Annotated in this window: 51 protein-coding genes and 1 pseudogene; 22 read left to right on the top strand and 30 right to left on the bottom strand. The window is 71.2% G+C overall.

The window, feature by feature from the left end; all coding sequences use genetic code 11:
• Positions 1-512: 512 nt before the first annotated feature.
• Positions 513-776 (bottom strand): hypothetical protein, encoded by a 264-nt coding sequence (locus tag ACFYOB_RS29415; protein ID WP_388564635.1) that lies wholly within the window; start codon positions 774-776, stop codon positions 513-515.
• 27 nt (positions 777-803) lie between these two features.
• Here ACFYOB_RS29415 and ACFYOB_RS29410 point away from each other — a divergent pair, with 27 nt between their 5' ends.
• A complete protein-coding gene (locus tag ACFYOB_RS29410) occupies positions 804-980 on the top strand; it encodes a hypothetical protein (RefSeq protein WP_388564632.1) in 177 nt (58 codons plus the stop codon).
• Between the two features lie 103 nt (positions 981-1,083).
• Here the strand turns inward: ACFYOB_RS29410 and ACFYOB_RS29405 are convergent, their stop codons facing one another.
• Entirely contained in the window at positions 1,084-1,986 is a 903-nt protein-coding gene (locus ACFYOB_RS29405) for a helix-turn-helix domain-containing protein (protein ID WP_388564630.1), read from the bottom strand.
• Positions 1,987-2,633: 647 nt separating this feature from the next.
• Between ACFYOB_RS29405 and ACFYOB_RS29400 the strand changes: the two are divergent.
• Positions 2,634-2,949: pseudogene (locus ACFYOB_RS29400) on the top strand (PRC-barrel domain-containing protein); the annotation flags it as partial.
• A 16-nt stretch (positions 2,950-2,965) separates the two neighbouring features.
• Positions 2,966-3,109 (top strand): hypothetical protein, encoded by a 144-nt coding sequence (locus ACFYOB_RS29395; RefSeq protein ID WP_388564932.1) that lies wholly within the window; start codon positions 2,966-2,968, stop codon positions 3,107-3,109.
• Positions 3,110-3,118: 9 nt separating this feature from the next.
• On the opposite strand, the gene ACFYOB_RS29390 is transcribed toward ACFYOB_RS29395, so the two are convergent.
• From ACFYOB_RS29390 to ACFYOB_RS29380, 3 genes are all read right to left on the bottom strand, one after another.
• The gene (locus tag ACFYOB_RS29390; RefSeq protein WP_388564627.1) at positions 3,119-4,330 is read right to left on the bottom strand and encodes an ABC transporter permease; all 1,212 of its coding nucleotides are present in this window, start codon (positions 4,328-4,330) and stop codon (positions 3,119-3,121) included.
• Positions 4,320-4,487 (bottom strand): hypothetical protein, encoded by a 168-nt coding sequence (locus ACFYOB_RS29385; protein WP_388564625.1) that lies wholly within the window; start codon positions 4,485-4,487, stop codon positions 4,320-4,322. Before ACFYOB_RS29385 ends, ACFYOB_RS29390 begins: the two co-directional genes overlap by 11 nt.
• A 429-nt stretch (positions 4,488-4,916) precedes the next feature.
• Positions 4,917-5,315, bottom strand: a complete 399-nt coding sequence (locus ACFYOB_RS29380) for a VOC family protein (RefSeq protein ID WP_388564622.1) — start codon at positions 5,313-5,315, stop codon at positions 4,917-4,919.
• Between the two features lie 92 nt (positions 5,316-5,407).
• Here ACFYOB_RS29380 and ACFYOB_RS29375 point away from each other — a divergent pair, with 92 nt between their 5' ends.
• A complete protein-coding gene (locus ACFYOB_RS29375) occupies positions 5,408-5,908 on the top strand; it encodes a GNAT family N-acetyltransferase (RefSeq protein WP_388564619.1) in 501 nt (166 codons plus the stop codon).
• Between the two features lie 79 nt (positions 5,909-5,987).
• Here ACFYOB_RS29375 and ACFYOB_RS29370 read toward each other — a convergent pair whose 3' ends face one another.
• On the bottom strand, positions 5,988-6,884 hold the full coding sequence (locus ACFYOB_RS29370) for an NADP-dependent oxidoreductase (protein ID WP_388564913.1): 897 nt from the start codon (positions 6,882-6,884) through the stop codon (positions 5,988-5,990).
• Between the two features lie 150 nt (positions 6,885-7,034).
• On the opposite strand from ACFYOB_RS29370, the gene ACFYOB_RS29365 reads away from it, so the two are divergent.
• The 3 genes from ACFYOB_RS29365 (at position 7,035) to ACFYOB_RS29355 (ending at position 10,049) form a co-directional block, all read left to right on the top strand.
• Positions 7,035-7,451 carry a winged helix-turn-helix transcriptional regulator gene (locus ACFYOB_RS29365; protein ID WP_388564616.1) on the top strand — a complete coding sequence of 139 codons (417 nt, stop codon included), beginning with the start codon at positions 7,035-7,037 and terminating at the stop codon, positions 7,449-7,451.
• 64 nt (positions 7,452-7,515) lie between these two features.
• On the top strand, positions 7,516-8,259 hold the full coding sequence (locus ACFYOB_RS29360) for a Mut7-C RNAse domain-containing protein (RefSeq protein WP_388564613.1): 744 nt from the start codon (positions 7,516-7,518) through the stop codon (positions 8,257-8,259).
• Between the two features lie 143 nt (positions 8,260-8,402).
• The gene (locus tag ACFYOB_RS29355; protein ID WP_388564610.1) at positions 8,403-10,049 is read left to right on the top strand and encodes an FAD-dependent oxidoreductase; all 1,647 of its coding nucleotides are present in this window, start codon (positions 8,403-8,405) and stop codon (positions 10,047-10,049) included.
• Here the strand turns inward: ACFYOB_RS29355 and ACFYOB_RS29350 are convergent.
• Positions 10,037-10,564: a hypothetical protein gene (locus ACFYOB_RS29350; protein WP_388564608.1), complete on the bottom strand. Its 528-nt coding sequence runs from the start codon at positions 10,562-10,564 to the stop codon at positions 10,037-10,039. The two genes, ACFYOB_RS29355 and ACFYOB_RS29350, sit on opposite strands and share 13 nt — an antisense overlap.
• A gap of 185 nt (positions 10,565-10,749) precedes the next feature.
• Between ACFYOB_RS29350 and ACFYOB_RS29345 the strand changes: the two genes are divergently transcribed.
• The gene (locus tag ACFYOB_RS29345; protein WP_388564606.1) at positions 10,750-11,085 is read left to right on the top strand and encodes a YnfA family protein; all 336 of its coding nucleotides are present in this window, start codon (positions 10,750-10,752) and stop codon (positions 11,083-11,085) included.
• A gap of 73 nt (positions 11,086-11,158) precedes the next feature.
• Positions 11,159-11,929 carry an SDR family NAD(P)-dependent oxidoreductase gene (locus tag ACFYOB_RS29340; protein ID WP_388564604.1) on the top strand — a complete coding sequence of 257 codons (771 nt, stop codon included), beginning with the start codon at positions 11,159-11,161 and terminating at the stop codon, positions 11,927-11,929.
• 182 nt (positions 11,930-12,111) lie between these two features.
• On the opposite strand, the gene ACFYOB_RS29335 is transcribed toward ACFYOB_RS29340, so the two are convergent.
• Complete coding sequence (locus tag ACFYOB_RS29335; RefSeq protein WP_388564602.1) at positions 12,112-13,305, bottom strand: RtcB family protein; 1,194 nt, start codon at positions 13,303-13,305, stop codon at positions 12,112-12,114.
• A gap of 191 nt (positions 13,306-13,496) precedes the next feature.
• Between ACFYOB_RS29335 and ACFYOB_RS29330 the strand changes: the two genes are divergently transcribed.
• The 3 genes from ACFYOB_RS29330 to ACFYOB_RS29320 all read left to right on the top strand — a co-directional run bounded on the left by ACFYOB_RS29330 (position 13,497) and on the right by ACFYOB_RS29320 (position 16,731).
• On the top strand, positions 13,497-14,360 hold the full coding sequence (locus ACFYOB_RS29330) for a DUF3558 domain-containing protein (protein ID WP_388564599.1): 864 nt from the start codon (positions 13,497-13,499) through the stop codon (positions 14,358-14,360).
• Between the two features lie 150 nt (positions 14,361-14,510).
• Positions 14,511-15,278, top strand: coding sequence for a DUF3558 family protein (locus ACFYOB_RS29325; protein ID WP_388564597.1), 768 nt, complete (start codon positions 14,511-14,513; stop codon positions 15,276-15,278).
• A gap of 172 nt (positions 15,279-15,450) precedes the next feature.
• Positions 15,451-16,731, top strand: a complete 1,281-nt coding sequence (locus ACFYOB_RS29320; RefSeq protein WP_388564594.1) for a DUF2637 domain-containing protein — start codon at positions 15,451-15,453, stop codon at positions 16,729-16,731.
• Between the two features lie 119 nt (positions 16,732-16,850).
• Here the strand turns inward: ACFYOB_RS29320 and lysS are convergent, their stop codons facing one another.
• Complete coding sequence (lysS, locus tag ACFYOB_RS29315) at positions 16,851-18,581, bottom strand: lysine--tRNA ligase (RefSeq protein ID WP_388564591.1); 1,731 nt, start codon at positions 18,579-18,581, stop codon at positions 16,851-16,853.
• A gap of 180 nt (positions 18,582-18,761) precedes the next feature.
• On the opposite strand from lysS, the gene argS reads away from it, so the two are divergent.
• The 4 genes from argS (at position 18,762) to ACFYOB_RS29295 (ending at position 22,586) form a co-directional block, all read left to right on the top strand.
• Positions 18,762-20,528: an arginine--tRNA ligase gene (gene argS / locus ACFYOB_RS29310; protein WP_388564588.1), complete on the top strand. Its 1,767-nt coding sequence runs from the start codon at positions 18,762-18,764 to the stop codon at positions 20,526-20,528.
• Positions 20,529-20,574: 46 nt separating this feature from the next.
• A complete protein-coding gene (locus tag ACFYOB_RS29305; RefSeq protein WP_388564585.1) occupies positions 20,575-21,102 on the top strand; it encodes a hypothetical protein in 528 nt (175 codons plus the stop codon).
• Between the two features lie 136 nt (positions 21,103-21,238).
• A complete protein-coding gene (locus ACFYOB_RS29300; protein WP_388564910.1) occupies positions 21,239-22,036 on the top strand; it encodes a VOC family protein in 798 nt (265 codons plus the stop codon).
• Between the two features lie 82 nt (positions 22,037-22,118).
• A complete protein-coding gene (locus ACFYOB_RS29295; RefSeq protein ID WP_388564582.1) occupies positions 22,119-22,586 on the top strand; it encodes a DUF3995 domain-containing protein in 468 nt (155 codons plus the stop codon).
• A 96-nt stretch (positions 22,587-22,682) separates the two neighbouring features.
• On the opposite strand, the gene ACFYOB_RS29290 is transcribed toward ACFYOB_RS29295, so the two are convergent.
• From ACFYOB_RS29290 to ACFYOB_RS29270, 5 genes are all read right to left on the bottom strand, one after another.
• On the bottom strand, positions 22,683-22,955 hold the full coding sequence (locus ACFYOB_RS29290; RefSeq protein WP_388564578.1) for a DUF1876 domain-containing protein: 273 nt from the start codon (positions 22,953-22,955) through the stop codon (positions 22,683-22,685).
• Positions 22,956-23,059: 104 nt separating this feature from the next.
• Entirely contained in the window at positions 23,060-23,287 is a 228-nt protein-coding gene (locus ACFYOB_RS29285) for a hypothetical protein (protein WP_388564575.1), read from the bottom strand.
• Positions 23,284-24,618 (bottom strand): S8 family serine peptidase, encoded by a 1,335-nt coding sequence (locus tag ACFYOB_RS29280; RefSeq protein ID WP_388564573.1) that lies wholly within the window; start codon positions 24,616-24,618, stop codon positions 23,284-23,286. Before ACFYOB_RS29280 ends, ACFYOB_RS29285 begins: the two co-directional genes overlap by 4 nt.
• 227 nt (positions 24,619-24,845) lie before the next feature.
• Complete coding sequence (locus ACFYOB_RS29275; protein ID WP_388564570.1) at positions 24,846-25,421, bottom strand: hypothetical protein; 576 nt, start codon at positions 25,419-25,421, stop codon at positions 24,846-24,848.
• Between the two features lie 19 nt (positions 25,422-25,440).
• Positions 25,441-26,025, bottom strand: coding sequence for a hypothetical protein (locus ACFYOB_RS29270; RefSeq protein ID WP_388564567.1), 585 nt, complete (start codon positions 26,023-26,025; stop codon positions 25,441-25,443).
• Between the two features lie 182 nt (positions 26,026-26,207).
• Here ACFYOB_RS29270 and ACFYOB_RS29265 point away from each other — a divergent pair, with 182 nt between their 5' ends.
• A complete protein-coding gene (locus ACFYOB_RS29265) occupies positions 26,208-26,552 on the top strand; it encodes a hypothetical protein (RefSeq protein WP_388564566.1) in 345 nt (114 codons plus the stop codon).
• 9 nt (positions 26,553-26,561) lie between these two features.
• Here ACFYOB_RS29265 and hemB read toward each other — a convergent pair whose 3' ends face one another.
• Both hemB and ACFYOB_RS29255 read right to left on the bottom strand, forming a co-directional pair.
• On the bottom strand, positions 26,562-27,563 hold the full coding sequence (gene hemB, locus ACFYOB_RS29260; RefSeq protein ID WP_388564564.1) for a porphobilinogen synthase: 1,002 nt from the start codon (positions 27,561-27,563) through the stop codon (positions 26,562-26,564).
• A 2-nt stretch (positions 27,564-27,565) separates the two neighbouring features.
• Positions 27,566-28,033 carry an ATP-binding protein gene (locus ACFYOB_RS29255; protein ID WP_388564563.1) on the bottom strand — a complete coding sequence of 156 codons (468 nt, stop codon included), beginning with the start codon at positions 28,031-28,033 and terminating at the stop codon, positions 27,566-27,568.
• 112 nt (positions 28,034-28,145) lie between these two features.
• Between ACFYOB_RS29255 and ACFYOB_RS29250 the strand changes: the two genes are divergently transcribed.
• Both ACFYOB_RS29250 and ACFYOB_RS29245 read left to right on the top strand, forming a co-directional pair.
• A complete protein-coding gene (locus ACFYOB_RS29250) occupies positions 28,146-28,970 on the top strand; it encodes a Scr1 family TA system antitoxin-like transcriptional regulator (protein WP_388564561.1) in 825 nt (274 codons plus the stop codon).
• Positions 28,967-29,209 carry a DUF397 domain-containing protein gene (locus ACFYOB_RS29245; RefSeq protein ID WP_388564558.1) on the top strand — a complete coding sequence of 81 codons (243 nt, stop codon included), beginning with the start codon at positions 28,967-28,969 and terminating at the stop codon, positions 29,207-29,209. Before ACFYOB_RS29250 ends, ACFYOB_RS29245 begins: the two co-directional genes overlap by 4 nt.
• 175 nt (positions 29,210-29,384) lie before the next feature.
• Here ACFYOB_RS29245 and ACFYOB_RS29240 read toward each other — a convergent pair whose 3' ends face one another.
• From ACFYOB_RS29240 to ACFYOB_RS29215, 6 genes are all read right to left on the bottom strand, one after another.
• A complete protein-coding gene (locus tag ACFYOB_RS29240; protein ID WP_388564555.1) occupies positions 29,385-29,528 on the bottom strand; it encodes a hypothetical protein in 144 nt (47 codons plus the stop codon).
• Between the two features lie 595 nt (positions 29,529-30,123).
• Entirely contained in the window at positions 30,124-31,797 is a 1,674-nt protein-coding gene (locus tag ACFYOB_RS29235; RefSeq protein WP_388564553.1) for a uroporphyrinogen-III synthase, read from the bottom strand.
• Positions 31,794-32,762 (bottom strand): hydroxymethylbilane synthase, encoded by a 969-nt coding sequence (gene hemC, locus ACFYOB_RS29230; RefSeq protein ID WP_388564551.1) that lies wholly within the window; start codon positions 32,760-32,762, stop codon positions 31,794-31,796. The genes ACFYOB_RS29235 and hemC overlap by 4 nt, the downstream gene beginning before the upstream one ends.
• Positions 32,759-34,510, bottom strand: coding sequence for a glutamyl-tRNA reductase (locus tag ACFYOB_RS29225; RefSeq protein WP_388564549.1), 1,752 nt, complete (start codon positions 34,508-34,510; stop codon positions 32,759-32,761). Before ACFYOB_RS29225 ends, hemC begins: the two co-directional genes overlap by 4 nt.
• A complete protein-coding gene (locus ACFYOB_RS29220) occupies positions 34,507-35,319 on the bottom strand; it encodes a redox-sensing transcriptional repressor Rex (protein WP_388564546.1) in 813 nt (270 codons plus the stop codon). Before ACFYOB_RS29220 ends, ACFYOB_RS29225 begins: the two co-directional genes overlap by 4 nt.
• 273 nt (positions 35,320-35,592) lie before the next feature.
• Entirely contained in the window at positions 35,593-35,871 is a 279-nt protein-coding gene (locus ACFYOB_RS29215) for a glutaredoxin family protein (protein WP_388564543.1), read from the bottom strand.
• A 107-nt stretch (positions 35,872-35,978) separates the two neighbouring features.
• Here ACFYOB_RS29215 and ACFYOB_RS29210 point away from each other — a divergent pair, with 107 nt between their 5' ends.
• From ACFYOB_RS29210 to ACFYOB_RS29200, 3 genes are all read left to right on the top strand, one after another.
• Positions 35,979-36,944: an HAD family hydrolase gene (locus ACFYOB_RS29210; protein WP_388564540.1), complete on the top strand. Its 966-nt coding sequence runs from the start codon at positions 35,979-35,981 to the stop codon at positions 36,942-36,944.
• 421 nt (positions 36,945-37,365) lie between these two features.
• Complete coding sequence (locus tag ACFYOB_RS29205) at positions 37,366-38,184, top strand: ECF subfamily RNA polymerase sigma factor, BldN family (protein WP_388564537.1); 819 nt, start codon at positions 37,366-37,368, stop codon at positions 38,182-38,184.
• Between the two features lie 235 nt (positions 38,185-38,419).
• The gene (locus ACFYOB_RS29200; RefSeq protein ID WP_388564535.1) at positions 38,420-39,631 is read left to right on the top strand and encodes a DUF5667 domain-containing protein; all 1,212 of its coding nucleotides are present in this window, start codon (positions 38,420-38,422) and stop codon (positions 39,629-39,631) included.
• 56 nt (positions 39,632-39,687) lie between these two features.
• On the opposite strand, the gene ACFYOB_RS29195 is transcribed toward ACFYOB_RS29200, so the two are convergent.
• From ACFYOB_RS29195 to ACFYOB_RS29160, 8 genes are all read right to left on the bottom strand, one after another.
• Positions 39,688-40,662: a lysophospholipid acyltransferase family protein gene (locus ACFYOB_RS29195; protein WP_388564533.1), complete on the bottom strand. Its 975-nt coding sequence runs from the start codon at positions 40,660-40,662 to the stop codon at positions 39,688-39,690.
• Positions 40,662-41,732, bottom strand: a complete 1,071-nt coding sequence (locus tag ACFYOB_RS29190; protein WP_388564530.1) for an NAD-dependent epimerase/dehydratase family protein — start codon at positions 41,730-41,732, stop codon at positions 40,662-40,664. Before ACFYOB_RS29190 ends, ACFYOB_RS29195 begins: the two co-directional genes overlap by 1 nt.
• A 100-nt stretch (positions 41,733-41,832) precedes the next feature.
• Positions 41,833-41,931: a 30S ribosomal protein bS22 gene (locus ACFYOB_RS29185; protein WP_003948845.1), complete on the bottom strand. Its 99-nt coding sequence runs from the start codon at positions 41,929-41,931 to the stop codon at positions 41,833-41,835.
• A gap of 121 nt (positions 41,932-42,052) precedes the next feature.
• Positions 42,053-42,262 (bottom strand): helix-turn-helix domain-containing protein, encoded by a 210-nt coding sequence (locus ACFYOB_RS29180; RefSeq protein ID WP_008738568.1) that lies wholly within the window; start codon positions 42,260-42,262, stop codon positions 42,053-42,055.
• Between the two features lie 129 nt (positions 42,263-42,391).
• The gene (locus tag ACFYOB_RS29175) at positions 42,392-43,207 is read right to left on the bottom strand and encodes a phosphatase (RefSeq protein ID WP_388564908.1); all 816 of its coding nucleotides are present in this window, start codon (positions 43,205-43,207) and stop codon (positions 42,392-42,394) included.
• Positions 43,208-43,285: 78 nt separating this feature from the next.
• Complete coding sequence (locus tag ACFYOB_RS29170; RefSeq protein WP_388564526.1) at positions 43,286-44,455, bottom strand: acetoin utilization protein AcuC; 1,170 nt, start codon at positions 44,453-44,455, stop codon at positions 43,286-43,288.
• On the bottom strand, positions 44,406-45,617 hold the full coding sequence (locus tag ACFYOB_RS29165) for an MFS transporter (RefSeq protein ID WP_388564524.1): 1,212 nt from the start codon (positions 45,615-45,617) through the stop codon (positions 44,406-44,408). The genes ACFYOB_RS29170 and ACFYOB_RS29165 overlap by 50 nt, the downstream gene beginning before the upstream one ends.
• 43 nt (positions 45,618-45,660) lie before the next feature.
• Positions 45,661-46,314 carry an HAD family hydrolase gene (locus ACFYOB_RS29160; protein WP_388564521.1) on the bottom strand — a complete coding sequence of 218 codons (654 nt, stop codon included), beginning with the start codon at positions 46,312-46,314 and terminating at the stop codon, positions 45,661-45,663.
• Between the last annotated feature and the right edge of the window lie 337 nt (positions 46,315-46,651).

Here is a 46,651-nt window from a genome sequence, read left to right as displayed (position 1 = left end):
CCGGTGCCCCCGGCCCGACGGGTGCCCCCGGCCCGACCGGCGCCCCTGGTCCCGACGGCAGTCCCGGTGCCCCCGGCCCGACGGGTGCCCCCGGCCCGACCGGCGCCCCTGGTCCCGACGGCAGTCCCGGTGCCCCCGGCCCGACGGGTGCCCCCGGCGCCCCCGGCCCGACGGGTGCCCCCGGCCCGACCGGCGCCCCTGGCCCCGACGGCAGTCCCGGTGCCCCCGGCCCGACAGGTGCCCCCGGCGCCCCCGGCCCGACAGGTGCCCCCGGCGCCCCCGGCCCGACAGGTGCCCCCGGCCCCGACGGCGCTCCCGGTCCCACCGGTTCCGCCGGACCTGCCGGACCCGCCGGACCCGCCGGACCTGCCGGACCCACCGGTTCCGCCGGACCCGTAGGACCTGCCGGACCTGCCGGACCCGCCGGACCTGCCGGACCTGCCGGACCTGCCGGACCCGCCGGACCCGCCGGGCCCAAGGGGCCTCGCGGCGACAAGGGCGAAAGCGGCGACTCAGGCGAGCACGACCACGACCACGGTCACGATGACGAGGGCGACGAGGGCGACGAGGGCGACGAGGGCGATCACGGTCGCGACGACGACCACGGTCGCGACGACGACCACGGCAAGCCCGGCCACGACCACCACGGCAAGCCCGGCCACGGCCACGACAACGGCGACCAGGGCAAGCCCGGCCACGACCAGGGCAAGCCCCCGTGGGCCGACTTCCTGCCCGGCGGCCTCGACGATGTTCTGGGCCCCTTCCGTCCCGGCCACACAGCGAAGAACGTCAACTTCGTCCCGGTGAGCGCCACCACCGCCCGACAGTCGAAGGAGGCGTCGCCAGACCTCGCCGCGACCGACTCAAGCAGCGAGGGCGGCATCGTGGCCGCCTCTGCCGCCGCGCTGGCCTTCATCGGAGGCTCGGCCTTCTTCGCCATGAAGCGGACCCACCGAGGTTCGGCAACCCGACAGGACTAACCCGTCGCAGGCAGGAGCCGAAGCTCGATCAACCACATAGGCCGTCCGGTCCGCCGTTCGGCGGCTGAGCCCCTGGACACATCGTCCGGGGGCTCGGTGGCGCTCACGGGTTCGGCAAAAACAGCTCGCGGGCGTCTGGCCAGGATTCTGTGCCGGCGTACGACTTGACGGCTTCCTCGATGAAATTCCGGGTACTTTCCGGACTCAACGCCTGGGCCTGCAAATGTGCATACAGGTCGCCGTAGAGCCGCACATCGGAACGTTTCTCCAGATAGAGGTCGCTGGCGAATCTTTCCAGATACACCACGCTCACATCGGCGGCGTTGACGAACTCAAGCAACGAGAACTGTCCCGAGACCCCCGGGTGCGCCCCCACCTCATGGGGGAGAACCTGCATGGTGATGTGCGGCTGGGCGCTGAGGCTGGTCAGATGGTCCAGTTGCTCGCGCATGACCTCACGGCTGCCCACGCCGCGCCGCAGCACCGATTCGTCCAGCACGACCCACAGGCGCAGCGGGTTGCCCGGGGCGCGCAGCCGTTCCTGGCGCCGCATCCGCACCTGCAAGCGTGCGGTGGCCTGTTCGGCAGTGACATGAGGGATCGTTCCTGCGATGACCGCCCGCGCATAGGCGGGGGTCTGCAGCAGGCCTGGAACCACCAGGGGCTCGTAGATCCGGATCGCGGCCGCCTCGGCCTCCAGGCCGATGTAGGCGCCGTACGGGATGTCGTCGTAGGCGTTCCACCAGCCCTGCTGACCCGATTCCTGGGCCATCCGCATCAGATGGTCAACGCGCCGCTGATCCCGGACTCCGTACAGCCCGCAGAGATCTCGCACATCGCGGGGCTTGATGAGGCGGCGGCCGTTCTCCAGCAGACTGATCTTGGGCTGGGAGATCAGCAGGCGCGCCGCCACCTGCTGCGTCGTCATACCGCTGATCTCCCGAAGCCGACGCAGCTCCGACCCCAGTCGGCGCCTGCTGACGGTGGGGTTGAGAGTGACACCCACGGGGCGCATACCTCCGCTTCCAAGAAAGGACCTTGCGCTGGCAAGCAGATTGCCACGGCCGGGGCAGCTGGAACCTCCTTGACCCCGCGTCATGCACTGCGATTCACGCCGGGCGCCAGTGACCTGAATTTCGTATTACACCTCACCCGGCTGACCACATTTTCCGGTTGCAATAAATAAGAAGCGCGACATCACCCCAGGGCAGCCCTGAGGAATCGAACTTCCTTAATCCAGACCGCAGGTTCACGAATAACGGACTGTGCGGAAACCACCTAAATGAACCGCACTCCGATACAGGTTTCTGCGCAATATGCCAGCACCGGAGAGCCTGCCCATGGCCTCCGGCTCGCCTGTACGGCGCGCCACGCCGGTCTGGACGCTCGGCGGCGCCCAGGGGCCCGAGTCCGGCTGGAACGAGTCTGGAGCGGAAGTCTCCGCTACGGGCGCGCCACCTGATCTCCCAGGCGACGGAGGCCCCGCATCGCCGCGAAAAGTCCCTGATGCCCGAGATCCGCCACAGGCATAACATGGTGAGTGGGTCATTGCACTCTCACGTGCGACGGCCTGGAAGGGCGGCCCCGGCGTGTGAATGTGCCGGGGCCGTTGTGTCAGCTGCGCCAGCGTGGTCCCGCCGCAGGGCGCGACGCATGATCCGTTCAGCCGATGTCCGCGAGTGGCGCGCACGTCGACGTTGCCGACGTGAAGGGCCGCAGGATCGGCGCGCTGGAAGCGATCTACGTGGACACCGCTACCGACGAGCCGGCCATGGCCACCGTCCTCACCGGCTTGTCCACCCGCCGACGCCTGGTCTCCACACCCCTCGCCGAGGCGATCCTGGGGCCGCACTACATCAAGGTCGCGCACACCAAGGCGGTCGGCACCGACGACATCCTGCCCTCCGAGCAGGAGGAAGCGATCTTCAAGTACGACGGGATGGCCTACCAGCCGGGCGCGAGCGGCGAACCTGTTCGTCCTTCTCGTGGCCGTCGTCCTGGGACTGATCGGCGCTGCGGTGGAAGGCATGATCTACCTCCTGATCATCGCCATCCTGCTCGTGGTGGCCGACGTGGCCTTCATCGCCACACGACGGTCCCGGCAATCGCATCGACACCACCTTCGCTGAGGACAGCCCTTAGACCCCCGCCCGGAGCGTCTCGGCCGGCAGGATCCGGGCGGCCGCCAGCGCCGGGTAGAGGCCGGCCGCCAGGCCCACCACGACCCCGACCAGGGGGCCCGCCGAGGTGAGTACGGGGTCGAGGACCACCAGCCAGTTCTTCGCCAGACAGGTCACGGCGGTGATCTGGATGCCGAGCACCGTGCCGACGGCGCCGCCTGCCAGTCCGACCAGCCCGCTCTCGATGCAGAACTGCCCGGCGACCGCCCTCCGGGAGGCACCCAGCGCCCGGCGCAGGCCGATCTCGGACCGCCGCTCCAGTACGGACACGTAGGCGGTGTTGCTGACGCCGAGCGCACCGACCCCCAGGGATACGGCGGCGAGGCCCAGGAACAGGGCCCGGGTCTGCGACTCGACGCCCTGGCGCAGGGTCCGGGGATCCGGCGGGACCAGGGCGACGAGCTTTTCCGGAGCGCCGGGGGCCAGCGCGAAGGGAGCCTCCGCGCCCACCTGGTCCGCGGCGCCCATGTCCGTACGGATGATCATCTCCGCCGGGGCGAAGCCCAGCTGCGCCGGATCCTGGAGGGCGGCCCAGTACGGGATGACCACCGCGCCGGTGAGATGCGTGTCGCCGGTGGGGGCACGGAAGACGCCGAGCACGGTGAACGCGACCCCGTTGACGTGGATCACCGAATTGCCGGCCCCGCCGTCCACGGTCAGCCGGGTCGCGGCGGCCGTGTCGATCACGGCCACCCGCTCCCGCCGCGCCTCGTGGCCGGTGTCGAACCAGCGGCCCTGCGTGAGTTCGGCCGACATGGCGAGCAGGGCCTCGGGCTGCGCCGCCATCAGCGTGCTCTCGGGCAGGTCGTTCTCCTTGCCGCCGGACAGCCGGGAGACCACCGGCTGTTCGCCCGCCTTGCTGATCAGACCGGCGGTTCGGACGCCGTTCAGGCCGCGGACCCGGTCGGTGTCGCCGCCCTCGGGACGCGGCCGTACCCCGGCGACGGCCTCCGAGGGGTACTTGACCGTCACCTGGGTGGCCTTCAGGGCGTCGAACTGGTCGGACACGGCGCCGGCCGCGCTGGCGGTGATGCCGAGCGTGGCGAGCGCGGCGGCCAGCCCGACGGAGATGCCCACCATGGTGAGCAGGGTGCGCAGCCGGCGGCCGAACAGCGCGAGGAATGCCTGGACGAGCAGATCCGCCGCCGACGTACGGGGGCTACGAGACACGGCCGTCCACCACCTTGAAGACCCGGTCGGCCCGGGCGGCGACGTCGGGGTCGTGCGTGACGACGACGGCCCGGTCCTGCGCGACCAGTCCGGCCAGCAGGTCCATGACGCGCGCCGAGTTCGCGGTGTCCAGGTTGCCGGTCGGCTCGTCGCACACGTCGAGCCGGTGCCCAACCCACGGACTCCAGCGCCCGCACGGCCTGCGGCCGCCGCTGGGAGCGGGGCACGCCGAGGTGTACGAGGGGCAGGGCCACGTTCTGTACGCAGGTCAGATGCGGGACGAGGTGGAACGCCTGGAAGACGAAGCCGAGCGTCGAGGCCCGCAGGGCGGTGCGGGCGCGTTCGGACAGGCCGGTGCTTCGGGGTGTTCACGGCTCATGGCAGTTTTACGACGTCTCTCGCAGTAGTTCCTGGGCCTTGCCCTTGGCCTTGGTGACGAGTTCCAGCCAAGCTGTGATTTCCGCTTCGTGTTTCACCAGCGAGGTGGCGGACGCCTTGCTCTTGGCGTCCCGCGCCTTTGTATTGAGCCCGGCCTTCACGCCGCACTCGGCATCGACGGTCGTCTGTTTGATCTCGGCGGTCCAGGTCAGCCCTGCGCGGCGGGACGGTAGAACTCCATGGCAATGTTGTCCGGATCCCTGAAGTTGAGATGGAGCCCGGACGGGTCCTCGATGATGCCCGAGTGCGCGATGCCCCGCTCGTCCAGCCGGGACTCCCAGGCCTCCAGCGCGGCGCGGTCCGCGACGTGGAACGCGCAGTGGTCCAGTCCGACGCGAGCCGGGTCGAAGACGTCCGCGCCGTTCGTCGACGCGTGCCTGCGGAAGCCGAGGACGATGACCGGTGAGGCAATGGCCACGAACGGGCCGTACTCGTCCTCCACATCGAGAACCGTCTGCGTGTCCAGCAGCTGGTTGTAGAACTCCGCGCTGCGTTTCACATCGCTCACCGTCAGGGTGAGGTGCCCGATCCCAAGGGCCTCAGGCATGGACGCCACCTCCTCTCGGTGGTGCGCTGTCTCCCTTCCGATGCTACGCCGGGCGCCTTTCACGGGCCGTGGGCGTCTGGCAGCCTGGGCGCATGGAATCCGTACTGCTGACCCCCTGGGGCGACGGGGACTTCTGGCTGCTGGAGCGCAAGAACGAACCCGCCATGACCGAGCATCTGGGCGGCCCCGAGCCGGTGCAGAAACTCGCCGACAGGCAGCGGCGCTACGAGGCCCTGAGCGCGCGTGAGCCGGCGGCCGGGCGGATGTTCCGGGTGAGCGCCGACGGTGCCGGTGTCGGCTCGGTCGGCTTCTGGGAGCGGGAGTGGCAGGGCCTGCCGGTCTACGAGGCCGGCTGGGGCATCCTGCCGGAGTTCCAGGGCCGCGGCCTGGCGGTGGCCGCGCTGACTGAACTCCTCGCCTACGTCCGGACCCACGGCACCCGCGACACCGTCCACGCCTTCCCGGGCACGGACCACGCGGCATCCAACGCGGTCTGCCGCCGGGCGGGCTTCGAGTGCCTGGGCGAGGTCGACTTCGAATACCCGCCCGGAGTCCCCCACCCGAGCTACGACTGGGCCTACCGGATCCGCTAGTGCTGTGACCGGCAAGGTCCACCCGGCCCTTCCGGCCACGGCACCGGCCCCCGCCCGGCCGGCCCCCGCCACGGACAGGTCACGCGGTCAGGACGATCCGCCCGCGCGTCCCCGGAGTCGCCAGGTGGGCGTGGGCCTTCGGGGCGTCCGCCAGCGGGAAGGTGTCCGCCACCCGGAGGGTGAGCGCGCCCGCGTCGACGAGGGAAACCAGCCGGGCGAGGTGCTCCCCGTCCGCGGCGACCTCCTGCTCCGCCACCCGGATGCCGCGCTCGGGAGCGGGCGCGGCGCCGGGGATCAGGCCGACGTAGACCCCGCCGTCGCGGACGAAGGCCAGCGCGGGGTCCCCCAGGACCGCCGTGTCCAGGACCCCGTCCACGGGCTCGGCCGGAGCCTCGCCGCGCGGTACGAAGGCGGCCGCGCCCAGGGACCGTACGAGCTCCTCGTCCTGCGCACCCGCCAGGGCCGTCACCACGAGGCCGGCCCGCGCGGCCAGCTGGACCGCGAGGCCGCCGACCACGCCCGCCGCGCCGGTGACGAGCACCGAGGATCCGGGGGCGAGCCCCAGCAGGTCCACGGCCCGTGCGGCGGTGAGCCCGCTCAGCGGGAGCGCCGCCGCGGCCACGGCATCCACGGTGGCGGGCGCGGCCGCCACGGCGGAGGCGTCGAGCACCACGTACTCCGCGTGCGTGCCCAGCGGCTTGACCGGCCCGTAGTGCAGCCCCACGACCCGGTCGCCGCGGCTCCAGCCGGTCACGTCGGCCCCGGCCTCGACTATCTCCCCGGCCACGTCCCAGCCGAGCCCGAGCCGCTGCCCGGCGCCGCCGAAGACGCCGGCGCGGATCGCGCCGTCCACCGGGTTGATCCCGGCGGCCCGCACGCGGATCAGGACCTGGCCCTCGGCCGGCCGCGGCACGGCCACCTCGGTCAGCTCGACCTGCTCCGGCCCGCCGAACTCGTTCACCACTGCCGCCAGCATCGTCGTCTGCTCGCTCATGTCGCCTTCTCCCGTTCGATTCGTTCGTCAGCCAGTTCGCTCGTTCGCGATGAGCACTAACTTAGGGAGAGGTACTCTCTTTTCGTAAGTACGCACTTCGAGGTGCGTACCCGACCCGGAAGTGGGGCACCCATGGCCACCCGCACCGCCGCAGCCCGCCGCGAAGACGCCCGCCACGCCTACGACGCCTTCCTCAAGGAGTGCCCCACCAGCCAGCTCCTGGCGCGGATCAGCGACAAGTGGGTCGGCCTCATCGTCAGCGCCCTCGGCCAGGCCGAGGACCGCTCCATGCGCTACAGCGACCTCGGCCGCAAGATCCCCGGCGTCAGCCAGAAGATGCTCACCCAGACCCTCCGCTCCCTCGAACGCGACGGCCTGGTCACCCGCACCGTCACCCCCACCGTCCCCGTCCGCGTCGACTACCGGCTCACCGACCTCGGCAGCAGCCTCGGCTGCCTCCTCTCCTCCGTGAAACTGTGGGCCGAAAACCACTTCGACGAGGTCAACACCCACCGCGACAGCTACGACCACGCCGCCGCGACCTCCTGACCCCTGTCGCCCGGCCTCCTAAAACCAGCCGCGTCCACCACCCTGGCAGTGGCATGCTGACAGGGTGAACGGACCCGGCATTCAGCTCACCCTCGCCCCCGAACTGCGCCTGTTCGCCGCGCCCAGCCGGCGCGCCGAACGCGTACCGACCGCGACCGACGGCGCCTCCAGCCTCGGCCACGTCGTCGAATCGGCCGGCGTCCCGCTCACCGAAGTCGGCCGTCTCCTCGTCGACGGCCACGAGGTGCCCGTCTCCTACGTGCCCCAAGACGGCCAGTCCGTCGAGGTGTTCGGAGTCGACCGCCCCCAGCAGGTCCCCGGCGCCCCGCTCCGCTTCCTCCTCGACGTCCACCTCGGCACCCTCGCCCGCCGCCTGCGCCTGCTCGGCGTCGACGCGGCCTACGAGAACGAGGACATCGGCGACCCCGCCCTCGCCACCCGGTCCGCCGCCGAACAGCGCGTGCTGCTCTCCCGCGACCGCGGACTGCTGCGCCGCCGCGAGCTCTTCGCCGGCGCCTACGTCTACAGCGACAACCCCGACGAGCAACTGCGCGACGTCCTCAGCCGGTTCACGCCCGCCCTCGCGCCGTGGACCCGCTGCACCGCCTGCAACGGCCCGCTCCACGAAGCCGACAAGGACAGCGTCGGCGACCGCCTGGAACACGGCACGCACCGCTCCTACGACGTCTTCGCGCAGTGCACCGACTGCGAGCGCGTCTACTGGCGCGGGGCCCACCACGCCCGCCTGGAGCGGATCGTCGACGAGGCGCTCGTCGAATTCGGCACCGCCGACTCCGGCACCGCCTGACACCCGGCACCGCCTGACGCCGGGGCACCGGCGCCCGGCGCCTGCCCCTGCTCCTGACACATCTGACGCCCGGCGTTTCTGGCCGCCCGACCCGGTGCCCGGCACGCCGCCCCGGCGGTCCCCGGCTGGCAGACTGCCGAGGTATGACCTTCGCCAAGGACTCAGAGGGCAAAGAGGACCCGGCGGACACCGAGGACATCATCGACGTCGTCGTGGTCGGCGCCGGCCCCACCGGGCTGCTCCTCGCCGGTGACCTGGCCGCCGCCGGACTCTCAGTCACCCTCATCGAGCGCCGCCCGCGCACCGCCGCCAACCTCACCCGCGCCTTCGCCGTGCACGCCCGCACCCTCGAACTGCTCGACGCCCGCGGGCTCGCCGACGAACTGGTCTCCACCGGCCGGCGGATCGACCGCCTGCGCCCCTTCGGAGGCATGGCTCTCTCCTTTCAACGGCTGAGCACCCGCTACCCGTTCGCGCTCATCACCCCCCAATATGAGACAGAGAAACTCCTGGAGCGTCGGGCGCTGTCCACAGGCGTCGACATCCGATATGACTGTGAGCTCATCGGACTGCGGCAGGACCGCGACACCGTCACCCTCGACGTACGCACCTCCAACGCCACCTCCAACACCACCTCCGATGCCACCCCCAACGGCACCTCCAACAGCGCCCCCGACGCCGCCCCCGACGGCCCGCCCGACGCCCCCCGCACCTCGTCGCTCCACGCCCGCCACGCCGTCGGCGCCGACGGCGTCCGCTCCGCCGTCCGTACCGCCCTCGGCCTGCCCTTCCCCGGCCAGGCAGTCGTCCGCTCGATGGTCCTCGCCGACGTCCGCCTGACCCGGCCTCCCGAAGAGCTCCTCGCCGTCGACAGCAGCGCCGACGCCTTCGCCTTCTTCGTCCCCTTCGGCGACGGCTGGTACCGCGCCATCGGCTGGCGCCGCGACAGCCCCGCCCGCGACACGGACCCCGTCGACCTCGACGAGCTGCGCGCCATCGCCCGCACCGCGCTCGGCACCGACCACGGCATGCACGACCCCCGCTGGATCTCCCGCTTCCACAGCGACGAACGCCAGGTCCCCCACTACCGCTGCGGCCGCGTCTTCCTCGCAGGAGACGCCGCCCACGTCCACTCCCCCGCCGGCGGCCTCGGCATGAACACCGGCCTGCAGGACGCCGCCAACCTCTCCTGGAAACTCGCCGCCGTCCTCCACGGCCAGACCCCCGACCCCGAAGCCCTGCTCGACAGCTACCACCGCGAACGCCACCCCGTCGGCCGCCTCGTCCTGCGCATCAGCGGCGCCCTCGTCCGCGCCGTCATGGCCACCGGCCCCGTCCGCCGCACCGCCCGCAGCCTCGGCGTCGCCCTCCTCCCCCGCATCGGCCCCGCCCAGGACCGCGCCCTCGGCCTGGTCTCCGGCATCGGGATCGCCTACCCGCCACCACGCGGCACCCGCCGCCCCGCCGGGCGCCGCGCCCCCGACCTCGCCCTCGCGCCCGGCCCCCACGGACAGCGCCTGTACGAGGCCCTGCGCGCCGGCGGCTTCGTCCTCATCACCCCGCCCGACCGGACCACCCCGCCCGGAGCCCCCCTCACACACCTGCACTGGCGCACGGAGCGGCGTAACGCCTGCGTCCTCGTCCGGCCCGACGGGTACATCGCCTGGAGCGCCCCCCGGGCCACCGACGCCGAACTCACCGCGGCCGTGGCCGCCTGGCTCCTGCCCGTCTCCCGCAGCTCCGGCTCCGGCTCCGGTGCCGCGGGAGGCGGCCCCGCTCAGAAGGCGTAGGAATCACCCGTGTCCAGCGCCAGCACCACGTGCTCGTTGTTCTCGAGGTTCCGGTCCGTCGCACCGCCGTTCCACCACGTGTCGACCCGCACCACCACCTCCGGCGCCGCCTCCCACAGCCCCAGCGCCAGCCCGATGTGCCGCCCCCGCCCGTGCAGCGGCAGCGGCCCCGTCTCGCACACCACCTCCCGCAGCCCGGCCCGTGCACAGCCCGGCGCCAGCTCCTGCCGGTCCGCGAGCGCCGTCGACAGCCGCACCCGCACCGTCGCGTTCGGCAGCGCGGACGGACCCTCGTTCTTCGGGACCAGCAAGATCCGCAGCTGCGCGTGGGCCAGGGAAACCCGGCCGTGGTACGCCACGTCGGCCTCCGGCCCCGCCTCTGCGGGGAGCGGCCCTGCCTCTGCGGGGAACGGCCCCGCGGGAACCGGCCCCGCGGAGGCCGCCCCCGCGGGCAGACCACCGCCGAGCACCAGCAGCCCGGCCAGCACCACACTCCGTACGGCAACACGGCGCATCGCCACCACCTCCACGCGCGGACGCTAGCCGCCACCCGGCCGAACCGGTCGGACCATCACACGAATGAGGGCATGCCGTCCCGCCATTCGCCCTCCGCCCCGCCCCCTCCCGCCATTCGCCCTCCGCCCCGACCCCTCCCCGCCCCCACCCCTCCCCGCCCGCTCCCGCGCGTAGGCTCCCGGCCATGCTGATCGCCCGCTCCGCCGCCCTCTTCGCCCTGGCCGCCCTCCTGGAGATCGGCGGCGCCTGGCTCGTCTGGCAGGGCGTCCGCGACCACAAGGGCTGGGCCTGGATCGGCGCCGGAGTCATCGCCCTCGGCCTCTACGGCTTCGTCGCCACCCTCCAGCCCCAAGGCGACTTCGCCCGCGTCCTCGCCGCCTACGGCGGGGTGTTCGTCGCCGGATCCCTCGTCTGGGGCGTGGTCGCCGACGGCTACCGGCCCGACCGCTGGGACGTCATCGGCGCCCTCGTCTGCCTCGCCGGCATGGCCGTGATCATGTACACGCCGCGCGGCCACTGAGCCCCGGCGACCCCACGGGCCCCGCCTATGCTGGCGGGGAATCGCCCGTACGAACGAACCAGGAGCCCCGCACATGAGCACGGCCACCAAGACCGCCGTAGTCACCGGAGCGAGCAGCGGCATCGGCGCCGCCACCGCCCGCCAGCTCGCCGCGGCCGGCTACCACGTCGTTCTCACCGCCCGCCGCAAGGACCGGATCGAGGCCCTCGCCGCCGAGATCAGCGCGGCCGGCCACTCCGCCACCGCCCACGCCCTCGACGTCACCGACCGCCCCTCCGTCGACGCCTTCGCCGCCTCCCTGGAGCGCTACCCGTCGGTCGACGTACTGGTCAACAACGCGGGCGGCGCGATCGGAGCCGAGCCCGTCGCCACCGGGGACCCCGCCGACTGGCGCACGATGTACGAGGTCAACGTCATCGGCACCCTCAACGTCACCCAGGCCCTGCTCCCGGCCCTCACCGCCTCCGGTGACGGCACCGTGGTCGTCCTGTCCTCCACCGCCGGCCACTCCACGTACGAGGGCGGCGCCGGCTACGTCGCCGCCAAGAACGGCGCCCGCGTCCTCGCCGAGACCCTCCGCCTGGAGATCGTCGGCCAGCCCGTCCGCGTCATCGAGATCGCCCCCGGCATGGTCAAGACCGAGGAGTTCGCGACCACCCGCTTCCGCGGCGACACCGAGAAGGCCGCGAAGGTGTACGCGGGCGTCGCGCACCCCCTCTCCGCCGACGACGTGGCCGACACCATCACCTGGGCGGTGACCCGTCCCAGCCACGTCAACATCGACCTCCTGGTGGTCCGCCCCCGCGCCCAGGCCTCGAACACCAAGGTCCACCGCGAGCTCTGAGCCCTACGGGACGAGCCCGGCCTCCTTCAGGTGCGGCATGAGGGCGGCCGGCTTCAGCCCGGCGGCCTTCGCCGCGTCCAGAGCTGTCGGTGGACGTGCTGCTCGACTGACCGGTCACGCGGAGGGGCCCGGACCGATCACGGTCCGGGCCCCTCCACTCCCCCGACAACTGCGCGCAGGCCTCAGCCCTTGACGCAGATGACCTGCTTGAGCTTGGCCACGACCTGCACGAGGTCGGTCTGCTGGTCGATGACCTGCTCGATCGACTTGTACGCACCCGGGATCTCGTCCACGACGCCCGAGTCCTTACGGCACTCCACGCCCCTGGTCTGCTCCGCCAGGTCGCGCGCCGAGAACTTCTTCTTCGCGGCCGTACGGCTCATCTTCCGGCCCGCGCCGTGCGAAGCCGAGTTGAAGGACTTCTCGTTGCCGAGGCCCTTCACGATGTACGAGCCCGTGCCCATGGAGCCCGGGATGATCCCGTAGTCACCGCTGCCGGCGCGGATCGCGCCCTTGCGGGTGACCAGCAGGTCCATGCCGTCGTACCGCTCCTCCGCCACGTAGTTGTGGTGGCAGCTGATCTCCCTCTCGAAGGAGACCTTCGCCTTCCGGAACTCCTTGCGGACGACCTCCTTGAACAGGGCCATCATCGCCGCGCGGTTGTACTTCGCGTACTCCTGCGCCCAGAAGAGGTCACTGCGATACGCCTCCATCTCGGGCGTCTCGGCAAGGAAGACCGCCAGGTCCCGGTCGACCAGGTTCTGGTTGTGCGCGAGGCCCCGGGCCACGCCGATGTGGTGCGCGGCGAGCTCGTTGCCGATGTTCCGGGAGCCGGAGTGCAGCATCAGCCAGACCGAACCCGACTCATCGAGACAGAACTCGATGAAGTGATTTCCGGACCCGAGCGTTCCGATCTGCTTCGTGGCACGTTCCTGGCGGAACTTGACCGCATCAGTGAGGTAGTCGAAGCGCTTCCAGAGGTCGTCGTACCCCTCCACCGAGAAGCCGTACAGGCGCGACGGGTCCACGGCCTCCTTGTGCAGGCCCATACCCACCGGAATCGCCTGCTCGATCTTGGACCGCAGCTTCGACAGGTCCCCCGGCAGGTCGTTCGCCGTCAGGGAGGTCTTCACCGCCGACATGCCGCAGCCGATGTCCACACCCACCGCCGCCGGGCAGACCGCGTCCTTCATGGCGATCACCGAGCCGACGGTGGCGCCCTTGCCGTAGTGGACGTCCGGCATGACTGCCAGGCCCTTGATCCACGGGAGGGTGGCGACGTTGCGGAGCTGCTGCATCGCACCGGCCTCGACCGACGCCGGATCGGTCCACATCCGGATCGGGACCTGAGCCCCGGACACCTCTACGTACGACATAACGTCTTTATCCCCCGAAAACCAAAGAAAAGTCTGAAAACGCAAAAGCCTCGCTCTTGATCCCAAATACGACAGAGGACCGGCGCCAGCACCAGCGTGTGCGATAGACATTGTGTCCATCCGCGCCCAAGTCGCGGCAACGCATTTTCCTGACCGTCGGGGGGCCCGCCGGTCGAAGGGAGCCATTGGACGTGCAGCGCAAGGCGGTACGGCGGACCCTGCCGGGCATCGCGATGCTCACCGCACTCGTCGCCGGGGTGGCCGGCCTGACCGGGTGCACGAGCGGGAGCGGCAAGGGAAGCACCAGCGACTCGAAGGCCGGTGGCAGCACGCCCGCGCCCGCCCAGCCAGGGAAATACCGCATCCTGCCCGCGCCGTGCAAGGCCGGAGCCGACAGCAAGCGCCTCAAGGCCATGCTCCCGGCCGCGGACTCGCTCACCCCCGAACAGCGCGACCAGCTCTACGTCGGCACCGCGGACGCCTCGTACGACGGCGACCGGCGCGTCGGCTGCCGCTGGACCGCGCAGACGCCCGAGGAGACACGGCTGCTGTCGGTCGGCTTCGAGCGCGTGGTCTCGTACGACCGGGCCGTCGCCAGCGACGACGACAAGGCGCGCCAGGTCTACGTGCGCCAGCTCACCGACGCCCACCTGCCCTTCCCCGGCCCGACCCCGAACCCCACGCCGACCGCGACGAACGCCGGTACGCCCGCCGCTCCCCCGCCGGCCACCGCACCTGCCAACGCGCCCGCCGCCACGCCCGGCTCCGGATCGCCCTCGCCGGCCGGAAGCCCGTCCGCCCCGCCCGTCGAGCTCGGTTCCCGCGTGCTGGAGGGTCTCGGGACCGAGGCCTTCATCGACGACAAGCTGAGCCCCGCCGGGGCCACCGCGGCGCAGTCGCGCACGGTCCGCATTGTGTTCCGCACCTCGAACGTCATCGTCACGCTGGAGTACAGCGTGCAGCCCGCGCTGCCCGGCACGGTCCCGTCGAGCGCCGAAACCCAGGACAAGGCACGGCAGTTGGCGCTGGCTCTGGACGAGCGCCTGGGCGAGTGAACGGGCCGCGCCGTGGCCCCGGGTGACGGCGCGCACAGCACGCCGCCACCCGATCGGGCTACCGTTGCCCGGGTCCCATGTCCGAATCCGCGTCCGGATCCACACCCGGATCCGCGTCCGAAGAAGACCCACACACGCACTGAAGGAAACATGCACCGATCAGCCTCGCGCCTCACCCGCGTTCTCGCCTGCGCAGCCGTCCCGGTGATCCTCACCGTCGCCGGGTGCTCGTCCGACTCGGGCAAGGAGTCGGGCTCGGACAGCGGCAAGAAGCCCAGCTCCGCCTCGTCCTCCAAGCCCAGTGGTAAGCCTTCCGCGGCCCTGGAGAAGGCGGCGTTCGCCACGCTGCCCGATCCCTGCAAGGCGGTTCAGGGCGGGACGATAGACACCCTCGTCCCGGAAGCGAAGGACAAGAACGGTTCGGCGACCAAGTCGAACGACCTGGCCAGCCGCGCCAGCTGCTCCTGGAACGGTCTGGACGAGGACGGTCTGAAGGGCTCGCAGTACCGCTGGCTCTCGATCTCCTACTTCCGCTACGACTCGCACGCCTCTCTCGGCAGCGCGAACAAGCGCGCAGAGGAGCAGTACAACAAGCAGGTCGAGCTGTCGAAGGCGTCCGAGGGCGCGCAGAACGTGAAGGCGGAGGCCGCGGGCGGGATCGGCGACCAGGGGACGTCGGTCGTCTACAGCGTGAAGAAGGAGGTCGACTTCTTCAACACGACGATCGTGGCGCGCACCCAGAACGTGGTCGTCACGCTCGACTACAACGGTGCGGCGTACGAGGGCGCCGGCGCTCCGGACCAGGCGAAGCTGCTCCAGGACGCGATCACGGCGGCCAAGGAGGCCGTGGCCTCGGTCGACGCCGCCAACAAGCAGCAGCAGCCGGAGCAGCCGCAGTCCCCGCAGCCCGCACAGTAACGAAGTTACGGATATTTCGGGTGTTTCGGGAGTAACGGGGCTGGCAGAGCACTGACATGGAGTCACCCGTACGCTGTGCCTGCCGCAGCTCGGTAAAGGCTGGGTAAGGTCTCAGTGCTCGGCATGCCATCGGCATGTGCTCGACAAGGGGAGGGGATCGCGGGTGGCCGCGATGGAGCTCACTCGTACGCACCGGATACTCATCGGCGTCGTGGTCGCCGGAGCCGTCGTCATCGCGGCGATAGGTTTCGCGGGCTCGTACTCCGCGGTGCGCGCGCTCGCCCTGCAAAAAGGCTTCGGTAACTTCTCGCTCGTCTTCCCCATCGGCATCGACGCGGGCATCTGTGTGCTGCTCGCGCTGGACCTGCTGCTGACGTGGATCCGGATCCCCTTCCCGCTGCTGCGCCAGACGGCGTGGCTGCTGACGATCGCGACGATCGCCTTCAACGGTGCCGCGGCCTGGCCGGACCCGCTGGGTGTCGGCATGCACGCCGTGATCCCGATCCTGTTCGTGGTGACGGTGGAGGCGGCCCGGCACGCGGTGGGCCGGATCGCGGACATCACCGCGGACCGGCACATGGAGGGCGTGCGCATCACCCGCTGGCTCCTCTCCCCCGTCCCCACCTTCAAGCTGTGGCGCCGGATGAAGCTGTGGGAGCTGCGCTCCTACGAGCAGGCGGTCGGCATGGAGCAGGACCGGCTGATATACCAGGCCCGGCTCCAGGCGCGGTACGGGCGCTCCTGGCGGCGCAAGGCCCCGGTGGAGGCGCTGATGCCGCTGCGGCTGGCGCGGATCGGCGTGCCGCTGTCGCGGACGGCGCCGGAGGCGCTGGCGGTGACGGGGATCGAGCCGGCCGTGCTGCCGCCGCTGGAGCAGCAGCTCGCGCCGGAGCAGCAGCCGGCCGCGGCCGCGGCCCTGGAGGCCCCGGCTCCGGCCGCCCCCGCCGCCGGGCAGGCCCAGCCCCAGGCGCCCGCCCAGGGGACCGCCACCCACGCCCCGCCGGCCTTCGCGGTGGAGCCGACGGCCATGCCCGCCGCGCACAACAGCGCCTGGTTCGCGGCGCCGCTCGCCCCGCAGGCGGCGTACGAGGGCGGCTACAACCCCCAGTACGTCGAGGGCCTGGAGCCGATCCCGGTCATGCCCCCGACGGGCCCTGAGGACCAGCAGGAGCCGCAGCAGGAGCAGTTGCCGATCCCGGCTCCCCGCCAGGAGGACCCTTCCGAGGACCCGGCGGCGGTCATCGACGAGGTGAAGTTCGCGGAGGCCGCGTACGAGGTCTTCCGGGCGTACATCGAGGAGAACGGCAAGGTCCCCAGCCCCGAGCAGGTCGACATATACCTCTCGGACCGGCACGGGATCGTGCACCCGCGCAGCTTCACCACGATCACGCGGCTGATGCCGGACCTGAAGCAGCGCTACCAGCGCGATCTGGAGAACGAGCACATCGCGTAGGAAGCGCACCCCCAGCCCGCGCCGAGGCAGGCACTCGGGCAGGCGGACACGCAGGTACGCGGAAGGGCCCGCACCCCTCGGGGTGCGGGCCCTTCCGCGTCAGCAGGTGTCCCGGAGCCTCAGACGGCGAGCAGCTTGCGCACCCGGTCCGCGCCCACCGCCAGCAGCAGCGTGGGCAGCCGCGGCCCGGTCTCCCGGGTCACGAGGAGCCGGTAGAGCAGTGCGAAGAAGGTCCGCTGCGCGACCTTGAGCTCCGGCGTCGGCTTGGCGTCGGGCTCCAGCCCGGCCATGACCTTCGGCACGCCGTAGACCAGCGTGGTCAGCCCGTCCAGCGACCAGTGGGAGTCAAGCCCCTCCAGCAGCAGGCGCAGCGATTCGCGTCCCTCCTCGTCCAGGGAGGACAGCAGCTCCGCGTCGGGCTCCTCGCGTACGAGGGTCCGCTGGTCGGCGGGGACCTGGGTGGTGATCCAGTTCTCCGCGCGGTCCAGGCGCGGCCGTACCTCGTCGAGCGAGGCGAGCGGCTTCTCCGGCTCCAGGTCGCTCAGGATGCGCAGGGTCTGCTCGTCGTGCCCGGCGGTGATGTCGACGACGGACGCGAGCGTCCGGTACGGCATCGGCCGCGGGGTGCGCGGCAGCTCGCCGGCCGCGGTGCGGACGGCGCGGCTGTGCGCGGCCGCGTCGGCGGGCAGCACGGAGCCGTCCGTGACCTTGGCCTCCAGCTTGTCCCACTCGTCGTAGAGCCGCTGGATCTCCTGGTCGAAGGCGATCTTGAAGGACTGGTTCGGGCGGCGGCGCGCGTACAGCCAGCGCAGCAGCTGCGGCTCCATGATCTTCAGCGCGTCGGCCGGGGTCGGGACCCCGCCCTTGCTGGAGGACATCTTCGCCATGCCGCTGATGCCGACGAACGCGTACATCGGTCCGATCGGCTGCTCGCCGCCGAAGATGTGCACGATCTGGCCGCCGACCTGGAAGGACGAGCCGGGCGAGGAGTGGTCGACGCCGGAGGGCTCGAAGATCACGCCCTCGAAGGCCCAGCGCATCGGCCAGTCGACCTTCCAGACGAGCTTGCCGCGGTTGAACTCGCTGAGCTTGACCGTCTCGGTGAACTCGTCCTCGGTGCAGACGTAGGTCATCTCGGTCGTCTCGTCGTCGTACGAGGTGACCTTGGTGAAGTCCTTGCCGCACTCGCCGCAGTACGGCTTGTACGGGAAGTACCCGCCCTCACCGGTGCTGCCGTCGTCCTCGGCGGCCGCGCCCGAGCCCTCGGCGGCCTCCAGCTCGGCCTCGTCGACCTGCTTCTGCTGGGGCTTCTTGCCGCCCGGCTTCTGCTTGGTGCGGTACTGGTCGAGCACGGCGTCGATGTCGCCGCGGTGCTTCATCGCGTGCAGGACCTGCTCGCGGTAGACACCGGTCGTGTACTGCTCGGTCTGGCTGATCGGGTCGTACTCGACGCCCAGCTCGGCCAGCGCCTCGACCATGGCGGCCTTGAAGTGCTCGGCCCAGCTGCCGTACTCCGACCCGGCCGGGGCGGGGACGGCGGTCAGCGGGCGGCCGATGTACTGGCCGTAGGTCTCCTCGTCGACGCCGGGGATGCCCTTGGGCACCTTCCGGTACCGGTCGTAGTCGTCCCACGAGATGAGGTGGCGGACCTCGAAGCCCCGGCGGCGGATCTCGTCCGCGACCAGGTGCGGGGTCATGACCTCACGGAGGTTGCCCAGGTGGATCGGGCCGGAGGGGGAGAGTCCGGACGCGACGACGACAGGTTTGCCGGGTGCTCGGCGCTCCGCCTCGGCGATGACCTCGTCCGCGAAACGGGAGACCCAGTCGGTCTCGGTGCTGCTCTGAGCCACGACACGTCCTTCTATCTCGAATGCTGGCTTCAGCCATTCTCCCAGACGGAACGGGCCACTCCGAGGTTGCTTCCGCCGGGGGAATCTCCCGAGAAACGAAGGGGCCCCGCGTGGGATACTCGGCACTTGTCGGAACAACCAAGTGCACCCACCGGCACAACCTCACAGGAACGGCAGCTCATGGCCTCGGTCCCTTCCCTCGCTTCTTCCGTCAATCAGCGCGTCGCGGACGCCCTCGCCTCGGCCCTGCCGGAGGCCGGTGGCGCCGACCCGCTGCTGCGACGAAGCGACCGGGCCGACTTCCAGGCCAACGGCATCCTGGCGCTCGCGAAGAAGGCCAAGGCCAACCCGCGCGAGCTGGCGACGACCGTGGTCGAAGGCATCCCGACCGGTGACCTGATCCAGGAGATCGAGGTCTCGGGCCCGGGCTTCCTCAACATCACCATCACCGACAAGGCGATCATCGAGACGCTCGCGGCGCGGGCGCTCGACGACCGGCTCGGCGTCCCGCTCGCGCAGAACCCGGGCACGACGGTGATCGACTACGCCCAGCCGAACGTCGCCAAGGAGATGCACGTCGGCCACCTGCGTTCCGCCGTGATCGGCGCCGCGATGGTCGAGATCCTGGAGTTCACGGGCCAGAAGGTGGTCCGTCGCCACCACATCGGCGACTGGGGCACCCAGTTCGGCATGCTCATCCAGTACCTGCTGGAGCACCCGCACGAGCTGGACCACAAGTCGGACGAGGTTTCCGGTGAGGAGGCCATGTCCAACCTGAACCGCCTGTACAAGGCCTCGCGCGCGCTCTTCGACTCCGACGAGGAGTTCAAGACGCGGGCCAGGGCCCGGGTGGTGGACCTCCAGGCCGGCGAGCCCGAGACGCTGGCGCTGTGGCAGCGGTTCGTGGACGAGTCGAAGATCTACTTCTACTCCGTCTTCAACAAGCTGGACATGGACATCCAGGACCCCGACGTGGTCGGCGAGTCGGGCTACAACGACATGCTGGTCGAGACGTGCAAGCTGCTGGAGGAGTCGGGCGTCGCCGTCCGCTCCAACGGCGCGCTGTGCGTGTTCTTCGACGACGTCAAGGGCCCGGACGGCAACCCGACCCCGCTGATCGTGCAGAAGTCGGACGGCGGCTTCGGCTACGCCGCCACCGACCTGTCGGCGATCCGGGACCGCGTCGGCAACCTGGACGCCACCGAGCTGCTCTACGTGGTCGACGCGCGGCAGTCCCTGCACTTCAAGATGGTCTTCGAGACCGCGCGCCGGGCGGGCTGGCTGAGCGACGAGGTCAAGGCCGTCCAGCTGGCCTTCGGCACGGTCCTCGGCAAGGACGGCAAGCCGTTCAAGACCCGTGAGGGCGAGACGGTGCGACTGGTGGACCTGCTGGACGAGGCCGTCGAGCGGGCCACGGCCGTCGTGCGCGAGAAGGCCGAGAAGGTGGGCCTGACCGAGGCGGAGATCGTCGAGAACGGCCAGTACGTGGGCATCGGCGCGGTGAAGTACGCCGACCTGTCCACCTCGGCCGCCCGCGACTACAAGTTCGACCTGGACCAGATGGTCTCGCTGAACGGCGACACCTCGGTGTACCTCCAGTACGCGTACGCCCGGATCAAGTCCATCCTGCGCAACGCCGGGGAGCGCAAGCCGGCCGCGCACCCGGAGCTGGAGCTGGCCCCGGCCGAGCGCGCGCTGGGCCTGCACCTGGACCAGTTCGGCGAGCTGATCGCCGAGGCGGCCGCGGACCACGCCCCGCACAAGGTGGCGGCGTACCTCTACCAGCTGTCGTCGCTGTTCACGACGTTCTACACCGAGTGCCCGGTCGTGAAGCCGGAGCCGGAGCTGGTCGTGGGCGAGAACCGCCTGTTCCTGTGCGACCTGACGGCCCGCACGCTCACCAAGGGCATGTCCCTCCTCGGGATCCGGACGCCCGAGAGGCTCTGACACATCGGCACATACCGCACGGCCCCGGCAGCCACTGCCGGGGCCGTTGGCATTTCGTGATCTCCGAGGGCTCCACAACCCCGCCTCCTGGTACAACACCAAGATCGCCGGCGCGACCGGCGGGGATGAGGACCCGTTCGTCGAGGGCCCGAAGCTCACCGTGAACGGCGTGCCGGAGACCGTCAAGGCGGGCGGCGACTGGACCAACCTGTCCGTTCACGTGGACAACTCCGGCAAGGACGCCCTGGACGGCTTCAACGTCGGGCTGGTCCTGGCCCGCCCCGACTGGGTCCCGATGAAGGGCTCCCAGATCAAGGCCGAGGTCCTCAGCAAGGACAAGAACGGCAACGCCGGCTGGCACGACGCCGAGATCCGCAGCGAAGAAGAGGGCGTCTTCCTGGGGGTCGACCTCGCCGGTGGCCGGTCACGGCCGGCGCGGGCGTGGCCCTGGCCATGGGCGCCGCCCTGGTCGCGGGCACCGGTCGCCGCCGCCGCACCACCGCCTGGGCCGACACCTCGGCCGCATGACGGGGCCCACAGAGAACGTTCTCCCTGTGGGCCCCCGGTCCTTTGACCGGCCGCCTCGCGCTCACGCCCACCGTTCACCATTCACCGCCCACCGTTCACCCGAACGGCCCGATTCGGTTCGTACGGCCCGGGTAGGGGACGGCCCGTCCTTCCCCCCTCCGACGGGAGTCCCCGTGCCCGACATGAACGGCCCCTACAAGCCCGGCACCCCCTGCTGGATCGACCTGATGGTCCCCGACCAGCAGGCGGCTCTCGACTTCTACTGCGGCCTCTTCGGCTGGCAGGGCGAGGTCGGCCCGCCCGAGCAGGGCGGGTACTCCGTCTGCACCCTCAAGGGCAAGCCGGTCGCCGGCATCATGAAGGCGATGAACCCGGACGGCACCGTCCCGGACCCGATGCCGCCGACCGCATGGACCACGTACCTGGCCACCGACTCCATCGACTCCACCCTCAAGTCGGTCACCGACGCCGGCGGCTCGGTGATGATGGGCGCGATGGACGTCATGGACCTCGGCCGGATGGCCGTGATCACCGACCCCACCGGCGCCGTCGTCGGCCTGTGGCAGGCCGGCACCTTCGACGGCGCCGGCATCGTCAACGAACACGGCGCCCTCATCTGGAACGAGCTGAACACCGGCGACGTCCCCGCCGCTGCTGCCTTCTACTCCGCCATCCTGCCCGTCACCACGGCCCGGTCCGAGATGCCGGACGCCGGGGACTACACCGAGTTCAAGGTCGGCGACCGCGCGGTCGGCGGGATGATGGACCTGGCCAAGTTGCCGGCCGGGGTACCGCCGCACTGGATGCCGTACTTCCACGTGGACAGCGTCGACGAGATCCAGGCCGCCGTGGAGCGGGCCGGAGGCAGCGTCATGGCCCCGGCCTTCGACATGGTGGCGGGCCGGATGGCCGTCCTCGCGGACCCTCAGGGCGGCACCTTCTCGGTGATCACCGCGACCGCCCCGGAGCAGGTCGGCTGATGTGACCGGGCGCACAGGGAATGTTCTCCCCGTGCGCCCCCTCTTTCCCGGTGACGGTTCGTCCACCACGAAGGGGGCTCACATGAGGAACAAGCGCGCGGGGACGGCTCTGGCCGGGCTGCTGGCGGCGGACGCGGCGGTGCACCTGTACTGGGCCACCGGCGCGACCTGGCCCGCCGCCGACGAACGGGCCCTGTCCCTGGCCGTCCTCGGCATCGAGACCTCGTTCGGACCGGGCGCGGTGCTCCCCCTGGCCGCCGTTCTGCTGACGGGAGCCACCGCCGTACTCGCCCACACCCACGGCCGCGGCGGCCGGGCGACGCGGGCCGTCACGGGGGCGGTCGCGGCCGGCCTGACCGTACGCGGCCTCGCGGGCCTGGGCTGGGCGGCCGGCCTCCTCGACAGCCCTCCGGACAGCCCCTTCTACGCCCTCAACCTGCTCGTCTACACCCCCGCATGCCTCGCCGCCGCCTGGGCGGCGACCCGCCTCGCAGCGAGGCGGAACTCGCACCGGACGGCCTTCCCGGGCATCCGGGGCACCACCGGCTGACCGGCCGGGTCAGCCGGCAGCGCCGCCGGTTTCGCAGCAGGACCCGTTGAGGGGCCCCTCGCGGAGCCCCTCAACAGGCCGATGGTGCGCGCCCGCTCAACGATTGAGCGGATATGAGTGCCGGCCCGTCACCTCGTCGATCTCACCGTGGGCCTTCTGCAGCATCTGCGACGCGAGATCCATGAGCGCGCGAGCGCCCGCGATCTCTTCCCCGACCCTCAGCTGCTCCGGGTCGGAGGGGTGGCGCATGGCGTAGCCGTGCGCCCTTATCTCGGAGCCGTCCCCGAGCCTGACCAGGGCCGCCGCACTGGTGCGGTGGCCCTCCTCGGTGAATTCGAGCTCCACATGCCACCCGACGAGCGTGGACATGGTGCATCACCTCCAGCGGGTCACCCTTCCCTCCAGGGTGCGCCCGCCGAGGATGGAGCGCGAGCGGGGCCTGGGGCGGGAGCGGGGGGCCTTGGGCCGGGAGGCTACGGCGGGGGGATCCGGTTGATGTACTCGCGGTCGACGGATGCGACGCCGTCGACCGCCGCCAGCGCCGGGATCCGGTCCTCCGCGACGGTGCCGGAGAGCGTCCCGATGATCGGCTGCTCGCCCGTGACCGCCAGCCCTGCCCGCCGCAGGGCCTCGACCACTTCCGCGAACCGGCCGGGGTCGACCGCGAGGATGACCCCGACCGGCTCGGACGATTCGCTCACGGCGCCTGGAGCAGACCCGCGCCGACGTCCCGGGCGGGCTGCGTCAGCGGGAACGCACCGGCCAGCAGAGCGGCCGTGAGATCGGCCGCGGAGGCTTTGGGGTTCGCCTGGGCGAGCATGGCGAGGACACCCGCGACGTGCGGCGTGGCCATGCTGGTGCCCGACTTCGTCGCGTAACCGCCGCCGGGGGCGGCCGAGTGCACGGCCACGCCGGGGGCCGCGATGTTGACCTCGCCGCCCTGGCCGTTGATGCCTCCGCAGGAGTCGAACGCCGTCTTCAGTGCCTTGTCCAGCGAGCCCACGGCGAGGATGGCGGGGCAGTTGGCGGGTCGCTCGACGGGTGCCACGAATCCGGGCCGCAGGCTGCTGTTGCCCGCCGCCGCGACGATCACCGTACCCATTTCGAGGGCGCGCTTGGCCAGGATCTCGTAAGTCTGCGGGAAGAGCGCACCCGCCTGTACGCGGGCGCCGAGCGACAAGGAGATCACCTTTGCGCCGTGGGAGATCGCCCACTCGATACCCGCCAGGATTCCGCCGTCCGGGCCACGGCCGTCGTTCGCGAGCACCTTGCCGGCCAGGATGCGCGCGTCGCACGCCACCCCGTAGCGGGGCCCCTGCCGGGGGTTGGCCGGACCCGCAACGGTGCCGATGCAGTGCGTGCCGTGGCCATGGCCGTCCTCGACCGTCTGGCCGGGCACGAAGGAGGCCGTCTCCTCGATGCACCCGACCAGGTCCGGGTGGTCCGTGTCCACGCCGGTGTCGAGGACTGCGACCTTCACTCCGCGTCCGGTCATGCCGGAGACGTTGGCCCTGATCGCCTGGAGGCCCCAGGTCACGCTCTGCTCGTCCAGTGCCGGCCCAAGCGACGCGGCGGCTTCGGCCTGGGACTGGTGGGCGACCACGTCCTCGTCGCTGCGGTAGGCCGGGAAGAATTCGGTCGGCGCCTGCTGCGGGGTGGTGATCGGCGAGGCGTAGACCATGCGCTCCGGCTCGGCCGCGAGGATCGAGCTCTCCGCCTCGGCCGTGGTCACCAGCGCGAAGCGGTTCTCGGGCCGTACCTCCACGACGGCCACGGAGAGGTTCTCGAAGAGCACCGAAACGTCGGGGCGTTCGAGGAGTTCGGAGACGTTCGCGGCAGCGGCTCCCCGGACCCGTTCCACGGGCGCGATGTCGGCGGCGGACCGCAGTGCGTTCAGTCCGCTCTCCTGATTGTTCGGATCGAGCAGGACCACGTACCGGCCGGTGTACTCCGTACTGTGGCCGCTGCCGTTGCCATTGGGCCGTTGGGGCTGCTCGCCGAAGGCGCGCCTGTCCATGGGTCCGTTCGCCATTGGGTTTCCCGCTTTCTGTGGGCTTCCCCCGCTTCGTGGACGCGCCGGACCACCGACTGGCAGGTGTGCCGGGGAAGGTGGGGCGCGGATCGGCCGCTGTTCGGCCCGAAGTGCCGTCGGCTCGAAGCCGTGGGCATCGCCCCTCGACCACCGTCGCACCGGGCAGGTGAGCGGGCAAGCACAGCGCAGCCATCCGAGAGGCCTGCGGGCTCCGAGCGAGCGTTGTCTCAATTCGCGTTGAACGACCAGAAGACGCCGACCTCGTCCGCGGACACCGCGATCAGGCCGAGATCCATCATGAAGTCGGTGAACGGGTGGCCGCCTTCGAGGTCCCGAGCGAGGAAGTCGGGCGCGTCGGAGGTACGGGCGAGGTCGGAGGAAGTCCAGAACGCCGCACCGGGGCCGAACCGGTCCAGCACGGTCCGGGCGTCCGCGAGCACCGTGTCGCGGTCCTCCCGGTACCGCACCGGAGAGCCCTCGAAGAACCACTCCTGCGCGAGCGAGGCGAGCAGCTCGACGGCGGCGCCCGCCGTGATCGGGCGGACCCCGGCGCGGAGGTCCTCGGCGGTCGTCGCACGGAACGGGTAGAAGGGGTAGCCGGCCTCCCGTCCCTCCTCGAACGTCTGCGATTCCCGGGAGGACCAGCCCCGTGGGTCGGCGACCGACCGCTCCATGACGGCGAGGACGTCCTCGGCCCAGTCCTCGTGCAGCCGGGGGCCGCTCCTGGCAAAGGTGTAGACGTCCTCCAGGAGCCGTAGCAGCGCAGCTTCCCAGGGGGCAGCCTCGATGGATCGGGTCGGCAATGGATTCCCCTCTGAGGGCTCAGCAGTCGAATGTCCAGAACAGCCCGACCTCGGTGTCGGAGACGATGACCAGGCCGGCGTCCTCCCAGTAGAAGGTCATCGGGGTATAGCCCCAGTGGGACGCCTCGAAGTCCAGCGTGCCGTTCTTGCGCGCACCCACGGTGACATTGGTGTAGCAGGTGAACGTGTCCCCGTAGCGGGCAAGGATGGTGCGGGCCATGTCCTGCAGCTCGTCGAAGCTCTCGGTGAACCTTTCGAGGTTCCGCAGGGTGCAACCGCCGTCGGTGAGCGCGAGGAGGAGATTCTCGGCGCTCGCACGATCGATCTCGTGCAACCGTTCCCCGACGTCGGCCGGGGTGAGCCGACGCTGGGGATCGGCCTTGAAGGGCGGGCGGAAGGGAAAGGCGGGCGCTTCCGTCGTGCGCTCGTTCACGGTGTCGTCGAGCCCGACCCAGTCGCGCGGATCGGGGACGGCGCGTTCCATGACGGCGAGCACGTCGGTCCGCCAGTCCTCGTGCTTGCGCGGACCGGTGGCGCTGAACGTGAACGCGTCCTCGTACAGGTGCCGTACCGCCGCTTCCCAGGACGTCTGGTCGATGGACATTTGCGAAGGGCCTTTCTCGCACGGCGTCCTCGGCGGCCCCCCAGTGCAGGCAGGCCGCGGTACGCCGTGGCAGTGGGCGTGCCGAATACGCACGTACACCTACGAGGTTCGCTTTTCTTCGAGGCGCGCACATGAGTACGCGCACTCATGTTCGGGCTCTCCTCTCGGAGTTCACTGGATCCATGACTCCGGACACCGCACGGCACGCGCGTGCCTTCGTCGCGCCGCTCGTATCCACCGTGCTCACGCTGCCCCTGGCAGCCCTCGGGTTCTTCTACGCCGGGCTGTCGCCGATGGCCTGCGACTCCTGCGGCGACGCCGCGAATGACCGGTTCGACGCCTCGTACGAGGTCGCCTTCCCCGTGTTCGGGTTCGGCCTGCTGGTGGTGCTGGCCGTACTGGTCGCCGCCTGGGGGCTGCCCTGGCAGCGGCGGTACGCCGCCGCCAGGGTGTGGCTCGCCGTGATCGCCCCGGCGGCCGTCGTCTTCGACTGGATCGCCTTCAACGGCCTCGTCGACTGGCCGTAGGCGCGAACGTCAGCGGGTCTCGCGCAGCCAGCCCGCCACCTCGGTCGCCCAGTACGTGAGGATCGTGTCGGCCCCGGCCCGCTTGATGCCCAGCAGGGTCTCCAGGATCGCCCGGTCCCGCTCGATCCAGCCCTTCTCCGCCGCCGCCTCGATCATCGCGAACTCGCCGCTGATCTGGTACGCGGCCACCGGGACGTCCACCGCCTGCGCCACCCGGTACAGGATGTCGAGGTAGGGCCCGGCCGGCTTGACCATCACCATGTCGGCGCCCTCCTCAAGGTCCAGCGCCAGCTCGCGCATGGACTCGCGCGCGTTCGCCGGGTCCTGCTGGTACGTCTTGCGGTCGCCCTGGAGGGAGGAGGCGACGGCCTCGCGGAAGGGACCGTAGAAGGCGGACGTGTACTTCGCCGTGTACGCCAGGATCGAGACGTCCTCGTGCCCGGTCTCGTCCAGTGCGTCGCGGATGACGCCGACCTGCCCGTCCATCATGCCGCTCGGGCCCACCACGTGGACGCCCGCGTCGGCCTGGACCTGCGCCATCTCGGCGTAACGCTCCAGCGTCGCGTCGTTGTCGACCCGGCCGTCCGCGTCCAGGACGCCGCAGTGCCCGTGGTCCGTGTACTCGTCCAGGCACAGGTCCGACATGATCACCAGATCGTCGCCGACCTCGGCCTTCACATCGCGGATCGCGACCTGCAGGATCCCGTCCGGCTCGGTGCCCGCCGTGCCCAGCGCGTCCTTGTTCTCGTCCGCCGGGACGCCGAAGAGCATGATCCCCGAGACGCCCGTCTCGACCGCCTCGACGGCGGCCTTCCGCAGCGTGTCCCGGGTGTGCTGGACCACGCCCGGCATCGCGGAGATGGGGAGGGGCTCGCTGATGCCCTCGCGGACGAAGGCCGGGAGGATCAGGTCCGAGGGGTGCAGCCGGTTCTCCGCGACCATCCGCCGCATCGCCGGGGTGGTGCGCAGCCGGCGGGGCCGCGAACCGGGGAAGGATCCGTACGCGCTCATCTTCAGTCGCCTCTTCGAGCTTCGACAGCAGTCGGGACAAGCCTAGGGCCCGGGGGCGCGGCGCCTGCAGCCCCCACGGCCAGCTCGCACCACACCACCTTGCCGGGCCTGCGCGGGCCGACCCCCCACCGTTCGGCGAGCGCGGCCACCAGCAGCAGCCCCCGCCCGCCCTCGGCCCCCGGGTCCCGGTCCGCGACCCGCGGCCGACCTCCCCCGCTGTCGGCGACCTCGACCCGGACCAGGTCCTCGAAGAGCAGCAGCCGCAGCCGGTAGTACCGGCCGGGCGGCACGCCGTGCAGCAGGGCGTTGGTGGCCAGTTCACTCACGCAGAGCAACAGGTCGTCCTGGCGGCATGTCACACCCCACGCGTGAAGTGTCTCCGCTGCGAACTCCCTGGTGGAGCGGACGGATTGGCGGCTGCGGGGGAAGTACCGCTCGCGCAGCACGGCTGGATGGATTTCCACGTTCACGGGGTGATCGTCGCGGTGCGTGACTAGCTTGAGCCAGACCGGTAACCCGTACTCCTTGAACAGTACGGGTCGGCACCGGTATCTCTCGTGCGCACTCGGGGAGTTCACAGGTATGCCACCACGCAAGAAGCCTCGCCCCAACGAAACCTCGATGAAGCTGGTCGGGGCACAGGTCGGCGCCGCGCGCATCGCCAAGGGACTGACGCAGCGGGCTTTCGCGGAAGAGCTGCACATGGACGTCGAGACCATCGCCTCGATCGAGCAGGGCCGACGGACGCTCATGCCCAACGTCGCCGAGAAGATGGACCGGATCCTCGGCCTGCCCGGAGTCCTCGCGGTGGCAGCCAACCGCCTCCCGGAGGTCGACATGGTCCCGGCCTGGGCGGAGGAGTACATGGAGCGCGAGGCGGAGGCCCTGGCGCTGTCCTGGTTCGACACGCTGACCGTTCCAGGTCTACTCCAGACCGAGCCCTACGCCCGTGCGGTGTTCGGCTGCCGCATCCCCTTCGTGGGCGAGGAGAAGATAGAGCTCCAGACCGCCCACCGAATGAAGCGCCAGGAGATCCTGCGCCGTACCGTCCCGCCCACCCTCAGCTTCGTCATCTGGGAGGCGGCCCTGCGGGACCGGATCGGCGGGCGCGAGGTCTATCGAGAGCAAATTCGACACCTGCGCGCATGCGCCGACCGGCCGGCCATCTCGCTCCAGGTGCTGCCCCTGGGACTGACCGCTCACGCGGGCCTCAACGGCCCCTTCACGCTGTTGGAGACACCGGAGTTCCAGCACCTCGCCTACTCAGAAACCCAACGCGGCAGCGTCCTCGTACGCGACCCGAATGAGGTCAGCATCCTCGCTCAGAAGTATGCGATGCTGCGGTCACAGGCCCTCAACTTCGCAGAGACGAAGGACCTGTTGGACCGGTTGCTAGGAGAGTCATGAGCACCCCACTGAAGTGGTTCAAGTCCAGTTACAGCGGCGACGAGGGCGGCCAGTGTCTGGAAGCCGCCTTCACCTGGCGCAAGTCCTCCTACAGCAGCGATCAGGGCGGCCAGTGCGTCGAGGTCGCCACCTGCCCCGCCGAGCAGGTCCACGTCCGCGACTCCAAGGTCACCGACGGCCCGGCCCTCACCCTCACCCCCGCCGCCTGGACCGGCCTGACCCGCTGGGTCACCGGCTGACACCGCCCCGGGCCCGGTTCACGACCTCGCGGATCGCGTCCGAGACCAGCCGGGGCTGCTCGACGGCGATCCCGTGGCCGCTGTCGGTACGGGTGACGTGCCGGGCGTGGCCAGGTCGATCCGGTCGTTCCGACCTTCAGGTCCCACGGGTGGTCGGAGGTCAGCACCACCGCCGTTACGGGCCGCGCCAGTGGGTCGCGGCGCGCAGTTCGGCGACGCTTGCCGGGTAGGCGGGCAGCTCCTGCCCCTGCTCCTTCGGCCTCGACGCGATCGCGCCCGTCCAGTCCGCCCACTGCTCCGGGGCCGGCGTGTCGCGCAAGTGCGGCGAAGCGCTGGTGATCCCATCTCTCCCCACGAGGCTCCGACCAGCACGTACGGCTGGTGCTCACCGGCCGCGGCCAGCACCGCCCGCAGGTCGTCCGCGCGCGTCCCGCGCCGACGTCGGCTGCGGCACCGGGGTCGAGGCGGTCGGCGTGTCGTCGGCCCGGCTCGTGCCGGGCCGGTCGTAGGCGCAGACCCGCGTGTACGTGGCGACCGTCGGCAGTACCGCCGACGCGCTCGGCTCCAGGGCGCCCGCCGGGCCGCCGGGGGGGCGGCCACGTGCGTCCACTCGTCCGCCGCGCCTCCCGTTCCGGACACCAGCACCACCGTCGGCGAACCGGTCCCGCGGCATTCCACGTGGACTCCGCGCCCTCCCGGGAGGGTGACCGTACGCCCTGTCGCCGGTTTCGTCCGCCGTCGCCGCCGGGACGGGCCAAGGCCGCCCTCCGCCTGGCCGGGAAGCGCCGTGCGGCGCACTTGCGACCTGTATCCGCCCGACCGCCGTCACCGGGCCCGCTCACGCGAAGGGGCCCGGGTGCCTGTGCACCCGGGCCCCTCACCCGTTCCGTCGGGCCGCGTCCGGCCTAACCCGCTCACGTCGTACGACGCCTCCGCGCCCCCGGCCGTCGCTCGCTCGGCCGGAACACCGTCTCGCCGGCCTCCTTGGCCGCCTCGCGGCGCGCCGCGCCGTACTCGGCCAGCGCCTCCGCCAGCTTCGACACCGACGGCTCCGGCGACAGCACGTCCACGCGCAGCCCGTGCTCCTCCGCGGTCTTGGCCGTCGCCGGCCCGATGCACGCGATGACGGTCACGTTGTGCGGCTTCCCGGCGATGCCGACGAGGTTGCGCACGGTGCTCGACGACGTGAAGAGAACGGCGTCGAAGCCGCCGCCCTTGATCGCCTCACGCGTGTCCGCCGGCGGCGGCGACGCGCGCACCGTCCGGTAGGCGGTGACGTCGTCGACCTCCCACCCGAGCTCGATCAGCCCGGCGACCAGCGTCTCGGTCGCGATGTCGGCGCGCGGCAGGAAGACGCGGTCGATCGGGTCGAAGACCGGGTCGTACGGGGGCCAGTCCTCCAGCAGACCGGCCGCGGACTGCTCCCCGCTCGGCACCAGGTCCGGCTTCACGCCGAACTCCACGAGCGCGGCCGCCGTCTGCTCGCCCACCGCGGCGACCTTGATCCCGGCGAAGGCGCGCGCGTCGAGCCCGTACTCCTCGAACTTCTCCCGGACGGCCTTCACCGCGTTCACGCTGGTGAAAGCTATCCACTCGTAGCGGCCCGTCACCAGGCCCTTCACGGCCCGCTCCATCTGCTGCGGGGTCCGCGGCGGCTCCACGGCGATGGTCGGCACCTCGTGGGGCACCGCGCCGTACGAACGCAACTGGTCGGAGAGCGAGGCGGCCTGCTCCTTCGTGCGCGGTACGAGGACCCGCCAGCCGAACAGCGGCTTCGACTCGAACCAGGCCAGCTCCTCACGCCGCGCGGCGGCGCTGTGCTCACCGACCACGGCTATGACCGGCCGGGCGCCCTCGGGCGACGGGAGCACCTTGCCCTGCTTGAACACCTGCGCGATCGTGCCCAGCGTCGCGTTCCAGGTCCGCTGCCGCGTGGTCGTACCGGCGACGGTCACGGTCAGCGGGGTGTCGGGCTTGCGGCCGGCGCCCACCAGCTCGGCGGCGGCGGCCGAGACCGTCTCCAGCGTCGCGGAGACGACGAGGATGCCGTCGCTCGACCCCACCTCGGTCCAGCAGCGCGCCGACGCGGTCCTCGCGTCCACGAACCGCACGCCGTTGTCGTCGCCCCGCTTGTCCCGGAGCGGCACACCCGCGTACGCGGGCACGCCCACGGCGGTGGGGATGCCCGGAACCACCTCGAAGGGGATCCCCTCGGTGGCGCAGACGAGCATCTCCTCGGCCGTGTTCCCGTCGAGACCGGGGTCACCGGTGACGGCACGTACGACCCGCCTGCCGGACCGTGCGGCCTCCATGACAAGATTGGCGGCATCTCGGATCACCGGGACCCCGGCGGCTGCTGACACTTCGTCAGCGACCGTCAGCTGCGGCGTGTCGACTCCCGCGCGCGCATGCGTCCGTACGACGTCGAGCACCTCGGGCTCGGCGATCAGTACGTCCGCGGCGGCGAGCGCCTCCACGGCGCGCAGCGTCAGCAGACCCGGGTCGCCAGGGCCGGCACCGAGGAAGGTGACGTGTCCGTGGGCGGCGACGACCGGAAAAGCGGAGGTGGTCGGACTTGAGGGGTTCAAAGCGATCGCTCCCCCATCAGACCGGCCGCGCCCTTGGCCAGCATCTCGTCCGCGAGTTCGCGGCCGAGCGCCATGGCCTCGTCGTACGACTGGGGCACGGGACCGGTGGTGGACAGCTGCACCAGCGTGGTGCCGTCGAGGGTTCCGACGACGCCGCGCAGGCGCATTTCATTGACAATCTGCCCGTCGGCCAAAAGGTCGGCGAACGCGCCCACGGGTGCGCTGCAGCCGGCCTCCAGGGCGGCGAGCAGGGAACGCTCGGCGGTCACGGCGGCCCGGGTGTTCGGGTCGTCGAGCTCGCCGAGTGCGGCGATGAGGCCGGCGTCGGAGGCCAGGCACTCCACGGCCAGGGCTCCCTGGCCGGGGGCCGGCAGGACGCTGTCGACCGACAGCAGGTCGGTCGCCTCGTCACCGCGCCCGATCCGGTTGAGTCCGGCGGCCGCGAGGACGACGGCGTCGAGCTCGCCGTCCCGTACGAAGCCGATCCGGGTGTCGACGTTGCCGCGGATCGGCACCGTCTCGATGCGCTTGCCGAGCGACAGCGCCAGGTGGTTGAGCTGGGCCGTGCGCCGCGGCGAACCGGTACCGATCCGGGCCCCGTCGGGCAGCTGCTCGAAGGTCAGGCCGTCGCGGGCGACGAGCGCGTCCCGCGGGTCCTCGCGCCGCGGCATGGCCGCGATCACGAGGTCGTCGGGCTGCGCGGTCGGCAGGTCCTTCAGCGAGTGCACGGCGAAGTCGACCTCGCCGCGCAGCAGCGCGTCACGCAGGGCGGTGACGAACACGCCCGTGCCGCCTATCTGCGCGAGGTGCTCGCGCGACACGTCGCCGTAGGTCGTGATCTCCACGAGCTCGACGGGACGGCCGGTGACCTCCCGTACCGCATCGGCGACATGGCCTGACTGGGACATGGCCAGCTTGCTGCGCCGCGTGCCGAGCCGCAGGGGCTGGTCGAGACGTGGGTTCATGATGCCCGTCCTGAGTCGTCGTTCTTGTCTGCCGCGTCGGCCCGGCTGACGGAGGCCACCGTCTGCGGGTCGAGGTCGAAGAGTTCACGCAGCGCCTCCGCGTACCCGGCGCCGCCGGGCTCGCTCGCGAGCTGCTTGACCCGCACGGTCGGCGCGTGCAGGAGTTTGTCGACGACGCGGCGCACGGTCTGGGTGACCTCGGCCCGCTGCCGTTCGTCGAGATCGGGTACCCGTCCGTCGAGGCGCGCCACTTCCATGGCCACGACCTCGGCCGCCATGGCTCGCAGGGCGACGACGGTGGGCGTGATGTGCGCGGCCCGCTGGGCGGCGCCGAAGGCCGCCACTTCCTCGGCGACTATCGCGCGCACGGCGTCGACGTCGGCCGCCATCGGGGCGTCCGCGGACGCCTCCGCGAGCGACTCGATGTCCACGAGCCGTACGCCCGGGATCCGGTGCACGGCCGCGTCGATGTCCCGGGGCATGGCCAGGTCCAGCAGCGCGAGGCGCACGGTCGCGCCGTCGGTGTGGGTACGGGTGCTGCGCCGGGGCTGCCGCTGGGCGGCGGCCTCACCCTGGTCGGCCCAGGTCCCGTGCAGCTCCAGGGAGTTCGCGTCGACCCCGGTCAGCGCGGACCGCCCGTCGGGCCCCACGGGGCACAAGTCGGCCTCCGCGCCCGCCGCGATGGTCCGCGCGGCCCCGGCATCGGCCAGCCGCCCGTGCGTCAGCGCGGCGGCGGCCAGGCGGGCCACGACATCGGCCGAGTCCAGCCCCACCTGCAGACCCTTCCCGGCTACGGCCGGGGAGGTCCGAAGCGCGAGGTCCGGGGCGGATCCGCGGTCTTCCTGCCCCGCCGCACCGCTCAGCCCCGCCCTGGCGGACCCGTGCCCGGCCTGCGCGGGCACCTCGGCGGCGCCCGAGGACACGGCGGCGAGCACGTCGTCGGCGGTCAGCACGAGCCCGGTGGCGCCGGTGCAGGACACCACTACATCGACTCGTGTCAGTTCGTCGGCGACACCGGACATCGCGACGGCCGAAGCCGCCACCCCGGTGCCCGAGGCAACCAGAATCTCTGCCAACCGCTCCGCCCGCTCGGCGGTCCGGTTCGCGACCACGATCTCCGCGACGCCGACCCGCGCCAGCGTGGCCGCGGCCAGCGAGGACATCGACCCGGCACCGATCACCAGTGCCCGCTTGCCGGCGGCCCACTCGGCCACGGGCACGTGCACGGCGAGCTGCTCCAGCCCGAAGGTCACCAGCGACTGGCCCGCCCGGTCGATCCCGGTCTCGGAGTGCGCCCGCTTGCCGACCCGCAGCGCCTGCTGGAACAGGTCGTTGATCAGCCGCCCGGCGGTGTGCGTCTCCTGCCCCAGCGCCAGCGCGTCCTTGATCTGGCCGAGGATCTGCCCCTCGCCCACGACCATCGAGTCCAGCCCGCACGCCACCGAGAACAGGTGGTGCACCGCCCGGTCCTCGTAGTGCACGTACAGATAAGGGGTGAGCTCCTCCAGCGCGACTCCGCTGTGCTGCGCGAGCAGCGTGGAGAGCTCCGCGACACCGGCGTGGAACTTGTCCACGTCGGCGTAGAGCTCGATCCGGTTGCACGTGGCGAGCACCGCCGCCTCCGCCGCCGGCTCGGCGGCGAGGGTGTCGTGCAGCAGCTTCAGCTTCGCGTCAGCGGACAGCGCGGCGCGCTCCAGCACGCTCACGGGCGCGCTGCGGTGGCTCAGCCCTACGACGAGCAGACTCATGCCGGCATCACCGCCGGGACGTCGCCCTCGGGGTTGTTGCCCTTGCGCGCCTCGGCGGCGGCCCGGCCGGCCGGCGGCACGACGGCGGCGGCCGGGGCGGCGCCGCCCACGGTGGAACCGCCCTCGTCGGCGGCGGCCGCGGCTTCCTCGCCGGCCTTGCGCTGCTCGTGGAAGGCCAGGATCTGCAGCTCGATCGACAGGTCGACCTTGCGTACGTCCACGCCCTCGGGCACCGAGAGCACGGTCGGGGCGAAGTTCAGGATGGAGGTGACACCGGCCGCGATCAGCCGCTCGCTGACCTGCTGCGCGGCGCCGGCCGGCGTCGCGATGACGCCGATCGAGACGCCGTTCTCCTCGATGATCTTTTCCAGCTCGTCGGTGTGCTGCACGGGGATCCCGGCCACCGGCTTGCCGGCCATCGCCGGGTCGGCGTCGATCAGCGCGGCCACGCGGAAGCCGCGCGACGCGAAACCGCCGTAGTTGGCGAGGGCGGCGCCGAGGTTACCGATGCCGACGATGACAACCGGCCAGTCCTGGGTCAGGCCGAGCTCACGGGAGATCTGGTAGACGAGGTATTCGACGTCGTACCCGACGCCGCGCGTTCCGTAGGAACCGAGGTACGAGAAGTCCTTGCGCAGCTTCGCGGAATTGACTCCGGCGGCGGCCGCGAGCTCCTCGGAGGACACCGTGGGGACCGATCGCTCGGACAGCGCGGTGAGTGCGCGCAGGTACAGCGGAAGCCGGGCGACAGTGGCCTCGGGAATACCTCGGCTGCGGGTCGCCGGTCGGTGAGTTCGGCCAGTTGCCACGATGCTCCTGCGGGATGAGCGGGGCTGCAGGCGGTCACTTGTCCCAAGACCGCCCCGTCGACAGCAGGCTATGCCTTTGTGAACGCGTGCACAAAGATTGTGTCCGGTTTGTCCGAGCAAAGTGACCGGGGTCACGCAACTTCGACGCCTGGAGCGGGAACCGGCGCCGCGCCGAACCCGTTCAAATCCCGAAGGGGGCAAAACCGTGCACACTCCTCACAGATACGCCCCCGAGACCCCATAAATCGCCCACGATGGTAACCGGGAAGGGACTCAGCCCCCCAACGCCCGCCGCAGCCGGTCGGGGTTCACCCGCCAGAAGGTGTGCTGTTCGCCGTCCACCAGCACCACCGGAATCTGCTCCCAGTACAACCGGTAGAGCTCCTCGTCCTGCGAGATGTCCTTCTTCTCCCACTGCGCACCGGTCTCCGCGCAGACCTTCTCGATCACCTCTTGTGCGTCATCACACAGGTGGCACCCCGGCTTCCCGACCAGCGTCACCATCCGCTCCCCGGGACTCTTCTTTTCCTTGCGGCGCAACAAAGGACTCATGCCCTACATTCTCGCGCGCCCGTACGTAACAGGAGCGCCCCGAAGAGTTCACGCCTCCGCATCCCATCGGTTCGGGAACTCCCGAACACAGTGGCTATGCTCACGTCATGGCCGCTCTGGGATGGCTCACCCCCCGTAGGCGCTCCGCCACCGCGCGGAGCGTGCTCGCAGGCGAGGCCTCGGCCGAGGCCGCCCGCAAGACCGCGCTGGCCGAAACGCCGCCTCCGACCGGACCCGCCGAGGCGGAACCGCAAGAGGTGACCCAAGAGGCACCACCCGAGCCGGAGTTCCCCGTCGCCGGCGACGAACTCGCCGCCGCCTTCTTCGACCTCGACAACACCGTCATGCAGGGCGCCGCGATCTTCCACTTCGGCCGCGGCCTCTACAAGCGCGAGTTCTTCCGCCGCCGCGAGCTCGCCCGCTTCGCCTGGCAGCAGGCCTGGTTCCGGCTGGCCGGGGTCGAGGACCCCGAGCACATGCAGGACGCCCGCGACAGCGCCCTGTCCATCGTCAAGGGCCACAAGGTCTGCGAACTGATGGCCATCGGCGAGGAGATCTACGACGAGTACATGGCCGAGCGGATCTGGCCGGGCACCCGCGCCCTGGCCCAGGCCCACCTCGACGCCGGCCAGAAGGTCTGGCTCGTCACCGCCGCCCCCGTCGAGACCGCCACGATCATCGCCCGCCGGCTCGGCCTGACCGGGGCGCTGGGCACCGTCGCCGAATCCGTGGACGGCATCTACACCGGCCGCCTCGTCGGCGAACCCCTGCACGGCCCCGCCAAGGCCGAGGCGGTCCGCGCCCTGGCCGCCGCCGAGGGCCTGGATCTCGCCCGCTGCGCCGCGTACAGCGATTCGCACAACGACATCCCGATGCTCTCGCTGGTCGGGCATCCGTACGCGATCAATCCCGATACAAAACTGCGCAAGCATGCCCGGACCAACGACTGGCGGCTGCGCGACTATCGGACCGGCCGCAAGGCCGTGAAGGTCGGCGTCCCGGCCGCCGCCGGAGTCGGCGCGATCGCGGGCGGCGCGGCCGCCGCCATCGCCCTGCACCGCCGCCGCAAGTAGCCGCGCCAGGCCCCTCACCGGCGCCGCAACCGGCCCCACCGGCCCCGTACCCGCCCGGCCCCGCCGCCGCCCGGCGCCACCTCCGCCCGCCTCCCGGCCGCCGCGCGGCCGTGGCCCCTGGGCATTTGCTCACCTCTACCCGCGCTCGCGGCGCGGCACTCCGGCATGCCCGACCCGGTCGAACGCCCCGTGGAAGCGTCCATTCCGCGCATGCAAGCGATCAAGAATCGATCACCAACTGCGACTGAATATGCCCTCGACACGCAACAGAAGTGTCGGAATCGATGATTTGAGCAACTGGGTGTAGCGCTGCCTGTACGAAGCGTTATTCTCCTCAAACGCATGCCACCGCCCATCTGTCGCCACGACGGGTGAACGGTCCCGCACTGCACGTGATGGAAGCTCTGCCTCTGGGAGTCCCGTGTACCCACCTGTCGGGGTTGACGCCTCGGGCCTGGCTACGCTGCGCGCAACGGTCCTCGACCACCTGCGTGGCTTCGTCCCCACCGCGTACACCGCCCCCGCCTTCGCCGCTGCGGTCCCTGCCGGCCTCGGCCCGGCCGGTCCTTGCTATGCCCTGACCGACGGCGGCGCGACGGTGGGCAGACGAGGACGCGCGGCCGGGGGCTCGTCCGGCGCCGCCGGCACGAGCACCCAGGCCACCACCCACCGCCGCCCCACCGCGGACAGCGACCAGGCCCGGATGATGGACCTGGTCGAACGCGCGCAGGCCGGGGAGGCCGAAGCCTTCGGCCGCCTCTACGACCAGTACAGCGACACGGTCTACCGCTACATCTACTACCGCGTCGGCGGCAAGGCGACGGCGGAGGACCTCACCAGCGAGACCTTTCTGCGCGCACTGCGGCGCATCTCGACCTTCACCTGGCAGGGCCGCGACTTCGGCGCCTGGCTCGTGACGATCGCCCGCAACCTGGTGGCGGACCACTTCAAGTCCAGCCGCTTCCGGCTGGAGGTCACCACCGGCGAGATGCTCGACGCCAACGAGGTCGAGCGCAGCCCCGAGGACTCCGTCCTGGAGTCCCTCTCCAACGCGGCCCTGCTGGAGGCCGTACGAAAACTCAATCCGCAGCAGCAGGAGTGCGTGACCCTGCGCTTCCTGCAGGGCCTCTCGGTCGCCGAGACGGCCCGGGTCATGGGGAAGAACGAGGGCGCCATCAAGACGCTCCAGTACCGGGCGGTCCGCACCCTGGCCCGCCTCCTCCCCGATGACGCCCGCTGACCCCGTTCACATCAAACACAACCTCACATACACCCGGTGACCCCTCGATGACGCTGTGGTCCGATCATCCTTCGTCCGTAACCCAAGTGCCGCGACGCTCGTTGTGCGGAATGCAGGCTCCCTGTGGACACGCCCTGCTTGAAGCCGCTCACTCGAAAGGGTGGATGTGCTCAAGGAAGGCAACCTTCCGGACACCTTGGGGAGTCGATCGTCATGACGAGAGGAGGTGCCGCCAGTGATCGCGAACGTGACTCCGCACCGGCGGGCGAACGCCTTCGCCCAGGCCCTGGAGGATCGGACCCCGTCCGACCTTTCGGAACCGGAACCGGCGGCCGAGCAGTCCGAGGCACCTGCCGAACCTGCCGACCACAACCGGTTGTTGGCCCTGGCGAGCGTGCTCGGCGAACGAATGCCGCGCCCAGTGCTGGACCCAGAGGTCAAAGTGGTGCAGCGAGCCCAGCTCGTTGCCGCCATGGAGGCCATGGTGCTGGAGGAGAGGGCCGGGGGCGGTGCCGCCTCGGACCCTCAAGTGCCCGAACAGCGGACCGGCCGCGGCGCCCACCGGGCGACCACGCTCCGGAACTTGCGGCCCCGCTCCCGCTGGTCCAAGGGCATCGCAGCGGGCGGCCTCACCGTCGGTGTGGCCGCAGGGGCCTTCAGCGGAGTGGCCGCTGCCAGTTCCGACGCCCTGCCCGGTGACCACCTCTACCCCGTGAAACGCGGCGTGGAGGACCTGAAGCTCGGGCTCACCGACGACGATTCGGACCGGGGCGAGCTCTATCTCGACCAGGCCTCGAACCGCCTGTCGGAAGCCCGCAGGCTGATGGAACGCGGCCGGGGCGGAAATGTGCTGGACCACGAGGTCCTGGGCGAGATCCGCCGAGCGCTGGCGGGAATGAAGCACGACGCGGAGGAGGGCCACCGGCTCCTCCAGGCCGCGTACCAACGGGACGGCGAGCTCGGCCCGATCCAGAAGCTGTCCTCGTTCTCCCGCTCCCACCGCGACGCGTGGGGCAAGCTCCGGGAGAAGCTCCCCGCGCAGCTCACGGACGTGGGCGGTGAGGTGGAGTCGGTCTTCCAGGCCATAGACGAAGACGTGGCGCCGCTCCAGGGCCTGCTCCCCAAGCCACCGGAGCAGATCCGGGGCAGCACCGGCGCACCCGGCGCCTCGGCCAAGCCTGGCACCCCCAGCGGCAAACAGCAGTCCGCGCCCGCCTCCAGTGCCCCGTCGGGCAGCCCCGCGCCGTCGCCCTCGGGCAGCAGCAGCCGGCCCCCGACCACGGGCGGTCTCCTGGGCGGTACGGGCGACCTGCTGAACCCGCCCCAGGGTCAGTCGGCCCAGCCCTCCCCGGGCACTCCGGAGCTCCCGCAGCCGGACATCACCCTCCCGCCCCTGCTCCCGGGTCTCCTCCCGGGCCTGGGCCTCAACGCGGAGGACGCCGGGTAGCGAGGCCGGTGGGGGCCGGGGTGCCGCACACAGGCACCCCGGCCCCCATCGGTCCGTCAGAAGAAGACGGACCGTCTCTGCACCAGCAGCTTGTACAGCGTGTGCTGGATCTGCTCCCGCACCTCGTCCGTCAGGTTGAACATCAGCATCGGATCCTCCGCCGCCTCCGCCGCATAGCCCGCGGTGGCGATCGGCTCGCCGAACTGGATCGTCCACTTCGTCGGCAACGGCACCGCCCCCAGCGGCCCCAGCCACGGGAACGTCGGCGTGATCGGGAAGTACGGGATCCCCAGCAGCCGCGCGAGCGTCTTCGCGTTGCCGACCATCGGGTAGATCTCCTCCGCCCCCACGATCGAGCACGGCACGATCGGCGTCCCCGCACGCAGGGCCGTCGACACGAACCCGCCCCGCCCGAAGCGCTGCAGCTTGTACCGGTCCCCGAACGGCTTCCCTATCCCCTTGAAGCCCTCCGGCATCACACCGACGAGCTCCCCGGCCTCCAGCAGCCGCTGCGCGTCCTCCGCGCACGCCAGGGTGTGACCGGCCTTGCGGGCCAGCTCGTTCACCACCGGCAGCATGAACACCAGATCCGCCGCGAGCAGCCGCAGGTGCCGCTGCGCCGGGTGGTGGTCGTGCACGGCGACCTGGAGCATCAGCCCGTCCAGCGGCAGCGTCCCCGAGTGGTTCGCCACGATCAGCGCACCGCCCTCCGCGGGGATGTTCTCGATGCCCTTGACCTCGACCCGGAAGTACTTGTCGTACAGCGGCCGCATCAGGGACATCAGGACCTGGTCCGTCAGCTCCTTGTCGTAGCCGAACTCGTCGACCTCGTACTCCCCGGTGACCCGCCGCCGCAGGAACGCCAGTCCGCCGGCGATCCGCCGGTCCCAGCCGCCCGGGGACCTCTCCGCGGCCGGCTCGGCAGCGACCGGCGGGGCCACCGGCTCCGGAGCGGACACCGCCCGCACCCTGCGCGGCGCCCGCCGCCGCGACCGGTCCTCGTCGAAGGGAATGACCTTGGCATCCGCCACTATCGCTTCGCTCCTTCAGCCACGTCGACGTACGTCTCCAAGCCGTCTGCCTTCAGCATGGCAGCCATCCGGTCCACGGCCCGCCCCACCCGCTCCGGCGGCAGCAGCCCGCTGCCGCGGCTCCGCGCGAAGTCCGCGAACGTCTCGGCGGTCGTGTACATGGGCTCGAAACCGAGCACTTCCCGCATCTGCGAGGTCTCCACGACCCGGCCGTGCGTGAGGAGCCTTATCTGCTCCGGCGAGAAGTCCGTGACACCCACCGCCCGCAGCGCCGACCCCACCCAGGTCACGGCGGGCAGCAACAGCGGCAGCGTCGGCCGCCCCAGCCGCCGCGAGCACTGCGACAGCAGCAGTACGCCGTCACCCGCGATGTTGAAGGTCCCGCTGTTCAGCGTCCCCCGCCGCGGCTCCTGCGCCGCCAGCCGCAGCACGTCGAGCACGTCGTCCTCGTGGACGAACTGCAGCCGCGGGTCGTAGCCCAGCACGGTCGGCATCACGGGAATCGAGAAGTACTCGGCGAGCGCCGAGTCCGCGAAGGGTCCCAGGATGTTCGCGAACCGCAGCACGCACACCGCGACGTCCGGCCGCCTGCGCGCGAAACCCCGTACGTACCCCTCGACTTCGGCGGCGTCCTTGGCGAAGCCGCCCGCCGGCAGCGACTTCGGCTGCGTGGTCTCGGTGAAGACGGCCGGATCCCGCGAGGTGCCGCCGTACACGCTGGTACTGGACTTCACCACGAGCCGTCGCACCGTCGGCGACTTCTGGCAGGCCCCGAGGAGCTGCATCGTCCCGATGACGTTCGTTTCCTTGACGGTGCTGTGCGCACCGCCGGTTCTTCCCCCGGTGACCGCCAGGTGGACCACAGTGTCCACAGCGTGCTCGGCCAGCACCCGGGCGATCGCCGACTGCCTGATGTCCGTACGGACGAACTCGGCCGATCCCAGCCGGTGCGGCGGTGTCACCGCGTCGACCGCGATCACCCGCTCGACCTCCGGATCACGCTGGATGCGGCGCACGAAGCGGCCCCCCAGCTGCCGGGCAGCCCCGGTGACCAGTACGACCTTCCCCACGAGCTCAGCGCCTCCCTAGATGGAACAACCGTCTCCGGCTGCACCGCAGCCCCCCCACCAGGTTGGTGGAGGGGCTGCGGAGAACACGTACAGCTGCCGTTTACTTCTTGTTACGGCGCTGGACGCGGGTGCGCTTGAGCAGCTTGCGGTGCTTCTTCTTAGCCATCCGCTTGCGCCGCTTCTTGATAACAGAGCCCACGACTACCCTCGCTCACTTCTCTTCATTCGGTGCGGGGCGTCGGGGCCCACACGACCTACGTCGGCCTAGCCTACCGTCCCGAGCTCCGAGCTTGTAATCCGAGGGCGTGCCGGGGTCAGACTCAGGCCGACTCCACCCCCACATAGGACTCTCGGAGGTACTCGTGAACCGCATTTTCGGGGACCCGGAAGGACCGGCCCACCCGGATTGCGGGCAGATGACCGTTGTGCACCAAGCGGTACACGGTCATCTTCGACACTCGCATCACCGAGGCGACCTCCGCCACGGTCAGGAACTGAACCTCACTGAGAGGCCTCTCGCCAGCAGCCATGACACACCTTGACCTTCCGCGCATGACGGGCACCGGCTTCCCCTCCGGTTACTCCTCGTCGTCGCACGCTCACTCCCCAGAGTAGGGGCGCGTGATACGAGTGGGGAAGAGGAGCTACGGCCACTCCTTTCACCCAGACAGACTCGCCCGATTGAGTACATAGCGAGTGAGCGGTCGGTAGTGGTCCGCACGCACCGCGTCATCAAGCGGAACGGCGACCGACACCCGCCCCTCGGCCTCGCCGACGAACAGCGCGGGATCATCCGTATCCGCCAGCCCGATCGCCTCCACACCCAGCTGACCTGCGCCGCAGACCCACCCGTGGTCCCCCACCACCAACTCCGGCAACGGCCCGCCGGCCTCCGCGAGGGCTCCCAGCACGATCCGAACCGGCAGTGGTGAATGGGAGTGTGCGCCGGTCACACTCCCCGTCGGCCGCACGCCGGGTTCCCGCACCAGTGCGACCCCCCGTACGTAATCGATGCTGTACGTGCGTACGCCGAACCGGGTCGCCATGTCGACACACGTCCCCTGCGCCGGGGTGAGGACAACACATCCTGCCGCCGACATCGCCTCGGCCAACCCGGCGTAGAACCCCAGGAGCCGATGCGGATGCCCCGTCCCGAACAACACCGGGGACCGCGCCCCGGCCGCCACGCGCAGCCGCCCGGCGAAGGCCTCCAGCGCCGCCACCGTCAGCTCCGGATCGATCACGTCCGGCCCGCTGACGTGCGCCGGGTCCGCCGAGACCCCGCACTTGTCCGCCATGAGCCTCAGCAGGTCACCCTCGCCCCAGCCCCGCTCCGGATCCAGGCCGAGCAGCACCCGCGGATCGCGCGCCGCGAACAGCCGGTAGCTGCGCAGGCTCTCCTCCCGGGAGGTGGCGATCGGCCCGGCCAACCGGGCGGCCAGCAGATGCGCTCGCAGCGCGCCGGTGCTCAACACCCTCCGATGCTGCCTCAACCGACCTGGCGGATCATCAGTTCCGGTGAACAGCCCCACAGTCGGCGTAACGATCCATCATCAGGTCAGCATTCCGCGCAGCGGGAACACCGCGCGCCGGGTCGCCAGTACGGCTTGATCCGTGCGGTCCGCAGGGTCGTACCCCGCGTCCCAGTCCCGCCACGACACCGTCCGCCCGTCCGTCATCCGGCCCGGCGCCAGCGCCCGCGTCCGCGCGTACACCTCGTCCCGCCACGAGGCGGGCACGGCGGCCTCCGGGTCCACGGGCCGGTGCGCGGCGATCGCCACCAGGTGCGTCCACGACCGCGGTACGACGTCCACCACCGCGTACCCGCCGCCTCCCAGCGCCAGCCACCGCCCGTCCGCGTACTCGTGCGCGAGCCGGTGACAGGCCTCCTGGACGGCCCGCTGGGCGTCCAGGGACACCGCCAGATGCGCCAGCGGGTCCTCGAAGTGCGTGTCCGCCCCGTGCTGGGTCACCAGCACCTGCGGCCGGAAGTCCGCCAGCAGTTCCGGCACCGTCGCGTGGAAGGCCCGCAGCCACCCCTCGTCCCCGGTCCCCGCGGGCAGCGCGACGTTCACCGCCGACCCCTCGGCCGCCGGCCCGCCCGTCTCCTGCGGCCACCCGGTCTGCGGGAACAGCGTCCGCGGATGCTCGTGCACGGAGATGGTCAGCACCCGCGGGTCGTCCCAGAACGCCGCCTGTACGCCGTCACCGTGATGGACGTCCACGTCCACGTACGCGACCCGCTCGGCCCCCAGCTCAAGCAGCCGCGCGACGGCCAGGGCGGCGTCGTTGTACACGCAGAAGCCGGCCGCTGCGCCCGGCATGGCGTGGTGCAGCCCGCCGGCGAAGTTCACGGCGTGCTCGGCCTCACCGCGCCAGATCGCCTCCGCCCCCGCCACCGACTGCCCGGCGATCAGCGCCGAGGCCTCGTGCATGCCGTGGAAGGCCGGATCGTCCATGGTGCCCAGCCCGTACGAGCCGTCGGCGATCCCGGGGTCCGCGGACACCTCGCGCACCGCGGCGACGTAGTCCTCCCGGTGGACCAGCTTCAGCGTCGAGTCCCCGGCAGCGCGGCCCGCCCGTACCTCCATGGCCCGGTCCAGCCCGAAGGCCCGTACCAGGCCCATGGTCAGCGCCAGACGCACCGGATCCATCGGATGGCTGGGCCCGAAGTCATACTTCGTTACCGCCTCGTCCCACATCAACAACCCGCGGCCGCTCATGCCCGACACCGTATCGGGCCGCCCGCGGTCCGAACGAGCCGGCGTAGAACAGAGTGATCATGACGAGAACCATCGGCACGAGCATCGCGCCCCGGTAGCTCCAGGCGTCCCCGATCCCGCCGACGAGCGGCGACCCGATCAGGAAGCCCACGTAGTTGAAGATGTTCAGCCGGGCGACGGCGGTGTCCGACGCACCCGGGAAGAGCCTCCCGGCGGCGGCGAAGGTCTGCGGCACGATCACGCACAGCCCGATCCCCAGCAGCGTGAAGCCGAGCATCCCCACCCACGCGCCCGGAGCGGCCGCCACGATCGCGAAACCGCAGGCCGCGACCACCGTGCCGCCCCGTACGACGGGCGCGGCCCCGAAGCGCCGCACCCCCAGGTCCCCGACGGCCCGCCCGAGGAGGGTGGTCACCATGTAGACGTTGTACGGGACGGTCGCCAGCTGCTCGGAGCTCCCCAGCACGTCCTGCAGGTACTTGGCACTCCAGTTCGCCACCGTCGAGTCCCCGATGTACGCGCACGCCATCACCAGGCAGAGCGGCAGGAGCAGCTTGCCGCCGCCCGCGCCCAGCCCCTTCTCCTGGACGGCGCCGGAGAGTGTGACGACGTATTCGCGGCTCGCCAGCAGCACGAGCGGCAGCAGCAGGGCCACGGCGGGCAGGTAGGAGACGAACAGGTCCAGATGCCAGTGCGCGCCGGCCCACGCGGCCGAGGCGCCCAGGATCCCGCCGAGGCTGTACGCGGCATGGAAACCGAGCATGATGCTGCGCCCGTACGCGCGCTGCAGACTGACCCCGAGCATGTTCATCGAGGCGTCCAGCGCACCGACCGAGAGCCCGAACGCCCCCAGGGCCAGGGCCACGTGCCACATCTGGCTGCCGGCCCCGACCCCCAGCAGGGACAGCAGCACCAGCGGCTGCGCCCACCTGAGCACCGCGCTGGGCGCCACCCGCTTCACCAGGTGCTCGGTGGCGACGCTCGCCGCGCCGGCGAGGACCGGAACGGCCGCGAGGAAGGCGGGCAGCAGCCCGTCGGATATCCCGTACCGGTCCTGGATGGCCGGAATCCGTGTCACGAGCAGGGCGAAGGCGACACCCTGCGCGAAGAAGCTGAACCCCAGAGCCACACGCCCGCGCCGCAGCCGCGCATCAACCGTCATGGCGGGTCAGCGTAGGCCCCGGGGCTACCCGTGGGTAGAGCGATCACATGGGCAGTTGCAGAAGTCCCGGCAGCTGCTTCATGTCCCCGAAGTAGGCGGTCGCCCCGCCGAGCTGCTCGGCGGGCACCATCGAGGTGAACGCGAACACGTCCATGCCCGCGGCGAGCGCTGCCTGCACGCCGAGCGGACTGTCCTCGACGACGACGCACCGCGCGGGTTCGACACCCATCGACCGGGCCGCGTGCAGGAACAGATCGGGCGCGGGCTCCCCGTGCCCGACGTCCTGGGCGCTGAAGATCCACTCCTCTTCGAACCATCCGTCGAGCCCGGCCGCGCGGTGCCCGACCCGGATCCGCTCGTGACTCCCGGCGGAGACCATGCAGTACCCGATCCCGTTCGCGGTGAGCGCCCCGAGTACCTCCTCCACCCCGGGGACGGGCTTCAGGTCCCGCTCGAACGCGGCGAAGGTGCGCGCGGACAGCGTCTCGTCGAAGTCGTCCGGCAGCCTCTCCCCGGTGCGCTCCAGGACGAGTTCGTGCACCCGGTGAACGGCCGCCCCCATGTAGTCGCGGAGCGACTCCTCGTAGGAGGTCGGGTGCCCCAGCTCGGTCAGGTACCCGGCGAGGACGCTGTTGGCGAGCGGCTCGCTGTCCACCAGCACGCCGTCGTTGTCGAAGATGACGAGGTCATAGCCCATACCCCAACCCTACGAGTCGTCAGCTCAGGTCCACGGCAGCCGCGTGCTGGTGATCGGCTGAACATCGGACGATCCTCAGCCCGCCGGTCTCAACGGTTGAGGTCGAACACAGCAACTCGGCGGCCCTCGTACGCCTTGGGCTGGGCCGTCGCCACCCGCGCGCCCACATCCCACTCGGGCAGGTGGCGGCGGCGTGCACCGCCGGCCGATCGTGCGAATGACGTCGAGCCGACCCGGGCCCCAAACGCAGAAAAGCCCCGCACCGGACCCGTAAAGGTCTGGTGCGGGGCTTCCGCAATGATTGTTCGGCGGCGTCCTACTCTCCCACAGGGTCCCC

The sequence above is a fragment of the Streptomyces sp. NPDC006463 genome, assembly GCF_042870715.1.
Lineage (GTDB): Bacteria > Actinomycetota > Actinomycetes > Streptomycetales > Streptomycetaceae > Streptomyces.
This window is presented reverse-complemented; position numbering and strand designations above follow the sequence as displayed.

What these genes read in the sequence shown, in the direction of transcription:
- ACFYOB_RS29340 (WP_388564604.1), top strand. Translation starts at nt 11,159, where the DNA reads ATGAGCACGGCCACCAAGACCGCCGTAGTCACCGGAGCGAGCAGCGGC.
- ACFYOB_RS29345 (WP_388564606.1), top strand. Translation starts at nt 10,750, where the DNA reads ATGCTGATCGCCCGCTCCGCCGCCCTCTTCGCCCTGGCCGCCCTCCTG.
- ACFYOB_RS29250 (WP_388564561.1), top strand. Translation starts at nt 28,146, where the DNA reads ATGCCACCACGCAAGAAGCCTCGCCCCAACGAAACCTCGATGAAGCTG.
- ACFYOB_RS29225 (WP_388564549.1), bottom strand. Translation starts at nt 34,510, where the DNA reads ATGAGTCTGCTCGTCGTAGGGCTGAGCCACCGCAGCGCGCCCGTGAGC.
- ACFYOB_RS29375 (WP_388564619.1), top strand. Translation starts at nt 5,408, where the DNA reads ATGGAATCCGTACTGCTGACCCCCTGGGGCGACGGGGACTTCTGGCTG.
- ACFYOB_RS29270 (WP_388564567.1), bottom strand. Translation starts at nt 26,025, where the DNA reads ATGTCCATCGACCAGACGTCCTGGGAAGCGGCGGTACGGCACCTGTAC.
- ACFYOB_RS29365 (WP_388564616.1), top strand. Translation starts at nt 7,035, where the DNA reads ATGGCCACCCGCACCGCCGCAGCCCGCCGCGAAGACGCCCGCCACGCC.
- ACFYOB_RS29350 (WP_388564608.1), bottom strand. Translation starts at nt 10,564, where the DNA reads ATGCGCCGTGTTGCCGTACGGAGTGTGGTGCTGGCCGGGCTGCTGGTG.
- ACFYOB_RS29300 (WP_388564910.1), top strand. Translation starts at nt 21,239, where the DNA reads ATGAACGGCCCCTACAAGCCCGGCACCCCCTGCTGGATCGACCTGATG.
- ACFYOB_RS29335 (WP_388564602.1), bottom strand. Translation starts at nt 13,305, where the DNA reads ATGTCGTACGTAGAGGTGTCCGGGGCTCAGGTCCCGATCCGGATGTGG.
- ACFYOB_RS29370 (WP_388564913.1), bottom strand. Translation starts at nt 6,884, where the DNA reads ATGCTGGCGGCAGTGGTGAACGAGTTCGGCGGGCCGGAGCAGGTCGAG.
- ACFYOB_RS29290 (WP_388564578.1), bottom strand. Translation starts at nt 22,955, where the DNA reads ATGTCCACGCTCGTCGGGTGGCATGTGGAGCTCGAATTCACCGAGGAG.
- ACFYOB_RS29320 (WP_388564594.1), top strand. Translation starts at nt 15,451, where the DNA reads ATGGAGCTCACTCGTACGCACCGGATACTCATCGGCGTCGTGGTCGCC.
- ACFYOB_RS29160 (WP_388564521.1), bottom strand. Translation starts at nt 46,314, where the DNA reads ATGGGCTATGACCTCGTCATCTTCGACAACGACGGCGTGCTGGTGGAC.
- ACFYOB_RS29215 (WP_388564543.1), bottom strand. Translation starts at nt 35,871, where the DNA reads ATGAGTCCTTTGTTGCGCCGCAAGGAAAAGAAGAGTCCCGGGGAGCGG.
- hemB (WP_388564564.1), bottom strand. Translation starts at nt 27,563, where the DNA reads ATGAGCGCGTACGGATCCTTCCCCGGTTCGCGGCCCCGCCGGCTGCGC.
- argS (WP_388564588.1), top strand. Translation starts at nt 18,762, where the DNA reads ATGGCCTCGGTCCCTTCCCTCGCTTCTTCCGTCAATCAGCGCGTCGCG.
- ACFYOB_RS29355 (WP_388564610.1), top strand. Translation starts at nt 8,403, where the DNA reads ATGACCTTCGCCAAGGACTCAGAGGGCAAAGAGGACCCGGCGGACACC.
- ACFYOB_RS29210 (WP_388564540.1), top strand. Translation starts at nt 35,979, where the DNA reads ATGGCCGCTCTGGGATGGCTCACCCCCCGTAGGCGCTCCGCCACCGCG.
- ACFYOB_RS29180 (WP_008738568.1), bottom strand. Translation starts at nt 42,262, where the DNA reads ATGGCTGCTGGCGAGAGGCCTCTCAGTGAGGTTCAGTTCCTGACCGTG.
- ACFYOB_RS29170 (WP_388564526.1), bottom strand. Translation starts at nt 44,455, where the DNA reads ATGAGCGGCCGCGGGTTGTTGATGTGGGACGAGGCGGTAACGAAGTAT.
- ACFYOB_RS29295 (WP_388564582.1), top strand. Translation starts at nt 22,119, where the DNA reads ATGAGGAACAAGCGCGCGGGGACGGCTCTGGCCGGGCTGCTGGCGGCG.
- ACFYOB_RS29325 (WP_388564597.1), top strand. Translation starts at nt 14,511, where the DNA reads ATGCACCGATCAGCCTCGCGCCTCACCCGCGTTCTCGCCTGCGCAGCC.
- ACFYOB_RS29245 (WP_388564558.1), top strand. Translation starts at nt 28,967, where the DNA reads ATGAGCACCCCACTGAAGTGGTTCAAGTCCAGTTACAGCGGCGACGAG.
- ACFYOB_RS29165 (WP_388564524.1), bottom strand. Translation starts at nt 45,617, where the DNA reads ATGACGGTTGATGCGCGGCTGCGGCGCGGGCGTGTGGCTCTGGGGTTC.
- ACFYOB_RS29280 (WP_388564573.1), bottom strand. Translation starts at nt 24,618, where the DNA reads ATGGCGAACGGACCCATGGACAGGCGCGCCTTCGGCGAGCAGCCCCAA.
- hemC (WP_388564551.1), bottom strand. Translation starts at nt 32,762, where the DNA reads ATGAACCCACGTCTCGACCAGCCCCTGCGGCTCGGCACGCGGCGCAGC.
- ACFYOB_RS29380 (WP_388564622.1), bottom strand. Translation starts at nt 5,315, where the DNA reads ATGCCTGAGGCCCTTGGGATCGGGCACCTCACCCTGACGGTGAGCGAT.
- ACFYOB_RS29265 (WP_388564566.1), top strand. Translation starts at nt 26,208, where the DNA reads ATGACTCCGGACACCGCACGGCACGCGCGTGCCTTCGTCGCGCCGCTC.